The 57671-nt window shown below is 71.2% G+C and carries 48 protein-coding genes (1 of these 48 cut by a window edge); 14 read left to right on the top strand and 34 right to left on the bottom strand.

All coding sequences use genetic code 11. The annotated features are described in order from the left end of the window. Nucleotides 1–558: 558 nt before the first annotated feature. Complete coding sequence (locus ACFYWS_RS17345; protein ID WP_389276504.1) at nucleotides 559–1332, top strand: hypothetical protein; 774 nt, start codon at nucleotides 559–561, stop codon at nucleotides 1330–1332. A 138-nt stretch (nucleotides 1333–1470) separates the two neighbouring features. Next, nucleotides 1471–2382 carry an alpha/beta fold hydrolase gene (locus tag ACFYWS_RS17350; RefSeq protein WP_389276507.1) on the top strand — a complete coding sequence of 304 codons (912 nt, stop codon included), beginning with the start codon at nucleotides 1471–1473 and terminating at the stop codon, nucleotides 2380–2382. A 35-nt stretch (nucleotides 2383–2417) separates the two neighbouring features. On the opposite strand, the gene ACFYWS_RS17355 is transcribed toward ACFYWS_RS17350, so the two are convergent. Genes ACFYWS_RS17355 through ACFYWS_RS17370 form a run of 4 tightly spaced genes read right to left on the bottom strand, consistent with a single transcriptional unit; the run spans nucleotide 2418 to nucleotide 6007 of the window. Then, nucleotides 2418–3443, bottom strand: coding sequence for an NAD(P)-dependent alcohol dehydrogenase (locus ACFYWS_RS17355; protein WP_389276510.1), 1026 nt, complete (start codon nucleotides 3441–3443; stop codon nucleotides 2418–2420). Further along, on the bottom strand, nucleotides 3440–4159 hold the full coding sequence (locus ACFYWS_RS17360; RefSeq protein WP_389276513.1) for a metal-sulfur cluster assembly factor: 720 nt from the start codon (nucleotides 4157–4159) through the stop codon (nucleotides 3440–3442). The genes ACFYWS_RS17355 and ACFYWS_RS17360 overlap by 4 nt, the downstream gene beginning before the upstream one ends. A gap of 1 nt (nucleotide 4160) precedes the next feature. After that, nucleotides 4161–5162: an amidohydrolase family protein gene (locus ACFYWS_RS17365; RefSeq protein ID WP_389276516.1), complete on the bottom strand. Its 1002-nt coding sequence runs from the start codon at nucleotides 5160–5162 to the stop codon at nucleotides 4161–4163. Between the two features lie 50 nt (nucleotides 5163–5212). Next, nucleotides 5213–6007 (bottom strand): acetoin reductase, encoded by a 795-nt coding sequence (locus tag ACFYWS_RS17370; RefSeq protein WP_389276519.1) that lies wholly within the window; start codon nucleotides 6005–6007, stop codon nucleotides 5213–5215. Between the two features lie 219 nt (nucleotides 6008–6226). Between ACFYWS_RS17370 and ACFYWS_RS17375 the strand changes: the two genes are divergently transcribed. Next, entirely contained in the window at nucleotides 6227–8026 is a 1800-nt protein-coding gene (locus ACFYWS_RS17375) for a sigma-54-dependent Fis family transcriptional regulator (RefSeq protein ID WP_389276522.1), read from the top strand. A gap of 21 nt (nucleotides 8027–8047) precedes the next feature. Here ACFYWS_RS17375 and ACFYWS_RS17380 read toward each other — a convergent pair whose 3' ends face one another. Further along, nucleotides 8048–9490 carry a DEAD/DEAH box helicase gene (locus ACFYWS_RS17380; RefSeq protein ID WP_389276525.1) on the bottom strand — a complete coding sequence of 481 codons (1443 nt, stop codon included), beginning with the start codon at nucleotides 9488–9490 and terminating at the stop codon, nucleotides 8048–8050. Nucleotides 9491–9779: 289 nt separating this feature from the next. On the opposite strand from ACFYWS_RS17380, the gene ACFYWS_RS17385 reads away from it, so the two are divergent. Further along, on the top strand, nucleotides 9780–10418 hold the full coding sequence (locus tag ACFYWS_RS17385) for a phosphatase PAP2 family protein (RefSeq protein WP_389276528.1): 639 nt from the start codon (nucleotides 9780–9782) through the stop codon (nucleotides 10416–10418). A 15-nt stretch (nucleotides 10419–10433) separates the two neighbouring features. Here ACFYWS_RS17385 and ACFYWS_RS17390 read toward each other — a convergent pair whose 3' ends face one another. From ACFYWS_RS17390 to rpmB, 25 genes are all read right to left on the bottom strand, one after another. Continuing rightward, on the bottom strand, nucleotides 10434–11762 hold the full coding sequence (locus tag ACFYWS_RS17390; protein WP_389277366.1) for a glutamate-1-semialdehyde 2,1-aminomutase: 1329 nt from the start codon (nucleotides 11760–11762) through the stop codon (nucleotides 10434–10436). Between the two features lie 13 nt (nucleotides 11763–11775). Continuing rightward, a complete protein-coding gene (rfbC, locus tag ACFYWS_RS17395; RefSeq protein ID WP_389276531.1) occupies nucleotides 11776–12327 on the bottom strand; it encodes a dTDP-4-dehydrorhamnose 3,5-epimerase in 552 nt (183 codons plus the stop codon). Then, entirely contained in the window at nucleotides 12324–13535 is a 1212-nt protein-coding gene (locus tag ACFYWS_RS17400; RefSeq protein ID WP_389276534.1) for a polysaccharide pyruvyl transferase family protein, read from the bottom strand. Before ACFYWS_RS17400 ends, rfbC begins: the two co-directional genes overlap by 4 nt. After that, a complete protein-coding gene (locus ACFYWS_RS17405; protein WP_389276537.1) occupies nucleotides 13532–14479 on the bottom strand; it encodes a glycosyltransferase family 2 protein in 948 nt (315 codons plus the stop codon). Before ACFYWS_RS17405 ends, ACFYWS_RS17400 begins: the two co-directional genes overlap by 4 nt. Beyond that, a complete protein-coding gene (locus ACFYWS_RS17410) occupies nucleotides 14476–15774 on the bottom strand; it encodes a hypothetical protein (protein ID WP_389276540.1) in 1299 nt (432 codons plus the stop codon). The genes ACFYWS_RS17405 and ACFYWS_RS17410 overlap by 4 nt, the downstream gene beginning before the upstream one ends. Beyond that, on the bottom strand, nucleotides 15771–17054 hold the full coding sequence (locus ACFYWS_RS17415; RefSeq protein WP_389276543.1) for a DUF4910 domain-containing protein: 1284 nt from the start codon (nucleotides 17052–17054) through the stop codon (nucleotides 15771–15773). Before ACFYWS_RS17415 ends, ACFYWS_RS17410 begins: the two co-directional genes overlap by 4 nt. Next, a complete protein-coding gene (locus tag ACFYWS_RS17420; RefSeq protein ID WP_389276546.1) occupies nucleotides 17042–18067 on the bottom strand; it encodes an NAD-dependent epimerase/dehydratase family protein in 1026 nt (341 codons plus the stop codon). The genes ACFYWS_RS17415 and ACFYWS_RS17420 overlap by 13 nt, the downstream gene beginning before the upstream one ends. Nucleotides 18068–18070: 3 nt before the next feature. Then, complete coding sequence (locus ACFYWS_RS17425) at nucleotides 18071–18748, bottom strand: PIG-L deacetylase family protein (RefSeq protein WP_389276549.1); 678 nt, start codon at nucleotides 18746–18748, stop codon at nucleotides 18071–18073. Continuing rightward, nucleotides 18745–19539, bottom strand: a complete 795-nt coding sequence (locus ACFYWS_RS17430; RefSeq protein WP_389276552.1) for a glucose-1-phosphate cytidylyltransferase — start codon at nucleotides 19537–19539, stop codon at nucleotides 18745–18747. Before ACFYWS_RS17430 ends, ACFYWS_RS17425 begins: the two co-directional genes overlap by 4 nt. After that, nucleotides 19536–20786, bottom strand: coding sequence for a class I SAM-dependent methyltransferase (locus tag ACFYWS_RS17435; RefSeq protein WP_389276554.1), 1251 nt, complete (start codon nucleotides 20784–20786; stop codon nucleotides 19536–19538). The genes ACFYWS_RS17430 and ACFYWS_RS17435 overlap by 4 nt, the downstream gene beginning before the upstream one ends. After that, entirely contained in the window at nucleotides 20783–22048 is a 1266-nt protein-coding gene (locus ACFYWS_RS17440; protein ID WP_389276557.1) for a glycosyltransferase family 4 protein, read from the bottom strand. Before ACFYWS_RS17440 ends, ACFYWS_RS17435 begins: the two co-directional genes overlap by 4 nt. A 2-nt stretch (nucleotides 22049–22050) precedes the next feature. Continuing rightward, nucleotides 22051–23283: an O-antigen ligase domain-containing protein gene (locus tag ACFYWS_RS17445; RefSeq protein ID WP_389276560.1), complete on the bottom strand. Its 1233-nt coding sequence runs from the start codon at nucleotides 23281–23283 to the stop codon at nucleotides 22051–22053. Between the two features lies 1 nt (nucleotide 23284). Continuing rightward, nucleotides 23285–24823, bottom strand: a complete 1539-nt coding sequence (locus ACFYWS_RS17450) for a right-handed parallel beta-helix repeat-containing protein (protein WP_389276563.1) — start codon at nucleotides 24821–24823, stop codon at nucleotides 23285–23287. A gap of 15 nt (nucleotides 24824–24838) precedes the next feature. Next, the gene (locus tag ACFYWS_RS17455) at nucleotides 24839–26776 is read right to left on the bottom strand and encodes an alginate lyase family protein (protein WP_389276566.1); all 1938 of its coding nucleotides are present in this window, start codon (nucleotides 26774–26776) and stop codon (nucleotides 24839–24841) included. After that, entirely contained in the window at nucleotides 26773–28965 is a 2193-nt protein-coding gene (locus ACFYWS_RS17460; RefSeq protein ID WP_389276569.1) for a bi-domain-containing oxidoreductase, read from the bottom strand. Before ACFYWS_RS17460 ends, ACFYWS_RS17455 begins: the two co-directional genes overlap by 4 nt. A gap of 18 nt (nucleotides 28966–28983) precedes the next feature. Beyond that, the gene (gene asnB, locus ACFYWS_RS17465; RefSeq protein WP_389276572.1) at nucleotides 28984–30918 is read right to left on the bottom strand and encodes an asparagine synthase (glutamine-hydrolyzing); all 1935 of its coding nucleotides are present in this window, start codon (nucleotides 30916–30918) and stop codon (nucleotides 28984–28986) included. 3 nt (nucleotides 30919–30921) lie between these two features. After that, entirely contained in the window at nucleotides 30922–32442 is a 1521-nt protein-coding gene (locus tag ACFYWS_RS17470) for a Wzz/FepE/Etk N-terminal domain-containing protein (protein ID WP_389276575.1), read from the bottom strand. Then, entirely contained in the window at nucleotides 32439–33806 is a 1368-nt protein-coding gene (locus ACFYWS_RS17475) for a Wzz/FepE/Etk N-terminal domain-containing protein (RefSeq protein WP_389276578.1), read from the bottom strand. Before ACFYWS_RS17475 ends, ACFYWS_RS17470 begins: the two co-directional genes overlap by 4 nt. Continuing rightward, on the bottom strand, nucleotides 33803–35050 hold the full coding sequence (locus tag ACFYWS_RS17480; protein WP_389276581.1) for a glycosyltransferase family 4 protein: 1248 nt from the start codon (nucleotides 35048–35050) through the stop codon (nucleotides 33803–33805). The genes ACFYWS_RS17475 and ACFYWS_RS17480 overlap by 4 nt, the downstream gene beginning before the upstream one ends. A 4-nt stretch (nucleotides 35051–35054) precedes the next feature. Beyond that, nucleotides 35055–36380 carry a nucleotide sugar dehydrogenase gene (locus ACFYWS_RS17485; RefSeq protein ID WP_389276584.1) on the bottom strand — a complete coding sequence of 442 codons (1326 nt, stop codon included), beginning with the start codon at nucleotides 36378–36380 and terminating at the stop codon, nucleotides 35055–35057. 72 nt (nucleotides 36381–36452) lie between these two features. Beyond that, nucleotides 36453–37976, bottom strand: a complete 1524-nt coding sequence (locus ACFYWS_RS17490) for a sugar transferase (RefSeq protein WP_389276587.1) — start codon at nucleotides 37974–37976, stop codon at nucleotides 36453–36455. Between the two features lie 550 nt (nucleotides 37977–38526). Continuing rightward, a complete protein-coding gene (locus tag ACFYWS_RS17495) occupies nucleotides 38527–40488 on the bottom strand; it encodes a beta-N-acetylglucosaminidase domain-containing protein (RefSeq protein ID WP_389276590.1) in 1962 nt (653 codons plus the stop codon). Nucleotides 40489–40658: 170 nt separating this feature from the next. Next, nucleotides 40659–42512: a SpoIIE family protein phosphatase gene (locus ACFYWS_RS17500; RefSeq protein ID WP_389276593.1), complete on the bottom strand. Its 1854-nt coding sequence runs from the start codon at nucleotides 42510–42512 to the stop codon at nucleotides 40659–40661. A gap of 149 nt (nucleotides 42513–42661) precedes the next feature. After that, nucleotides 42662–42967, bottom strand: a complete 306-nt coding sequence (gene rpsN, locus ACFYWS_RS17505; protein ID WP_389276596.1) for a 30S ribosomal protein S14 — start codon at nucleotides 42965–42967, stop codon at nucleotides 42662–42664. After that, nucleotides 42967–43203, bottom strand: a complete 237-nt coding sequence (rpmB, locus tag ACFYWS_RS17510) for a 50S ribosomal protein L28 (protein WP_389276599.1) — start codon at nucleotides 43201–43203, stop codon at nucleotides 42967–42969. The genes rpsN and rpmB overlap by 1 nt, the downstream gene beginning before the upstream one ends. Before the next feature lie 83 nt (nucleotides 43204–43286). Here rpmB and rpmG point away from each other — a divergent pair, with 83 nt between their 5' ends. The 4 genes from rpmG (at nucleotide 43287) to rpsR (ending at nucleotide 45187) form a co-directional block, all read left to right on the top strand. Continuing rightward, nucleotides 43287–43451: a 50S ribosomal protein L33 gene (rpmG, locus tag ACFYWS_RS17515; RefSeq protein ID WP_389276602.1), complete on the top strand. Its 165-nt coding sequence runs from the start codon at nucleotides 43287–43289 to the stop codon at nucleotides 43449–43451. A gap of 70 nt (nucleotides 43452–43521) precedes the next feature. Beyond that, nucleotides 43522–43776 carry a type B 50S ribosomal protein L31 gene (locus ACFYWS_RS17520; protein ID WP_326016274.1) on the top strand — a complete coding sequence of 85 codons (255 nt, stop codon included), beginning with the start codon at nucleotides 43522–43524 and terminating at the stop codon, nucleotides 43774–43776. Next, complete coding sequence (locus ACFYWS_RS17525; RefSeq protein WP_389276605.1) at nucleotides 43776–44930, top strand: CobW family GTP-binding protein; 1155 nt, start codon at nucleotides 43776–43778, stop codon at nucleotides 44928–44930. The genes ACFYWS_RS17520 and ACFYWS_RS17525 overlap by 1 nt, the downstream gene beginning before the upstream one ends. Nucleotides 44931–44950: 20 nt before the next feature. Continuing rightward, a complete protein-coding gene (rpsR, locus tag ACFYWS_RS17530) occupies nucleotides 44951–45187 on the top strand; it encodes a 30S ribosomal protein S18 (protein WP_389276608.1) in 237 nt (78 codons plus the stop codon). A gap of 382 nt (nucleotides 45188–45569) precedes the next feature. On the opposite strand, the gene ACFYWS_RS17535 is transcribed toward rpsR, so the two are convergent. Next, nucleotides 45570–46358: a class II aldolase/adducin family protein gene (locus ACFYWS_RS17535; protein WP_389276611.1), complete on the bottom strand. Its 789-nt coding sequence runs from the start codon at nucleotides 46356–46358 to the stop codon at nucleotides 45570–45572. Continuing rightward, entirely contained in the window at nucleotides 46355–47350 is a 996-nt protein-coding gene (locus ACFYWS_RS17540) for a C-terminal binding protein (RefSeq protein WP_389276614.1), read from the bottom strand. Before ACFYWS_RS17540 ends, ACFYWS_RS17535 begins: the two co-directional genes overlap by 4 nt. A 179-nt stretch (nucleotides 47351–47529) precedes the next feature. Here ACFYWS_RS17540 and ACFYWS_RS17545 point away from each other — a divergent pair, with 179 nt between their 5' ends. The 3 genes from ACFYWS_RS17545 to ACFYWS_RS17555 all read left to right on the top strand — a co-directional run bounded on the left by ACFYWS_RS17545 (nucleotide 47530) and on the right by ACFYWS_RS17555 (nucleotide 51909). Next, the gene (locus ACFYWS_RS17545; RefSeq protein WP_389276617.1) at nucleotides 47530–48429 is read left to right on the top strand and encodes an Lrp/AsnC family transcriptional regulator; all 900 of its coding nucleotides are present in this window, start codon (nucleotides 47530–47532) and stop codon (nucleotides 48427–48429) included. 190 nt (nucleotides 48430–48619) lie between these two features. Next, nucleotides 48620–50263 (top strand): amidohydrolase, encoded by a 1644-nt coding sequence (locus ACFYWS_RS17550; protein WP_389276620.1) that lies wholly within the window; start codon nucleotides 48620–48622, stop codon nucleotides 50261–50263. 296 nt (nucleotides 50264–50559) lie between these two features. Beyond that, nucleotides 50560–51909, top strand: a complete 1350-nt coding sequence (locus ACFYWS_RS17555) for an MFS transporter (RefSeq protein ID WP_389276623.1) — start codon at nucleotides 50560–50562, stop codon at nucleotides 51907–51909. On the opposite strand, the gene ACFYWS_RS17560 is transcribed toward ACFYWS_RS17555, so the two are convergent. Continuing rightward, entirely contained in the window at nucleotides 51906–52496 is a 591-nt protein-coding gene (locus ACFYWS_RS17560) for an FxLYD domain-containing protein (RefSeq protein ID WP_389276626.1), read from the bottom strand. The two genes, ACFYWS_RS17555 and ACFYWS_RS17560, sit on opposite strands and share 4 nt — an antisense overlap. Then, nucleotides 52496–53590 carry a chemotaxis protein gene (locus ACFYWS_RS17565; protein WP_389276629.1) on the bottom strand — a complete coding sequence of 365 codons (1095 nt, stop codon included), beginning with the start codon at nucleotides 53588–53590 and terminating at the stop codon, nucleotides 52496–52498. Before ACFYWS_RS17565 ends, ACFYWS_RS17560 begins: the two co-directional genes overlap by 1 nt. A 178-nt stretch (nucleotides 53591–53768) precedes the next feature. Between ACFYWS_RS17565 and ACFYWS_RS17570 the strand changes: the two genes are divergently transcribed. The 3 genes in view from ACFYWS_RS17570 to ACFYWS_RS17580 are tightly spaced (at most 37 nt apart) and all read left to right on the top strand, a layout consistent with a single transcriptional unit that may run on beyond the window. Beyond that, nucleotides 53769–55220 (top strand): basic amino acid/polyamine antiporter, encoded by a 1452-nt coding sequence (locus ACFYWS_RS17570; protein WP_389276632.1) that lies wholly within the window; start codon nucleotides 53769–53771, stop codon nucleotides 55218–55220. Between the two features lie 37 nt (nucleotides 55221–55257). Then, on the top strand, nucleotides 55258–56520 hold the full coding sequence (locus tag ACFYWS_RS17575; protein ID WP_389276635.1) for an arginine deiminase: 1263 nt from the start codon (nucleotides 55258–55260) through the stop codon (nucleotides 56518–56520). Nucleotides 56521–56550: 30 nt separating this feature from the next. Next, nucleotides 56551–57671, top strand: the 5' portion of a protein-coding gene (locus ACFYWS_RS17580) for a hypothetical protein (RefSeq protein WP_389276638.1). 1066 nt of this gene lie beyond the right edge of the window; the window shows 1121 of its 2187 coding nt (coding positions 1–1121); the start codon lies at nucleotides 56551–56553; its stop codon lies off the right edge, out of view.

Consider the following 57671-nt stretch of genomic DNA (forward strand, 5'->3'; position numbering starts at 1 on the left):
GCAGGCTCGCCAACAACGTTACTTCCGTTTGATGTGCGTTTCCACTCTCTTGCCCGCAGCACCGACCTGCAGATGCCGACGGCGACCTCCTCGCAGTGAACACGCAGTAGCCGCCGGTCAGTTGCTCCTAGGAAAGGCGTCCATGAGCTACCAGTAGACGTCCAGGAATCGGAGGCTGATCGCCCTGTAGCTCGCCCCCACGAGCCCGGCGGCCTCGCCTCCCGCGAGCTGCTCATGAGCCCGGTCAAGCGCCCGACACCACACAAGGGGTCTGAACTCGGCGTTGAACATTGCCGGCCACTTGGCCCCCGCTGATCTGCGGTTCTTTCCGGGACAGCCGAGGCGGCCGTTCTCCACGCTTCGAGATGTCGAGTGACGAAGGGCGAGAGAACGGCCGCTGTGTATGAGTGTCTCTGTCTCCGGGACTGCCGGTGGCGGGTTGGAGGTCTTGTCCCGCTTTCGGGTCGAGTTTTCTACGATTCCCCTCTCCGCTCGTGCGGATGGGCGCGTGGCGGCGCGGTCCGCGCCGGTCCCCCGCGGCGGCCACACTCGCGCGGCATGTCAAGCGCGGGAGAAGACCTGACCCGCAGTGAGACTCTGGTGGACCGCGCCCTCGCCGACTTCACTACAGCGGGCGACCGTTGGGGCATCGCCGCGGCACAGAGCACCCGGGCCACCCAGGCCCTGCTGCGGGGCGACCTCGCCGCACTGCGTCGCAGCGCCGAGGACGGACACGCCCTCTTCACGGAACTCGGCGACCGCTGGGGGCAGTTGCAGACCACCTGCCCACTGGCGGCACTGGCCGCGATCACCGGCGACTACACGCGCGCCGCACAACCACACCAGGACGGCCTCCACCTCGCCGAGGAACTGGGCTTCTGGCCGGACGCCGCCGACCGGCTCAGCGGGCTCAGCAGGGTCGCTCTCCTGACGGGTGGCTTCCCTCGGGCCACCGAGCCCCACCGCAGGGCGATGGCCCTGGCCGCCGAACACGGCTACGCGGCGGGTGAGATCCACGCCGAGATCGGCCTCGCCCTCACAGCCCGGCGCGAAGGCGACTTCGACCGCGCCGAGAGGCACCTCCACCGAACCCTCGCATGGCATCGCGAAGTCGGCTTCGGCCCCGGCCCCGCACTCCTCCTCGCTGGACAGCGCGGTGACGCAGCCGCGCACTGTCCCTGCACCACCAGGGCCTCGCCGTCGCCCGTGACAGCGGCGGCCCCCAGGCCCGGGAATCCTCCGGCGCCGCGTTCCCGGAGGCCGAGCGTGGCGAGGTCGAACGCACACGGCCAAGGCCCTCGCGGCGCTGGGCACAGAGACGTTCGCGGCTGAGTTCTCGGTCGGCATCGATGACGATCCCGAGGCCGCAGCCCACTCCCGGCCTCGGTGTCTTGCGTCGATGCATTACCCCATCAGCTGATGTTCGTTGGTCTTGGTGACCGCTGCCCTGCTGCTAGGAGTCACCTGCTCATGCCTGAGGAATTCGTGCGTCGGATGCATTTCAAAGGGTTCGACTATGACTGCCGCGTCGTGGAGAACCCCGCTCCTCGGACAGAGCCCATTGTTCTGCTGGGTGGCTCCTTCCAGGACATGTACGCCTTCCGGCGCCTGGAGAAGCCCTGGACGGAGCTGGCGACGGTCATCACCGTCGACCTCCCCGGGTCGGGCAAGGCCGACGACCTCCCCGCGGAGTACGGCTTCGACTTCCTCGCCGAGGTGCTGGGAGATCTGCTGGAGCGGCTGAAGTTGGGCCGCGTGAACCTGTTCGCCGCTTCGTACGGCGTTCCCATCGCGTACCGGCTGGTCCAAAGGCGTCCCGAGCGGGTCGCGCGGCTGATGCTGGCCGGGGCCTCCATGGAGTATCCGGCGGAGTGCCGGACCGCGCTGCGGGCGATGGTCGACAGCCTCGCCTCCGGGGACATTTCGAGTGCCTACGGCCGCGTGACGGTCGAGGCACTCATGGCCCACCCGGACCGTCCCGTCCGCAAGCGCGCCGTGACGGCCCGGCTGCTGGCCTGCACGATGAGCGCCATCACCGAGGCCGACGTGCCCCGGCACGTCGCCATCCTGAAGCGTGTCCTGGCCACTCCCGGTCTGCCTCCGGGGGGAATTCCCGACGTGCCGACCCTGTGCTTCACGGGTGAGTTCGACGAGTTCTCCACCCCGGACCGGGTGCGCGAAGTCGCCGCAACGATTCAGCAGGGGCAGTTCTCCCTGATCCGCGAGGCCGACCATCTGCCCAACCTCGAACGAGGCAAGGAGTTCTCCCGGCTCATCGCGGACTACTTCACCGACCAGCCGATCGACACACTCGACTTCCTGACCGAGGTCGAACGCCCGGCTCTGGAAAGGGTGCCGGTCGAGGCGGCGCTTTCACGTTAGGCCTCGGCCGCCTCGGGCCGGCGATCGGTGAACCGTCAGGGTGTGAGGATCGCCCTCCCCCTGATGCGCCCGCTCTCCAGGTCGTCCAGCGCGTCCTGGAAGCGGTCGAGGGGGTACTGCGCGGTGTGCAGGCGGACGCGGTCCTGTGCGGCCAGGACCATCAGTTCGCACAGGTCGTTATAGGAGCCGACCAGGTTGCCGATGAAGTTGATCTCGGCGGAGATGATGTCGATGGTCGGGACGTCGAGGTTCTCGCCGTAGCCGACCACGTGGTAGTCGCCCGCAGGGCGCAGCATGCCGACGCCGTCCTTGGTGGAGCCGCCCTCGCCGACGAAGTCGATGACCGCCTCCGCCCCTTGCCCGCCGGTCAGTTCGCGCACCCGGTCGACGTGGCCGCCGTCGGCGACGACTCCGTGGTCGGCCCCGATGGACGTGGCCAGGGCCACCGCGTCGGGGTTGCGGTCGACGACGAGGAGCTCGGCGGCGGTGAGGGCCTTGAGGACCTGTACGCCGATGTGGCCGAGGCCGCCCGCGCCGATCACGACGCAGCGGTCCCCCGGCCGCAGCTTGCGGGCCGCCTTGGCCGCCGCGTGGTACGCGGTGAGCCCCGCGTCGGCGAGCGCCGCGACGTCGGCCGGTTCGAGGGAGTCGTCGAGCCGCACCACGCTGCGTGCGGAAGTCTTCAGGTACTCGGCGTAGCCCCCGGCCGTGTCGATGCCGGGGAACTGGTTGTTCTCACAGTGCACGTCGTCGCCCGCCCGGCAGGCGCGGCACAGCCCGCAGGTGATCAGCGGGTGGACGATGACTTTGTCGCCCTCGGCGACGTTGGTGACCGCGCTGCCGACGGCGTGGACCCAGCCGGCGTTCTCGTGACCGATCGTGTAGGGCAGTGTCACGCCGGACTTCTGCGCCCACTGCCCCTCCAGGATATGGATGTCGGTGCGGCACACGCCGGCGCCGCCGATCCTGACGATCACGTCGAACGGGCCGGTGATCCGGGGCTCCGGGACCTCGGCCATCTCAAGGTTCTTGCCGTAGCCCACGACCTGGACTGCCTTCACGAGACGCTCTCCTTCGATTGGTCGGCCGCGGAGTGCGGATAGCGGGTGCGCAGCAGCCCCCGGCAGAAGTGCGCGTTGCCGTCGATCGAGACCCGGACCGCGCGGGCGAAGCGCAGCCGGAGCGGGATCTCGCCCGGCGGGACGCGCCGCCCTTCCTCGTCCACCAGTACCGGGTCGGACGCTGCCACGCCGAGGCCGAGCGCTTCCCGTCGTCGTAGCAGCGCAGTGGAGGTCGCCGCGTCGGGGAGGTCTGCGAGGACCACGTCGTGGAGGCCCTCCTCGGTGAGGTCGGGGTTGTCGCGGAGCAGGAGTGTCAACGCCCGCTCCATCGCCGCGACATGGGCCTTGCGGCGGAACGTCAGCCGTAGCGCCTCAAGGTCCTTCTCGGCCTCGGGTCCGAACGTGCCGCGGTAGCCGGCGTCCGCGGCGAGACCCTGGTTGATCAGGTCCGAGTCGTGGTGGTCGTCGAGCAGCACCACGACGTCCCGCGTCCAGGGCAGTGCCGTCAGGGCGTCCTTGGAGTCCGAGGCCATGAGGTACGCGAAGTTGGGCGAGCAGAACGAGGTGGGGAGCCTGAGGCGGACGGTGAGCGCCCCGTCGGGGGTCACCGTCACGGACCGTACGAAGCCCAGGTCGGTGATCGGCTCGTCCAGTTCCGGGTCGAGGACGGTGTCAAGGGCGGCGCGGGCGGAGTGTTCCCGTGCGTCGGCGCGCATGTCAGGCCGCCGCCGGTGCGGTGACGCCGAGGCCGGCCGGGACCTCGATGTCGTACATGGCCGCCGCGTTGAGGCCGAGGATCTTCTTCTTCTGCGCCAGGGTGATCGGCGCGTACTCGGGCGTCATGTCCTCGGGGATCTGGAAGTCGACGAACCGCTCGATCAGCCAGCGGGGTGTCCAGAGCGCGTAGTCGCTGGAGAACTGGATGCGGTCCTCGTCCAGCCAGTAGAGCAGTTCGCCGATGATCTGCGCGAAGTACCGCGGCCTGCTGTGGATGAAGGGGATCGCGACGGCGAGGCCCGCGTGCACGTTGGGTTCCTGCGTGGCGATCCAGCAGAAGTCCTCCAGGCGGGGCAGTCCGCAGTGCTCGACGACGAAGTTCATCTCGGGGAACCGCGTGGCCACCTTGTCGACGTCCGCCACGTCGAAGGCGTCCCGGTCGAGCGGGCGGATCGTCGGGCCCTTGTGGACGTGGACGTTGTTGATGCCGAGTTCCTGACACACCTCGAGATAGCGGTACGTCCACGGGTCGTCGAGCTTGTAGCCGCGGCTGTCGCCCTTCCACTCGGCGGTGTACAGCTTCACGCCCTTGAGCCGGAACCGCTCGGCGTCGCGCCGCAGTTGGTCGAGGCCCTTCTGCTCGTACCGGGGGTCGAAGGAGTGGTTGTACGTGAGCTTGTCCGGGTGCTGCTGGGTGAGTGCGAAGGCTTCCTCCGTCTGCCCGAAGCCGCCCCGGTAGAACGCTCCCAGGCGTGCGGGCTGGAAGATGGCGTGGTCGACGTACCCGTCGACGAAGAGGTCCTTCATCAGGCGTTCGCCGCCGTAGTAGAGGTACTCGTCGTACGTCCAGAGTTCCGATTCCGGGCTCAGGTTGCGGTGGTAGTCGTAGAAGCAGTCGATGAACTGCTTGCCGTGGATGTTGAGTTGGTTCTCGGGGCGGGCGTCCCAGAGCGCGATGTGCGCGTCGACGATGAAGTAGTTCTCGCCGTCCTTGGAATACATCTGTCTCCTCCGCTTCTCGGTTCCTTGGTTTCTCGGTTCCTTGGTGGGCGTCAGGAGAACTGGATGCCGCCGTCGATCATGACGGACTGGCCCGTCATGTAATCCGAGTCGCGCGAGGCCAGGTAGGAGACGAAGGACGCGACGTCCGTGGGCTCCTCGACGCGGCCGAGCGCGATCGCCTCCGCGTACTTCTTGATGGCCCGGCCCTTCTCCAGGCCCTCCTCCTGCGCGAGACGCTCGTCGATCAGGTCCCACATGTCGGTGCCGACGATGCCGGGGCAGTACGCGTTGACGGTGATGCCGTGCCGCGCCCACTCCATGGCGGCGGCCTGGGTCAGTCCGCGTACACCCCACTTCGACGCCGAGTAGGTGCCGAGCAGCGCGAACGGGCGGTACGCGACGATCGAGGCCGCGCCGATGATCTTTCCGCCGCCGCCCTGGGCGATCATCTGCCGCGCGGCGGCCTGGTAGGAGAGGAAGACGCCGCGCAGGTTCACGGCCATGATCTGCTCGAACTCGTCGAGCCCGGTGTCGAGGAGCGGGGTGACCCTGGCGATACCGGCGTTGGCGACGTAGACGTCGACCCTGCCGAAGCGGCCGGCGACTTCCTCGACGAGCGCGTCGGTCTGTTCCTTGCTGGATACGTCGGCGTGCACGGCGAGGGAGCGGCGGCCGGTCTTCTCGATGCCGGCCGCCACTTCGCCGAGCTCCGCGCTCATGCCGGGGAGGTCGGCGACGGCGACGTCGAGTCCGTCCGCGGCGAGCCGCTCCGCGATGCTGCGGCCGATGCCGCGGGCGGCGCCGGTGACGATCGCGGTACGGGGTGCGTGGTCGGCGGAGGTCATAGGGGGCTCCTGTGCTCGACGGCTGGCGGCCGCACCCGTTGTGCGGCGCCGACCATCAGCGTGGGGGCCCCGGGCTCCGTCGAGTTTTTCAATGTGGAACACGGCGGGACCGAATCCGGTACCAGTGCGGGGAAAACCCACAAGGAGTCTTGGCGAACAGTCTGTTGTCGGGTACAAACACGTTCGTAATATGGCGGAAACACGCCCATCGGAGACGCCATGCTCAGTGACAGCACGGAGCGGGACCGGACCATCGCGCGAGCGCGCCTGCAGTTCCTCACCCACGCGGAACCGCCCGCGCAGATCGTGCCCGAGGGCATCCGCAATTCCTGGCAGCGTTCCAAGTACCTGGGGGTCGGCACGGACGAGGTGGTCGTCCCCTACCAGCCGGACTACGACCGGGAGAGCCGTCTGGTCCGCGCCGCCGCGCCCGTCCTCGACCGGCTGGAGCAGGCGCTGGCGGGTTCGGACGCCTCGGTGATCGTGACGGACCGCAAGGGCTGGGTGCGCGACCGCCGCGTCGGGGAGAAGCGGCTCTCGTCCCACCTGGACCGGGTCCACCTGGCACCCGGCTTCAACTACGCCGAGCAGTTCGTCGGCACGAACGGCATCGGCGTGGCCCTGGAGGAGCGCAGGCCCAATGTGGTCCTCGGCACCGAGCACTTCAACGAGCGTCTGCAGAACGTCTCCTGCGCCGCCGCCCCGATCCGCAACTCGGTCACCGGGCGGGTCGAAGGGGCCATGAACCTGACGTGCTGGAACGGCCCGGCGCGCACCCTGATGGCGGCCCTGGTGCAGGAGGCCGCCGGTGACATCGAGCGCGTCATGTACGAGTTCAGCAGCTCGCACCAGCGTGCTCTGCTTGAGGCGTTCCAGCAGGTGAGCCACTACGGTGACCGGCCCGTGCTCTGCCTCGGCCACGATCTCGTCCTCGCCAACTCGGCCGCCTCCGGGCGCCTCACGGGCGACGACCACCGGCTGCTGCACGAGGCCGCCGCCGAACTGGGACACGCGCCGCGCAGCCGCAAGGAGGTGCAACTGACCGGCGGGGAGACCGTGTTGATGCGCTGCCGCCAGGTCGACAGCTCGGCGGGCGCGGCCGGATACCTGTTGGAGCTGGCCTTCGCGGACCTCCCCTCCGGCGGGCGGCCCCGTTCCGGCTCCCGTACGCGGACGGAGCCGGACGCGGCCCGGCCGTGGCCGCTGCCGGGTCTGGCCGGGACGGACCCGGCGTGGAACACCGTCTCCCGTACGGCGTCCCGCTGCGCCCGCGAGCGGACACCGCTCCTGCTCCACGGGGAGGCAGGAACGGGCAAGTCGGCGCTGGTCGGTGCCGCGCACGCGTTGACAGGGGCGGCTTCGGCTCCGGTCATCGTGGACGCCGCGGCCGCGCTCTCCGGTGCCGGGAGCGATCTGCCGACCGCACTGCGCGAGGCACAGGCGGGGGCGGGCCGCGCCCTGGTCCTTCGCAACGTCGACGCCGTGGCCCCCGAGCAGGGAACCGCCGTCGCCCAGGCCCTGGAGGCCGCGGCGGCGCAGGGCACCTGGATCGTGGGCACGCTCCGCCAGGCACCAGGCGTGCCCGAGCCCCTGAGGCGGTGCTTCGTCGAAGCGGCGGCCGTGCCCGCCCTACGGCACCGCCTGGCGGACCTGCCCGCCCTGGTCGGCTGTCTGCTGCGCCGCGTCGGAGCGGACGTCGAGTGCGCACCGGAGGTGCTGCCGCTGCTGCGTCGGCACGACTGGGCCGGCAACATCCGCCAACTGGACGCCGCCCTGCGCGAGGCCGCCGCGGGCCGCCGCACCTACCGGGTCGAGCTCCGGGACCTGCCGCCGTCGCTGCACAGCGCGGGCGGCCGGTCGCTCAGCGCCTGGGAGACCTCCGAGCGCGACACGCTGGTCCAGGCCCTGCTGGCGGCGGACGGCAACAAGCTGCTGGCGGCGCAGCGGCTCGGCATCTCCCGTACGACCATCTACCGGAAGATGCGGGCGTACGGCATCACGCTTCCGGCACGCGGCTGAGTCGGGCGACCTGCTCGCGGGTCAGCCTCCGCGCCGGACCCGCGCCGCCTTCCGCGCCTCAGCGAGCTTGCGGGCCTCGTTGGTCTTGCGGGAGCCACGGGCGCCCGAGCCCGAGCCCGTGCCAGATCCGGAGCCGGCGCCGGTGGTGGAGCCGGCCTTCGGGTCCTTGGTGTTGCCCAGGCCGCGGAACGGGGTGTTCTGGTTCTTGGGGCGCTGGGCGGGGCCGCCATCGAGGGGCTTGCCGGAGGGGGCCTTCGCGCCGGTGATGCGGCTCAGTTCCGCCTCGCCGGAGCGCACCTTGGTGACCTTGGCGGTGACGTCGGCGTCCGCCATGACCTGGCTCGTCTCGCGGCGCTGGCTCGACAGGACGAGCGACACGACGGTGCCGGAGCGGCCGGCGCGGGCCGTGCGTCCCGCGCGGTGGAGGTAGTCCTTGGGTTCGGTCGCCGGGTCGACGTTGACGATGAGGTCGAGGTCGTCGATGTGCAGGCCACGCGCCGCGACGTTCGTCGCCACCAGCGCCGTGATCTCGCCGTTCTTGAACTGGGCGAGGGTCCGGGTGCGCTGCGGCTGTGCCTTCCCGCTGTGCAGGGCGGCCGCTGCCACGCCGCTGCCCCGCAGGTGCCGGGTGAGCTGGTCGACGCCGTGCTTGGTGTCCAGGAAGAGCAGGACGCGGCCGTCCCGTGCGGCGATCTCCGTGGCGACGGACCACCGGTCCGGGCCGTGCACGACGAGGACGTGGTGCTCGATCGTGGCGACCGCGCTGGAGGCGGGGTCCACGGAGTGCTCGGCCGGGTCGCGCAGGTAGCGCCGCACCAGCTGGTCGACGTCGCCGTCGAGGGTGGCGGAGAACAGCATGCGCTGCCCGTCGGGCCGCACCTGGTCCAGGATCTCGGTGACCTGCGGCAGGAATCCCATGTCGCACATCTGGTCGGCCTCGTCCAGGACCGTGATGCCCACGCGGCCGAGGCGGCAGCCCTTGCGCTCGATCAGGTCGTGCAGGCGGCCGGGCGTGGCGACGACGACCTCGGCGCCGTCCCGCAGCGTGGCGGACTGCCGGCCGATGGACACGCCTCCCACCACGGTCGCGAGCCGCAGCCGCAGCGCCTCGGCGTACGGGGTGAGCGCCTCGGTGACCTGCTGCGCCAGCTCCCGGGTGGGCACCAGCACGAGCGCGAGAGGCTCCTTGGGCTGCGCGCGCCGCCCAGCGATCCGGGTGAGCAGCCCCAGACCGAAGGCGAGGGTCTTGCCGGAGCCGGTGCGGCCCCGGCCGAGGACGTCCCGTCCCGCGAGCGCGTTCGGCAGCGCCGCCGCCTGGATGGGGAAGGGCTTCGTCACACCGTGCTCGTCGAGCGTGCGCAGCACCGCGGCCGGGAGACCGAGCTCCGAGAAGGACGTCACGGGGGCGGTGCCCGGCGCGTCGTCCTGCTGCCGGGCGTCGTCGGCACGTGCTGATTCGCTCACAGAGAGCCTTCCTCCGAGGGTGGGACCGTACCGAGGAAGGCGCGGCTGCAAACGCTCAACGCTAGCACGAGCCCGGGGCCGCCCTTCACCCGTCCCGCCGACACCCCTCCACTCCCCCGGCTCAACTCCGGTATCTACTTGGCGAGTTGAAGCGCCGCCATGTCCGCGGGGCGGATAGGGTCGCCGAAAGGTGGGTGGGACACACGACGGGGGGATCGCGTTGGATCACCTGACTGAAGCGGGGCCGGGCCGCGGCCACCGCGGGGAGATCGTTTCCGAGTCTTCCCCCGTGCTGCCCGGCGCGCTGCGCGCCTGGCTCGGGCTGATCGCGGCGCTCTCCGCGCTCGTGGTCGTCACGCTCGGGGTGATGTACGCCGGGCACAGTGAGTCCGCCCGAGTGGACCGGTGGTTCGTCCTGCCGACGGACGACAGTGTGCGGCCGCCGTGGCGGGGCGTGGCCCTGGCCGTCGATTTCCTGGGGGAACCCGTGGGCGCGATGGTGCTGGTCGCGGCCGCCGTGGCGTGGTGTCTGCTGCTGCGCCGTCCTCGCGCGGCGGTGCTGGTGGTGGCCGCGGTCGCCCTGACCGTGGGGACGGGGACGGTCCTCAAGTCGGTGGTGGGGCGCACCATCCACGGTCCGGGGAACCTGTCCTATCCGAGCGGGCACACCGCTTTCCTCACGGCGCTCGCCCTCGTGGTAGCGCTGGTCGCGGCAGGGCGGCTCGGGCTCGGCAGAGCGGCCGGTGTGTCGCTCGTGTTCGGCGCCGCGTTGGCCGCGGGCGCCGCGATGGGGTGGGCGGAGGTCGCCCTGAGCGCGCACTACCCGACGGACGCGGTCGGCGGCTGGTGCACCGCGCTCGCGGTGGTGCCCGCGACCGCGTGGCTGGTCGACCGGGTTGCGGACACCGGCCGACCAGCTCGACGCTGACATCACACGTGGACCTCACACCAAGCGGCGGAACACCGGCTTCACCGGCCGTCCGGCCATCCACGGCGTGGGGTCACCGGCGTCGACCGCCTTCCGGTACACCGCGCATGCCTCGGCCACCACGTCGACAGTGCGCTCGATGTCGCCGTCGCCGAGCGCGCTGCTCACCACGAACGACGGGGCGAGGACGCCGCCCAGGAGCAGCTGGCGCAGGAACAGGGTGCGGTACTCCTGCGACGGCTGCCCGTGCTCGTCGAGGGTGGCGAAGACCAGGTTGCTGGCCCGGCCCCGGACGACGACGTGTTCGCCGACGCCCATGCTCGACGCGGCCTCGCGGACCCCGGCGGCCAGGCGCTCGCCGAGGGTGTGCAGGCGTGCGCTGATGCCCTCCTCCACGTAGGTGCTCTGGACGGCCATCGCCGCCGCCAGGCAGTGTGTCTCCGCGCCGTGCGTCGTGGACAGCAGGAAGACCCGCTCACCGGCGTGCCGCAGCCCTCCATGCTCCATCAGCTCCCGGCGTCCGGCCAGCGCGGAGACGGCGAACCCGTTGCCCAGCGCCTTGCCGAACGTGGACAGGTCGGGCACGACGCCGTACAGGCCCTGGGCGCCCGCCTCCGACCAGCGCAGACCGGTGATCATCTCGTCGAAGATCAGAACGCAGCCGTGCCGGTCGGCCAGGTCGCGCAGGCCTTCGAGGTAGCCGGGCGGGGGTTCGCTGTGAGCGGCGGGTTCGAGGATCAGACAGGCGACGTCGTCCGCGTACCGGGTGAGGAGCGCCTCCGCGGCGGCCAGGTCCCCGTACGGGAAGGACACCGTGAGATCGGTCGTCGCCTTCGGGATGCCGGCCGGCATGGGTGTGGTGCCGATGAACCAGTCGTCGGTGGAGAAGAACGGGTGGTCGGCGCAGATGGCCACCCTCCGGCGCCCCGTGACGGCGCGCGCCAGGCGTACCGCGGCGGTGGTGACGTCGGAGCCGTTCTTCGCGAACTTCACCATGTCGGCGGTCGGCACGGTGGCCAGGAAGCGCTCCGCGGCCTGGACCTCCACGATGGACGGCCGGACGAAGTTGCTGCCGCGGTCGATCTCCCGGCGGACCGCTTCGTTCACGCGCGGGTGGGCGTGGCCGAGGCTGACCGAGCGCAGCCCGGAGCCGTATTCGATGTAGCGGTTGCCGTCGATGTCCCACACATGGGCGCCGCGTCCGTGGCTGATGACCGGGGCGAGGTGTTCGGGGTACTGGTCGTCGCCCTTGGCGTAGGTGTGCGCGCCGCCGGGGATCATGGCGTGCAGCCGCTCGTTCGCCGACCGCGACCTGGGCAGGTCCAACTCTTCGCTCTCTTCCATGGGCACGCCGGCCTCAACTCCCCTTCTGCTTCAGGACCTCGGCGAGGCTCGGTGCCTCGCGGTCCCGCTTGGACATCGAGGTGGCCGGCAGCGGCCACGGAATGGCGAGCTCCGGGTCGTCGTAGGCGATCGTCACGTCCTCGGACGGGTCGTGCGGGCGGTCGATCCGGTACGAGGTGTCGGCGGTCTCCGTGAGCGCCTGGAATCCGTGCGCGCACCCCGCCGGGATGTAGAGGGTCACCTGCGTCTCGCCGGACAGTTCGAAGGTGGCGCGGCCACGGTACGTCGCCGAGTCCGGCCGCAGGTCCACGACGACGTCGAAGATCTTCCCGTACGAGCAGCGCACCAGTTTGGCCTCGCCGTCGCCGGAGCGCAGGTGCATGCCGCGCAGCACGCCACGGACGGAGCGGGACATGCTGTCCTGGACGAAGGCGTGCGGGTCGAGGCCCACCGAGCGCAGTACGTCGGCGTCGAAGGTGCGGCAGAAGAAGCCGCGTTCGTCGGCGTGCGGCGTGGGTTCGAGCAGGAACGCCCCGGCGATCTCCGGGACTTCGGTCAGTTTCATCGTTTCCCCCGAGGTGCGTGGGCCTGGCCGGTGGCCCGGAACAGGGTGTCGGTCAACGCGTTGAACTGGTGGGCGAGTTGCTGTGCGGCGGCCTTGTTCCGCTCCACGAGGGTCCGGCGCAGTTCCTCCGAGCGTTTCTCCAGGTCCCGGAACTGTTCGATGAGCCGGTCGGCGTCGACCTCGCGCGCGGGGTGGTGGTAGGCGCCGAGGCCCATCCGTTCCATGAGCGCGTCGCTCTTGGCCGCGTAGGTGAGAGCAAGCGTGGGTGTGCCGGACTTCAGGGCGCAGATCAGGTTGTGGTAGCGGGTCGCGACCACGGTGTCGGCGGCCGCGGTCTCCTTCATCAGGTCGGCGAGGGAGGCCGTTTCGGCGGCGGTGACCAGCGGTGAGTCCACCGCGTCGAGGATCGCTTCGACCACCGACGCGTCGCAGTCGTCGCCGGTGAGCAGCCTGACCCGCCTGCCGTCCTCGACGAGCGTGCGAACGAACCGGGTCGTCCCTTCGAGGTAGCGCCGGTGGATCTCCTCGGCTCGCGCCCGGTCGTCGTTGCCGCCGTGGAAGTCCATGACGCCGACGCAGACCGTGCCCGGGTCCGGAGTGGCCGCGGGCACCGGCAGGGCGAACGCCAGGTCCGGGTAGACCGCGTCGCGCGCGGTGTTCACCCCCATCGCCCGCATCGCGTCGCGGGACTGGGCGTCGCGGTACGAGCGGTAGGCGGCGAGCCGCGCCGACCAGCGGACCAAGGCCCGCGTCGGCCGGACCCCGATCTCGGCGGCGCCGACGCTGACCAGCGCGACCTTCGTACGCAGCAGCCGGCCGCTCGCGCAGAGCAGGAACAGTGAGTACGGGAATCCCCATGGCCGCAGCGGCAGCGTGGCCTCCAGAACGCCCATGCCCGGCACGATCACCACGTCGTGCCTGCGCACCCAGGCGGCGGTGCGGACGACGTCGACGAGTTTGCCGAGGCCCTTCGTCGCCAGGGCGCCCGTGCGCGACGCGGTGCGGTACTCCCCGCGGTTCCAGTGCAGCCGCGTCGCGGGGATCCCGTACCGGGCGGTGACGACGTCAGGGCCGCCGCACAGCGCGTCCACGGGCGCGTCCGGGTGCTCGGCGCGGAGGTACGCGAGGACGGCTTCGAGCGAGCCGTCGTTGCCGAGGTTGCCGGAGCCGAGCAGGCCGAACACCCCGACGCGTGGAGCGGTCCTCATGGGCGCCGCTCCTTGCGGCCCGCGACGAGGTCGTCGATGGAGACGTTGAGCTGGGCCGGGTCGACCGGCGCCCGGTCCTCGACCCGCTCGCCCGCGCCGGGCCGGGTGCGGCTGGTCGCCCACGCCGCCAAGTGCCGGTAGCACGCGGCCCGTTCGGCCGAGGACAGCGGCGCCCGCCGGATCGCCGAGACGAAGCCCAGGACGTACTCGGCGAGCAGTCGGGGCGTGGGGTGCAGCGGCCCGGCCCTGCGCGGGTCCAGGTTGACGCAGCGTGAGCGCTTGGACGGGTTGGCCCGCTCGGCGCGGGTGGGGTGGTCGCGGCGGAAGTACAGCAGCTCCGGCACTTGGTAGAAGGGGCCGTGCAGGCCGATCTCGGCGACGAAGGTGCGGTCGGCGTGGTGGTAGCTGTCGTGCGGCTTCACCTTGCGCAGCACGTCGGCGCGGATCACGCCGTAGAAGTCGTCGCCGCCGGGCTCGAACAGCATGCTGCGGAAGCGTTCGGGCGCGCGCGGCGAGTCGGTGTCGAGCGTGTACGCGTAGGGGACCTTGACCTTGCCGTCCTCGTCGATGACGGCCTGGTCGGCGTGGGCGAGGATCACGTCGGGGTGCTCGTCGAGCGCGAGTACGCAGCGGCGCAGCAGGTCGCGGGCGTACAGGTCGTCGTGCGACGCCCACTTGAACAGTTCGCCGTGGCACTGGGTGAACACGTAGTTGTGGTTCGGGGCGGCGCCGATGTTGCGGGGCAGCCGGATGTAGCGGATGCGCGGGTCCCGGGCCGCGTACTCGCGGCAGATGCGTTCGGTGCCGTCGGTCGAGGCGTTGTCGGTGATGACCAGCTCGAAGTCCTCGTAGGTCTGGCCGAGCAGCGCGTCGAGGGACTCGGCCAGGTACTCCTCGCCGTTGTAGACGGGCAGGCCGATGCTCAGTCGGGGGTGAGCGGTCATGTGGTCCTCGCTTCGGGTGTGGGGTTGTGCTGGTGCTCGCGCAGGGCGTACCGCAGGTGCAGCCACCACACGGCGGAGCCGGTGACGGTCGCGGCGGCGACGCCCCAGGCGGAGCCGACCGTGCCGCCCGCGGCCGCGCCGCCGAGCCCGCCGCCGACGTAGCAGGCGGAGGCGAACAGTTGGGAGCGCAGGCTGAGCCGGGCCGCGCCGAGCGCGCGCAGTCCGGCGGCCGCGCCGGTGCCGAGGCCCGCGCCCGCGACGCCGAGGGTGACCGGCACGATGAGTTGCGCGGCGGAGCTCCAGACGTCGCCGAGCATCAACTCGCCGGCCCGGTCGGGCACCAGGAGCAGCGCCCCGCCCCACAGCAGCGCGGCGACGGCCTGCCCGCCGCCGAGCAGCAGACAGAACCTGCCGAGGCGGTGCGGGGCCCTGCGCAGCACCCGGGCGGCCTCGGCGACGGTGACCAGTGAGAGGCCCATCAGCACGGCCATGAACGGGCCGAGCAGCAGCTCGGCGCCGCGGACCACGCCGACCGCGCCGACTCCGACGATCACGCCGAGCCCGTAGGCCCGCAGTTGGCTGCCGCCGCTGTTGCTGACGTTCTCCAGGAGGTAGCGGGTGCCGAGGTCGCGGTGCTCGCGCAGCCATACGCGCGCTCCGGTGAGCCGGGGCCGGATGCCGGACTGGAAGCAGCCGTACGCGGCGGCGACCGCGGCGGATCCGCCCCAGGCGAGCACGAAGGCGGGCACGCCGCCCACGTGGGCCGCGACCACCAGGGCGGGGATCAGCGCGACGCACCACACGATGTCGTTGACGAACGCCTTGCGCCCGGCGCCCGCCGCGAAGAAGGCGAACCGCCAGGAGTCCTGGAGCAGCAGTCCGGGCAGGACGATGCCGAGGCACGCGAAGGCGGGCCCGATGCTGCCGCCGACCGCCAGTCCGAGCACCAGGGATGCCGCGCCGAGGGCGAGGCCGACGCCGAGAGCGGTGCCCGAGCAGCGGGCCACCGCCCGGCGCCAGGACGCCTCCGGCACTGCACTGAAGCGGACCATGAGCGGGTCGGTGGCGAGTCCTCGGGAGACGTTGAGCACGACGCCGTACGTCACCCAGGCCAGGCTGAACACGCCGAACGCGGTCACCCCCAGCGAGCGCGCCACGTAGATGCCCACCGCGAAGTTGGACACGCTGGAGGCCGCCTGGTCGGCGAGGCCCCAGGACAGCCGGCCCGCGAGGGCGCGCCTGGCGGATCCGGCGGATGCCTTCGTCTTCTCCTCCTCGGTGGTCGTCCGCGTCATGCCTTGACCAGCCCCGCGCCGTGCAGGGCGTCCGCCGCGTCGGCGACGGTGTCGAACGGCAGCCCGGACCGCTCGGCGACGTCGAGCAGGCTGTGCTCGCCGTCGGAGAGGTTGAGCACCCAGAGCATCGCCATCTGGGCCTGCTTGGTGTCACTGCGTCCGCCGAGCGCGTCGTACAGCCCGCGCCGCCCCAACTGCGGCTCCCCGTAAGGACTTTGGTTGAGATAGCGCCGGTTGCGGTCCAGGACGGTGAACGCCTCGCGGCAGACCGCGAGGGTGTCCGCCATCGCCTCCGGGGAGACGAAGTCCAGATTGTCCGCCGAGGTGTGGTACTCGGGGTAACCGGCGTACGGGGTGCGGGTCAGCGAGCCCACGCCGAGATCGAATCCGGGCGAGCAGTACTGCCGCTCGTCGTATCCGTACGGCGTGAACTCCTTTACCTGGTGCGGCCGTTCGGAGGTGCTCAGCACGTGCCGCAGCACGCGGTCGATCTCCGCGTCGCCGCGCCTGCTCCGCTTGTACGTGAGGTCTCCCCGGTCGCCCGCACAGGCCAGCACGAGGCCGTGCTTGATGTGCTCGATCCGTTCCTTGTTGCGGGCGAGCCAGGTGATCGCGCCGATGGTGCCGGGCGCGAAGATGAACCGGTAGGTGTAGTACGGCGTGTGCCGCGCCAGCTCGCGGGCGAGGTAGGTCGCCACCGCGATGCCCGCCAGGTTGTCGTTGGCGAGCGACGGGTGGCATGTGTGGCAGGAGACGATCACCTCGTCGGGTACCTGGCCGGGCACGAGGTGCTCGGCGTAGGTGAGGTGGCCGTCCTCCAGCGTGGAGTCGACGCACACCTGGTACTCGCCGTCGGGCAGCGCGTCCAGGGTCTCCTGGGCCAGGCAGAACCCCCAGTCCGGCTTGTAGTAACTGGTGCGGTACGGCACCCACTTCGGCTGGTCGGGCAGCGTGTGCAGATGCGCGCGCAGCTCGGACAGCGGCATCGTCGTCGACACCGGGACGCTGTAGCCGAGCACGTGCAGGCTGGATTCGGCGAAGTCGACGACCCGCTTCCCGGACGCGTCGGCGATGTACGCGTCGCGGATGTTCCACTCCTGCGGCACCGTCCAGTCGAGCACCTGGGTGCCGGTGGGTACCTCGTGCACGTCGAGCGGGATGTACTCCCCGATGATGGCCAGGGTGGCGCGCACACCATCGCCGGTGATGCTCCGGCAGAGCGGGTACATCCGCTCCACCAGTTCGTACATCTCCTCATCGATCGCGGTCACGGACGCCACCGCAGGGTGTCGTCGATGGAGCCGGCCTCGGACTCCGCGCGCAGCACGGCGAGGCGGGTGAAGCGGCTGTCGAAGTCGTCCTTGGTGAGGCCGAAGTTCCGGTAGGCGTCGCAGAGTTCGAGTGCGCCCTGCTTGACCGTCCACTCGCAGTCGAAGCCGGGTATCGCGGCGCGGAAGCGGGCGAAGTCGACCCGGTAGGAGCGCGGGTCGGCGCCGTTCTCCCCGGTGATGCGCACCTTCGCCCCGGACACCGCCTCGGCGACCTGCTCGGCGATCTCGGCGACCGTGACGTTGTTGGTCTCGCTGCCGATGTTGAACGCCCGGTCGTGCACCGCCTCGCGGGGCGCGGTCAGCGCGGCCGTGAAGGCGCGGGCGATGTCGGCGGCGTGCACCAGCGGGCGCCAGGGTGTGCCGTCGGAGAGCACCAGCACCTCGCCGGAGAGCAGCGCGTGGCCCACGAGGTTGTTCAGGACGATGTCGGCGCGCAGCCGGGGCGAGAAGCCGAAGGCGGTGGCGTTGCGCATGTACACCGGGGTGAAGTCGTCGTCGGCGAGCGCGTGCAGGTCGTCCTCGACGCGCACCTTGGACTCCGCGTACGGGGTGACGGGGCGCAACGGGGCGTCCTCGCCGACGAGTTCGTCGCCGCCGGCGGCTCCGTACACCGAGCACGTCGACGCGTAGAGGAAGCGCTTGGCCCCGGCCTCGCGTGCGAGGCGGGCCAGTTGGACGGAGGCGTGGTGGTTGATGTCGTAGGTGAGTTCCGGCGCGAGGGAGCCGAGCGGGTCGTTGGAGAGCGCGGCGAGGTGGATCACGGCGTCCACCCCTGCCACGTGCTCGGCGGTGACGTCGCGCAGGTCCACCCGGTGCCCCTGCGGGTCGTCGGGGGTCGGGCCGAGGACGCAGTCGGCGAACAGGCCGGAGTCGAGGCCGACGACGTCGTGTCCGGCGGCCTTGAGGACCGGGGCCATCACGGTGCCCAAGTAGCCCTGGTGTCCGGTCAGTAGTACGCGCAAGGTTCAGTCCCCCTGAGTGGGGGCGCCCGGTGTCGGGGCGCCCAGGTCGAGCGTGAGTTTGGTGACGGCGAACGCCTCTGCGTAGCGCTCGTGGCATTCGATGCCGCGGATCCGGGCGAGGCCGAGGAAGGCCTCGCGGTCGTACCAGGGACGGTGGCGCTGCGAGGCGTAGTGCTCCTGGAGCAGCCGCACCTTGTCCTCGGCGGTGTCCGGTGTCAGCGGCTGGTACGCGGACATCCGGCCGAGGTCGCCGTCCCACTTGACGATCTCGTAGCCGAGCACGAGGTGGTCGCGGAAGGCGGTGGGTATCAGCCGCGCGAGGCCGCGGTGGTCCTGGTGCGCGTCGTCGGCGCGCGGGGCGAGGACGAGGTCCGGGTCGGACTGCAGGCGCAGTTCCTCGACGGCGGACTTGGCCTCCTCCCAGTGCGCGGGCAGCCGGCCGTCGGGGAGCTTGTGCACGGTCAGGCGCAGGTCGGCGCCCGGGCAGAAGGCGGCGAGGGCGGCCCGCTCCTCCTGCTCGCGCCCGGTGCCGCCGCCGGTCAGCACCAGCGCGTCGACCCGCAGGCCAGGGCGTGCCCGGCACAGCGTGAGGAGGGTGCCGCCGGCGCCGATGGCGATGTCGTCGCAGTGCGCGCCCACCGCGACGATCCGGTCCGGGCGGCCGGCTCCGAGCCGGATCACGCGCTCACCCCGGCTTCGTCCCGCTCCCATACGGCCCACGGGCGGTCGCCGCGTGCGTAGCCAGCGTCGAGCGCGGCCCGCTCCTTGACGGTGTCGGTGGGCTTCCAGAAGCCGCGGTGCTGGTGCGCCACGAGGCGTCCCTGCTTGGCTAGTTGGGCGCAGCCGTCGGCGACCAGGTCGCCGTTCTCCGGTATGTGGTCGAAGACCTCCTGGCGGAGCACGAAGTAGCCGCCGTTCTCCCACAGCGGCATGTCGCTGACCGCGGTGATGCCGCCGACCAGGCCGTCCTCGCCGAGGTCCACGCAGTGGAACGAGGACTGCGGCGGGACCACCATCATCGATGCTCCGGCGTCGCGCACCGCGAACCGGTCGACCATCTCGTCCAGGGGGGCGTCGGTGAGCACGTCGGCGTAGTTGGCGAGGAACATCTCGTCGCCGTCCAGGTGGTGGCGCACCCGGCGCAGGCGTTCGCCGATCGGTGACTCGATTCCGGTCTGCGCGAACGTGATCGTCCAGTCGGCGATGTCGTTGGACAGCAGCTCGGTCTGGCCCTTGCGCAGCACGAAGTCGTTGGACGTCGTCTCTTCGTAGTTGAGGAAGAAGTTCTTGATGTGGTGCGCCCCGTAGCCGAGGCACAGGATGAACTCCTTGTGCCCGTAGTGCGCGTAGTAGCGCATGACGTGCCAGATCAGCGGCCTGGGGCCGACCATCGCCATCGGCTTGGGCACGTCGTCCGCGGCGCCGCTGCGCATCCGCATCCCGTAGCCGCCGCAGAACAGAACGACCTTCATGCCGACACCTCTTTCGCGGGCACCTCGACGATGCTCAGTTCCGGGACGGGGAAGACGAGGCGGCCGCCCCAGTCGCCCACGTAGGACAGCTGCTCGGTCAGCTCGGCCCGCAGGTTCCACGGGAGGACCAGGACGTAGTCCGGCTTGTCCTCGGCGATCCGCTCGGGCGGCAGGATCGGGATGCGGGTGCCCGGGGTGAACCGGCCGTGCTTGTAGGGGTTGCGGTCGACCGTGTACGCGAGCAGGTCCGGGCGGATGCCGCAGTGGTTGAGCAGTGTGTTGCCCTTGCCGGGGGCGCCGTAGCCGACGACCGTCTTCCCCTGCTCGGCCGCTGTGATGAGGAACTTCAGGAGGTCGCGGCGGACCTTGGCCACCCGGGCGGAGAACTCGGTGTATCCGGAGAGCTCCTGGAGTCCGGCCGCCTTCTCCTGGGCCAGCACGTCGGTCACCCGCTGGGAGGGCTCGCCGGCGACCTCGGTGGGCCGCGCCCACAGCCGGATGGAGCCGCCGTGGGTGGGCAGCAACTCGACGTCCACGAGGGCGAGTCCGCCGCTGGCGAGCGCGCGGATCGCGGAGGCGACCGTGTAGTACTGGAAGTGCTCGTGGTAGATCGTGTCGTACTGGTTCTCCTCGATCAGCGTCAGCAGGTGCTGCACTTCGATGGAGACCCAGCCGTCGTCCGCGACCAGGGCGCGCAGACCCTGTGTGAAGCCGACGACGTCGGGGATGTGCGCGTACACGTTGTTCGCCGCGACCAGGTTCGCCGGGCCGTGCTCGGCGCGGACGGCCGCGCCGGTCTGCGGCGACAGGAACTCGGTGAGCGTGGGCACGCCCGCCTCGCGCGCCGCGGCGCCGACGTTGACCGACGGCTCGATGCCCAGGCAGCGGATCCCCCGGTCCACCACGTGCTTGAGCAGATAGCCGTCGTTGCTCGCGACCTCGACCACGAAGGCGTCGGGGCCGAGGTCGGCGCGCTGGACGGCGTCGGCGACGAACGTGCGGGCGTGCTCCACCCAGGACGTCGAGAACGACGAGAAGTACGCGTACTCCTTGAACGTGTCCTCCGGCGTGATCAGCGGCGGGATCTGCGCCAGCCAGCAGTCGGTGCAGACCCGCAGGTGCAGCGGGAACGCGGGCTCCGGCGTGTCCAGTTGGTCCGCGGAGAGAAAGCTCTCGCACGGCGGTGTCGCCCCCAGATCGACGACGCTCGCCAGTGTCGCCGAGCCACAGAGTCGGCACTGTGTCATTTGCTGCCCCCCATTGATTCCGTCCCCCATGTGTTTCCTTGTGCTGTGTTTCCTTGTGCTGTGTTTCCTTGTTCCGACCGGCCCGCGATCGCGGAGCGGTACTCCTCTTCCAGGCGCGCGAGGCCTACGGCCGGGCTGAAGCCCTGCTCGTAGCGGCGCCGTGCCGCCCGGCCCATCTCCCGGTTGACGGCCGGTTCGGCCGTGATCCGGCGCAGACAGGACGCGAGCGAGGTGCGCTCGCCCGGCCGGTGCAGCAGCCCGGTCTCCCCGTCCTCGACGAGTTCGACGAAGGCGCCGTGACCGGAGGCGACGGCCGGGACCCCCGCCGCCATCGCCTCCGCGACCACCAGGCCGAACGTCTCCGGGGCCAGCGAGGGCGCCACCACGGCGACCGACCGGGCGACGGCCTTGCGGACCTCGTCCGGTTCGAGCAGGCCGACGTAGCGCACGTCGTCCCGGTCCGCGGCCCAGGCGGACACCTCGGCCTCCAGCGGTCCCGCACCCGCCAGCACGAGCGGCACACCGACCCCGCCCTGGGCGGCGATCATGTCCCAGGCGGCCATGAGCACCCGCACGCCCTTGGCCTCGGCGAGGCGCCCGAGATACAGCAGTTGCTCCCCGTCCCCGTCCCTGCCGGTGCCCGGGTCGGGTACGAAGTTGTGCTTCACGGTCAGCAGCTCGGGCGGCAGGCCGGAGCGCACCAGGACATCGCGCTGCGCCGCGGAGATGCAGAGGAACCGCTCGACGCCCGTCCACCACCGCTGCCGGTTGACGGACAGGTTGACCGCGAGCGGCAGCGTCGCGAGGCGGGAGCCCCGGTAGCAGCCGTGCCGGACGGCGGGCAGCGGCAACTTCGAGCCGACGCAGTCGGTGCACAGCCGGCCGTCCCGCTGCAGCGTGCCGGGCGGGCACACCTGGTAGTAGTTGTGCAGCGTGGCGATGGTGGGCACCCCGACGTCGGCGCAGGCGGCCAGCACCGCGGGCGACAGCAGCGGGAAGACGTTGTGGACGTGCACCACGTCGGGTCGGTCCGCACGGAGCCTTGCGGTCAGTTCCCTGCGGACCGCCGGGTTCCACGGCACGAGCAGCGGTACCGCGACCTTGCCGAGCAAGGAGCGGCCCGCGATGTCGTCGCTGCGCCGCTCGAACACCTCGACCCGGTGGCCCGCCGCGCGCAGCAGGGCGACCTCCTCGTCGACGACCCGGTTCTCCCCGCTCGGCTGTCCCGAGGAATAGCGGTTGTGCACCACGAGAACGTGCATGGTCAGCTCACCTCCCGTTCCCGGGCCCAGCGCGGGATACGTCGTCGGGGCACCGTGGGCGTCGGCAGCGGTGCGGTGTCGGCGGGGGCGGCCAACAGCGTGGCGGCCAGGGCCAGATGCAGCAGATACGGCGAGGCGTCGCCCAGGCCGGCCTCGGTGTACGAGGAGAGCACGACATAGCTGATCAGGAAGATCGCGCAGGCCCTCTCAAGGGACGGAGGCCGCAGCAGTGCGACGGCCCCGAGGACGAGGAGGGCGGCCGCGACGAGGGTGACACCGATCAGGCCCTGTTCGTTGTAGGCGGCCAGCCAGCTGTTGTCGATCGGCAGCCCCCCGAACGACTTGTCGCCCAGGCCCGAGCCGAAGAACTGCTCGGCGCTCGACCGGGGCGCCGCGAGGAGCGCGTCCCAGACCTTGGCCCGGCCGGTGAGGCTGGTGAAGTACTCCTTGTTCTGGCCGCGCAGGAACCACGCCTGGACCGCGGAGGCGAAGCCCACCGCGGCCACCGTCACCACCAGCACCGACCATCCGAAGAAGCGGCGGGCGGCGGCGCTGGTCAGCAGGAGCGAGCAGATCGCCAGCGCGAGCCCGGCGAGCAGACCGACGGTCGCCGTGCGGGTGTGGGTGAGGGCGAGCAGCACGAGGCACGGGACGATGACGACCGCCGCGCTCGTCCTGTCGATCCGGCGGCCGACGAGCAGCAGCACGGTGAGCCCGATGATCACGGCCGTGTACTGGCCGATCTGCGGCGGGGTGAGCGGCCACAGCGCTCCGACGAGCCGCCCGCCGTACAGCTCGGGCATGGCGGCGCCCGGGGAGATGGCCAGGCCCGCGACCACCGTCATCAGCACCCCGAAGTACATCCGGATGTGGTAGCGGACGAATCTCAGGCTGCCGTCCCACCAGCAGCTCAGCAGCCACAGGGTGCCGATGAAGAGCGCGAGCCGGGTGCAGCGGAACAGTCCGCCGGGACCGATCCCCAGGCTGGAGATCACGCTGGGCACGAGCAGCAGGGTCAGCAGGAACAGGAAGGCGCTGGGCCGGATCCGCAGCCGTGTGTTGAGCGCGAGCGCCAGCGCGAAGGCGACGACCAGCGAGCCCATGGTGACCAGCTGGATGATGGAGCGCGGCAGCGGGAAGATGGTCTTCGCTCCCGCGGAGCCCATCGTGTTGATGCCGAGCAGCAGCCAGACGATGCCGACGGCCTTCGGTGTGGCGACGATGTCCCGTCCCATCTCAACCACCGGCCTTCGGGCGGAAGGTGCTGCCCGCGTCCTGCTTGAACGGCGCGTCCTGCCAGTCCCCGCGGTCGACGACGCGGCTCATGTCCTCGACGACGAAGGTCCAGGGCCCGCGGTAGACGTTGTCGTGCCAGCGGTTGTCCTGCTTCTTGGTGATCGCCTCGGCGACCCGCTTGCCCTTGTAGGGCGACCAGTCCGGATAGCTGCCGTAGAGGGACAGGATTCCCATGCGGCCGCACTTGTCCGTGCACTTGACGACGGAGGTGTCGAGGATGAAGCGGTTGTCGTGGATGTCGACCCGCTGGGTCTTCCACCGGCAGTCGTCGTAGAGCGGTGCCTTCGCGATCGCGGGACGCGCGCAGCGCTTGACGTCCTTGACCAGCAGCGTGCATTCACCGGTCGAGGTGTTGGCCGGGCTGTTGCAGTACCGGTTGGAGTTCTCCCAGAGGGTGATGCCGTTCCAGTTGTTCTCCATCAGGTTCCGGTAGATCTCAAGCTTGTCGGTGCGGGCCTTGACCCGTGGTTCGCCGCCCGCCTCGGAGATGTAGACGGTCCCGTAGGGGAAGCTGTCGCCGCGCTCGGCCGGCTTGCCGCCGCTGATCCAGTTGTTGCGCCGCATCGTGTTGTCGCGGATGACCGCGTTGTAGCTGGTCTCGTACATGACCGCGGCGCCGTCGTTCTCCTCGATCAGGTTGTTCTCGATGAGGAAGTCGTTGTTGTTGTTGTCGGCCCACAGTCCGACGCCGCGGTTGTCGTGCACCCAGTTGCCGCGGATGTCGGCGCTCTTGACGGCCCAGAACTTCATGCCGGCGGTGCAGCCGCAGCCGGGCTGCTTCTTCTCCCAGTCGTCGGTGTTGTTGCCGACGACCTCGTTGTTCTCGATCACAAGGCCGCGGGCGGTGTCGCCTTCCTTGTAGCCGTTCACTCCGTACTGGCCGTTCTCGCGCAGGCAGTTGGCGCGGATCTTCTGGCGGGAGCCGGTCATCATCCCGGCGCCCGCGTTGCGCTGGATCGTCGAGCGCTCGATCACCCAGCCGTCGGCCGAGCCGGGGTTGACCACGCCCTCGTTCTGCTGCGGGACGAAGCGCTCCACCGTCAGAGAGCGGATGACGACGTCGGGGGCGTGGCCGCCGAACGCGTACTGGTTGACCTTCCGGCCGTCGAGCACCGCGCCGGGCGCGCCGATATAGCGGTTCCCCTTCTTGGGGATGACCTGGGCGTAGCGCGCCGACTCGAGCCGGTGCTTGCCCGGCTTCAGCCAGAACGTGGTGCCCGCCGGGTGGCTCTTGGTCTTCTCCGTCAGGTCGTTGACCTTCTTGGGGTCGACCGTGACCGCGCCCTTCGGTGCCTTCTCCGGTCCGCCCGACGGCTTGTCGCAGACGCGGGCCGCGGTCGCACGGGCAGCCCCCTGCCCGGACGGCGAAGCGGACGGCTCGGCTCCGTCGTCCGGCGTGCTCGTACAGCCCGTCGCCGCCAGCAGGACCAGCGTCAGCGGTGCCGCCGGCCACGCCCAGTGCCGCCACTTGATACCCACGTCTTCCCTCCCCTCCTAGCCCAGGAACCTGAGCACGGTGGTGAACTCCCCCGCGCCGTCGGCGGATCCGCCGCCGATCAGCGTGGTGGCGGGTTCCTTGCGCCCGAATCCGGCGGAGTACCAGCCCAGCGGCGGTTCGGTGGCGCCGCGGTGCGCCTGCCAGGTCAGCCGCTCGGGCAGGTCGAGCTCGGCGGAACGGTCCTCGCCGTCGCGCGTCCAGGTCAGCAGGGCCCGGTTGCCCGACAGCTCCGCGGTGATCTCGGGTCCGAGGTGGAACGCCAGGCGCAGGTCGCGGCGCGGCCCGTTCACCTCGTCGGTGATCGTCACCTCCTGGCGCTGTGTGTGCAGTTCGACCCGGCGGCGGTGCGCGGAGGGCTGGTAGCCGTCGTGTTCGGCGAGCCAGCGGTCCGCGCCTGCCTCCAGGACCTCGGTGCGCGCGTGCCGGGTCCACAGGAACGGGCCGCCGGATTCGGACTGGTCGGCGCCGTCGAGCTCCAGGGTGTTGTGGCCGACGGTGGACCGAAAGTAGCGCCGCCACTCGGGCTGCCCGTGGTAGCAGTACGTCCCCGGGTCGGCGAGCACGTCGACGCCGTCGTGGCGGACCTCCACGGACAGCGCGTCCGCGTGGGCGTGCGCGGCGATGGACAGGAAGCCGTGCGGTCCGCCGTCGCAGCGGCACCAGATCTCGCCCGAACTCCCCTGCCCGCGCAGGATGGTGAGGCCCGCGTCCGCGAAGTGTGCCGGACGGCCCGCCGGGCGCCGCACGGTGGGTGCGGCGGGCTTGATCAGTGCGGCGAGCAGCGGTGTCCGCACATCGGTGCCAGCCGCCTCCGGCCACCAGTCGAGCCGGCCGAACACGGCGTCCCCGGTGGCGAGGAGCGAGCCCCAGCGGTCACTGCCCGCGCCGTCGACGAGCAGGCCGTGGCCGTCGTCCGCGTCTCCCTGGCGCGGCGGACGCAGCCGGTTGTCGACGACAGCCGCGAGCGCGTCGGTCATCCGCAGCAGCACGATCCGTACGGTCGCGGGCAGCGGCACCCCGGCCGCGTCCGCCTCGGCGACGGCCGCGAGGCCCAACTCCAGTACAAGGCCGTGGTATTCGGTGGCCAGTTCACGGTTGAGACCGGAGTGGAAGGTGTTGCGACGCAGGTGCCGCTCCAGCGACGTGAGCGAAGCCTTGCGCCAACGCGGCGACGACGGGAACCAGTTGAACGCGCAGGACGCCGCGAACTGCCCGGCGGTCTCGGCGATGACGTGGTTGTTCGCCGAGGAGCCCCGGCTGGGGAAGGCGGCGAGCCAGCGTTGGTGGTGCCAGATCTGGTGCACCGCCACCGGGTTGTCCTCGAACAGGTCGAAGACGCCCGGCCAGCCGTCCAGCAGCCGGCGGATCCACACCCAGGAGAGCAGCCGGATGCCCAGCTCGATGCCGCTGAGCCAGTGCACGCCGCGCAGCGGCGGGTTGGCCGCCCACCACGAGCGCAGGTGCTCGGCCACACGCTCGGCGTACCGGTCGTCCCCGGTGAGCGCGTAGGCGGTGGCGAGTCGAGTGAGGTACTGGTGCCGGGAGGGCTCCCAGATCTGCTTGATGTCTCCGACGACGTCCTCGTCGCGGTACGGCACGCCGAAGGCGTAGCCGAAGGGGGCCCGGCGGCCGGTCTTCGGGTCGTGCCACCAGTCCGGGTCGACCATGTCGTCGCGGACCACGCCGAAGAACTCGGCGTGCCCGTACATCAGCCGGTCCGCCTCCGCGATCAGGCGCTTCGCGGCCTCCGGCGGCACCTCGGCGAGCGCCCCTTCGGGCAGGACCGAGGTGAACCGGGCGCCGGTGACGCTCGGGGAGGTGGGCCGCGAGGAGCGCCAGCGCCGCCTGCGCGCCGCGTCGCCCACCCGGCCCACGACCTCCTGCGGCCCCATCCGGGACAGGCGCCGCAGGTACCAGCCCGCGCTCATCGTCATCGCGGCCCCGCCAAGGTGACGGGCGCCCCGCCGGCCAGGCCTGCCTGCACGGCGAGGGTGGCCGCCGTGGTGGCGACGAGCGACTCCAGCGGTACGGGCATGGGGCCGCCGCTCCGAACGGCCTTGATGAACGAGGCCAGTTCGGCGTTCTGGCCCTTGTCCCGGGCCTTGGGAAGCCGCGAACTGACCCACCGCTTGGGGCCGGCCGTGACATTGAAGTACACCGAGGCGCGCACGAAGTCGTCGAGCCGCAGGGCGCGGCCGTCCGCGACCAGGTCGAGCGTCTCCTTGGGGAAGGCCGCCGGGCCGGTGGTGACGTAGCTGATGGTGGCGGTGGAGCCGTCCGGGTAGCGGAGCACGACCTGGAGGTCCTCGTTGCCGGACGTGGCGGTCGCGTACACCGAGACCGGGTCGGCGTCGAGCAGCCAGCTCGCCGTGTCGATGAAGTGGCCGCCCTCCCCTGCGAACCGGGAGCCCTCCGTGCCCTGTTGGAGGTACCAGCTGCCGTGGTCGAGCCGGCCCGCGTTGACCAGGTAGCGCAGGTGCGCCGGGCCCGTGCGGGCGCCGAAGCGCTGCTTGGCCTCGCGCAGCAGCGGGGAGAAGCGGCGGTTGAAGCCCACCTGGAGTCGGTCGTTGCCGGACTCCTCCACCGTCGCGAGGACGCCCGCCAGCTCGTCCTCGCTGAGCGCGAGCGGCTTCTCCACGAACACGGTCTTGCCCGCGAGTAGGGCCTGCCGGGTCAGGTCGGCGTGCGAGCTGTGCCGAGTGACCACGAAGACCGCGTCGATGGACGTGTCGCCGAGCACGGCGTCGAGGTCGGTGGTCGCCTGGGCGAAGCCGAACTTGCGCTGCGCGTTGGCGGCGGACAGGGCCGTCGTGGTGACGACGGTCGCCAGCTCGACGCCCTCGCGACCGGTGAGGTGCGGCAGCAGCATCGACGTGGCGTAGTTGCCCGCGCCGACGAACGCGAGGCGCACCGGGCGCGTTCCTGTGGCGCGCGCCCGACTCGCCTTGGCGGCGGTCACCGTGGGCACGGCCACCACCGGAGCCTCGGCCTCCACCGCCTGCTCGGGGTAGCGGAACAGCGCGGTCACCGCCTTGAGTTCGCCGTCCTTCAGGCGCTGGTACGTCTCGACGGCGTCGTCGAAGTCGGCGACATGGGTGATCAGCGGCTCCACGTCGACGCTGCCGCGCGCGAGGAGATCGAGGAAGCACGCCAGGTTGCGGCGCTCGGTCCAGCGCACGTAGCCGATCGGGTAGTCGCGCCCCTCCAGCTCGTACGACGGGTCGTAGCGGCCGGGCCCGTACGAGCGGGAGAAGCGGACGTCGAGTTCCTTCTCGTAGTACGCGTTCCAGGGCAGGTCGAGGCGGCACTTGCCGATGTCGACGACGCGGCCGCGGTCCCGGCACAGCTTGGCGGCCAGTTCGACGGGCTGATTGCTGGAGCCGCCGGCCGCCAGATACACCTGGTCGACGCCGTGTCCGTCGGTCAGTTCGGCGACCGCCGCCGCCACGGCGGCGGACTCGGGGTCGCCGCAGGCCGCGGCGCCCTGCCGTTCGGCGAGTTCACAGCGCGCCGGGTCGGGGTCGACGCCGACGACGCGGACGCCCGCGGCGTTGAGGAGCTGCACCACCAGCTGGCCGATCAGGCCGAGGCCGATGACGAGAGCCGACTCGCCGAGCTGCGGCTCGCCCTGGCGGACGCCCTGGAGGGCGATCGAACCGACGGTGCCGAAGGCGGCGTGCCGGGGCGCGAGGCCTTCCGGCACGCGCGCGTAGAGGTTCCTCGGCACCCAGTTGAGCTCGGCGTGCAGCGCGTGCTCGTTGCCGGCGCAGGCCACGAGATCGCCGACCTTCACGTCGTCGACACCGGCGCCGACCTGCTCGACGACCCCGCACAGCGAGTAGCCGAGCGGCGTGTAGGAGTCGAGCTTGCCCATCACCTTGCGGTAGGTCGCGGGCACCCCGTTGGTGGCCACGCTCTGCATGACCTTGGACACCTGGTCAGGGCGTGAGCGGGCCTTGCCCAGCATCGACATGCCGGCCTCGGACACCTTCATCAGCTCGGTCCCGGTGGAGATCAGCGAGTAGCCGGTCCGCACGAGCACGCCGCCGGGCTTGCACCCGGGCACCGGCACGTCGAGCACCGCCAACTCGCCGCTCTTGTAGTTCTGAACAACTTGCTTCACCCGAACTCCTCTGAATTCCTAAGCTGTTGACCGAGTGCATTTGTCGGACCCAGAGGTCGCGTCGCGATACCAGTACTCGAGGGTCAGTACGTGCCACAGATGCTTGGAGTAGTCGCTCTGTCCCGCGGCGTCCGCCGCTGCGAGCCGTTGCAGCGCGTCGCGGCGCAGGAACCCGGAGCGGACCAGCTCACCGTCGTTGATCACCTCGCGTACGAGCGGTGCCAGGTCCCGGCTCATCCAGGCCCGCAGCGGGGCGCTGAACAGGCCTTTGGGCCGGTGGACGATCTCGCGGGGCAGGATCGAGGTGGCCGCTTCCTTGAGCACGGCCTTGCCCTGCCGTCCGACGATCTTGCGGTCGCCGGGGAAGGCGAACGCCGCCTTGACCACCTCCACGTCGACGTACGGGACACGCACCTCGGTCGACGCGGCCATGCTGGAGCGGTCCGTGTACGCGAGGTTGAGGCCGGGCAGGAACATCCGGGCGTCGCCCAGGCACATGCGGTTCACGAAGTCGTCGAGCTCGTTGTCCTCGTAGATGTCCGCGTGCTCGGTCAGTACGTCGTCGACCGCCGGGGCCAGGTCCGGGTCGATCAGCGCGAGCAGCTCCTGCTGGTCGTACATGGTGTAGCTGCGCCGGAACGCGGTCTCCTCCGGCAGATCGGCGAAGGAGAGGAACCGCTTGGCGAAGCGCACCGAACGCAGGCCGCGCCGGGACGTGGCCACGGGCAGCCGGTCGACGGCCGCGGACACGCCGCGCCGCAGTGGCCGGGGCACGCGCTGGTAGCGCAGCGCGATCAGGTTGGCCAGGTGCTTGCGGTATCCGGCGAACAGTTCGTCGGCGCCCATCCCCGAGAGCATCACCTTGACGCCGGCCTCGCGGGCGGCCTGGCAGATCAGATACGTGTTGATCGCTGCGGGGTCGCCGATCGGCTCGTCCAGGGAGTACGTCATCTGCGGCAGCAGGTCGAGGACGTTCGGCGCGATCTCGATCTCGTGCAGGTCGACGCCGAACCGCTGGGCGACCTGCCGGGCATAGCGCAGATCGTCCGGCATCGCCTCGAACTTGGCGTCCTCGGCCCGGAAGCCGATCGTGTAGGCGGAGATCCCCGGCTGTCGCCGGGCCGCGATGGCGGTCAGATAGCTGGAGTCGAGGCCGCCCGAGAGGAAGGTCGCCACGGGCACGTCGGACATCAGGTGTCGCTCGGTGGACTCCTCGATGATGGCGGCCAGGTCGGGCTGTTCACCGCTGCGGGCCCGCTCGCGGCCCTCGGTGGCGACGTCCTTCAGGTTCCAGTACCGGCCGCGCTCCACCGCTCCGTCGGGCCGGAACCTCATCCAGCTGCCCGGCGGCAGCTTCTCCGCCTCGCGGAACGCGCAGCGCGAGTCCGGCACCCAGTAGTACAGCAGCGAGGCGACCAGGGCCGCGTGGTCCACCTCCAGCTTCCCGCCGGTGCCCGCGGCGAGCGCCTTCAGCTCGGACGCGAACACCAGGCCGCCGCCGCGCCGCAGCAGGAACAGCGGCTTGATGCCCAACTGGTCGCGTGCGAGGACCAGTTCACCGGTGCGCTCGTCGAAGATCCCGAACGCGAACATGCCGCGCAGCCGGGGCAGGCAGTCCGTGCCCCAGCGCCGCCACGCCTCCAGGAGCACCTCGGTGTCGGAGGTTCCGCGGAAGCGCACCCCGGCGGACTCCAGTTCGGCGCGCAGTTCGGGTGCGTTGTACAGCTCGCCGTTGTACGTCAGGGCGAGTCCGTCGGAGACCATCGGCTGGGCGCCGGTCTCGGACAGGTCGATGATGGAGAGCCGGCGGTGCCCGAGCTGCACTTCGCCGTCGCCGACGGGGTGGCCGTAGCGGCCTGCCCCGTCGGGACCGCGGTGGGCCAGGGTGTCGGTGAGCCGGTCGGTCACGACCTTCCCGTCCGGCCACCGGTAGGTGCCTGCGATGCCACACATGTGCTACCGAGCCTCCTGGTCGTTGTCCGCGCCCCGTGCGGCCCACGCGGGCTTGCGCTCCGTGCGCCGCGGGCCCGACCCGTTGTGCCGGGCCGTCTTCTCGCCCCGGCCGCGCAGCGCGGTGTGCAGGCCGTCCCAGAGGGTGCCGTCGGTGCGGTCCCGCGGATCGGGGTCGATGAGCACCACACCGATCACCGGGATGCGCTGCTCGGCGAGTTGGCGTGCCACGGTGTGCAGCCATGCGGCGCTGCCGTATCCGGCCCGCACGACGAGCACGGTCTGGGCGCCGAGGTACTGGAGGTCGGTCCACGCCGTACCGGGCGCCACGGAGCCGACTCCGATCCTGCGGTCCTGGGGCGGGACGGCCGCGGCGTGCTCACCGCTGACGATCCTGGGGCCGCCCGGCTGCGGGCGGTGGTCGGCGAGCTGCGGCCCTGGCAGTCCGTCGATGACGACCACCGGGCCCTCCGCCGCCAGGGCCCCCGCGAGGTCCAGGGCGATCGTGCTCGTGCCGCGCGCGCAGCCCAGTTCGAGCAGCGACAGCGGTTCCGCGGAGCCGTGCACCGTGCGGGCCAGGGTCGCCGTGAGGCGTTCGCGGGTGGCCCGCGTGCCCCTGCGCCGCCAGGGACCGCCGGATCGCCGGGGCAGCTCCGCGATGACGGAGGCGCCCAGGTTCGCCGAGATGTCCCGGCGCAGTACGGGGCGGTCGGCCACCACCGCGCCGACCGCGGCCAGGGCGAGCCCCAGGACGAGGCCGAGGACGAGGCCGATCGCGGCGTTCGTGGCGGCCGCCTTGGGCAGCGAGTGCTTCACCGCGCGCGGCGCGTCCACGATCTGCGTACCGGCGACGACCTTGGGTGTGCCGGTGCGCGCCTCCGCGGCCCGCTGGTCGAAGTCGGCGATCCGCGAGTTGAGTTCGGCCCGGCGGGAGAAGAGCGATTCGGTGCCGGCGGAGTCCTGCGGCTCGGTTTCCGGCGACCGGTCGCCGATCTCCTTGTTGACCCGGGCGAGCTCCGCACGCATCCGGTCGCGCTGGTCGAGCAGGGCCTGGGACTCGGCCTTGGCCGCCGCCCGCATCCGGCGCACATGGTCGGCGACGAACGCGTCGGCGAGCGCCTTGGCCCGGTCCACCGCCAGCGCGTCGCTGTCGGCCGTCACATCGATCTGGAGCACGTTGTTGGTCAGTCCGGTGCCCCGGTAGTCCTTCATGAAGTCCTCGGGACTCTCCGGGGACTTGAGGGTCTCAAGGGCGTCCTTGGCGATGCGTGTGGTCCCCAGCACCTCGATGTCGGTGCGGATCAGTGTCCCGGTGTCGTTCGGCTGGTCCTCCTGGTGTGCGACCAGCACCTTGGTCACCGCGCTGGGCGGCGGCGGCAGCAGGACCGCCACCGCCGCGCCGACGATGAGCCCGAGCAGCGCCAGGGCGCCCCACAGGCGGCGGCGCCTGCGCACCGCGACCACCAGCGCGTGCAGGTCGAGCAGCGGGGTGCCCGCCGCCGACTCCGAATTCCTGTTCGTCGTCACGCCGAGCCTCCCGTCGCGTGGCCGCGCACCGCGAGCGCGGGAGTGGCATGGTCCGGCGGCTGCTCGGTTGGTCCCGCGGGGCGGGCCCTGACCGGTCCCGCCACGACGATGCCGACGATCTCCTGCCGTGCGTCGGCGCACGCCTCGGCGATGCCGGTGAGCTCTTCGGAGGTCCAGCTGCCGGCGCTGAGGACGACCACGGCGCCCGACTCGGTGCCGCGGTCCGGCACGATCGGCCGGTCCACGGGAACCACGACCACGCGCAGCGCCGGGTCGCCCTTGGCCTCGGCGACGAGCTGCCCCGCGGCCCGCAGGGCAAGCTCGTCGCCGTCCGGGACGACGGCCAACAGACGTCGGGGGGCGGGCAGTTCGGCGCGGATGCGGGCGCAGACCCGCCGGTAGCGGGTGCGTCGCGCGGCCTCGTCGCCGGACCGCTGCGGGGCCGGCACGTCCCATCGGATGTCGGTGCCGAGCAGGCGGCGCAGTCCGGCCCGCGGGCCGCCTCCTTGGTCCCGCTGCGCCCGCTGTTCCCCGGGCACGTCGACGGCCCCGAGGAGCGTCGAGCCGAGCGCGGAGGCGATCTCCTGCTCGGTCCGCAGCCTGCGGTTCATCCGGGCGGAGGTGAGATGGCCGATGACGGCGATCAGGAAGAACAGCAGCGCTCCGGCGACGATGAGTTGCGTCCTCGTCGGCGGCGCCTGACCGGTCGGCTTCGTGGCCGGGCCCATGACGACCATGCTCGCTTTGTCCGTCGCCGGGTCGGCCTCCTCCAGCTTCTTCATGGCCGCCTCCAGCGAGTTGCGCAGGTTCTCCAGCGCGGTGCGGGCCTGTACACCCTCGACGGTGCGGCCCGGGTCGGCGCCCTCGGCCAGGTCGGTGATCCGGCGGTTGGTCTCCTGCACCTTCTTGCGCAGGGCCTCGGGTCCCGCGGCCGCGTCGGCGTCGGTCGCGCCACCCGCGATCCGCGCGGAGAACGCGACGAACTGCTGGGCCACCCGGTCACTGAGCTGCTGCGCGCGCTTCGGGTCCTCGGCCGTGCCCGAGACGGTGATGATGTTGCCGTCGGCGGCCTTGGCGGCCACGCGGTCGCGCAGGTCGGTGCCGTTGACGCCCGCCCAGTCGAGCTTGGCGGCCGCACGGTCGACGACCGACGAACTCGTCGCGATGTCCACCTGTGTGAGCAGCTCGCGCTCCTCCCACTGGCCCGGCAGCAGCACGGATGCCGACGCCGTGTACCGCGGTGGGAACACCACGGAGACGCCGTAGCCGACGAGCGCGCCGACCACGGTGAGGACGGCGAGAAGCCGCCACCTTCTACGGAGTATCCGGCCGATCGTGACCAGGCGGATCGTGTCGTCGATCACCGACGCCGCCTCCTCCTTGCCTGGGAGGGTCCGCGCCCCGCCACCGCGGCGGCGTAGGCGGCCAGCAGTGACTCCTGCGAGTTCCGCCAGGACAGCGGCCCGCCGATGCGCTCCTGGCCGATCTTGCCCATCCGGGCGCGCTGCTCGGGGTCGTCAAGGAGTCGCGCGACGAGACCGGCGAATTCGGCCTCGTCGTCGGCACGCGCGTAGAGCGCCGCTTCACCTGCGGAGACGCGCGCCTCTCTGAGGTCGAACGAGACGATGGGCCGGCCCATCGCCATGTACTCCAGGACCTTGTTCATGGTCGATACGTCGTTGAGCGGGTTGCGCGGGTCGGGCGAGAGGCAGACGTCCGCGGTGGACAGGTAGCGCACCAGGTCGGCGTCAGGGACGCGACCGGTGAATTCCACCTGGTCCGTAAGCCCGAGCTCCCGGGAGAGCTCCACCATCGCGTCGAAGGCGTCGCCGGAGCCGACGAACACGGCGTGCCAGTCGGTCCGTCCGAGCTCGTCGCGCAGCTTGGCGAGGGACCGCAGGGCGTAGTCGACGCCGTCCTGGGGGCCCATCACGCCGAGGTAGCACAGCAGGTGCGGCTTGCCGCGCTTCAACTCCGGTTCGGGCGGCACGGGTTGGAAGCGGTCAACCTGGGGCGCGCTGCGCACCACGAAGACATCCTCCGGCCGCTTGCCGCCGCGCCCGAGCGCGACGTCGCGGTAGCTCTCGTTCGTGGCGAGCACGACGTCCGCGGCCCGGTAGGTCCGCCGTTCGAGGGCGCACACGCCGCGGTAGAGCAGGTCCTCGCCGCGGTCGAACCGCGAGAGGTACAGCTCGGGCACGAGGTCGTGCTGGTCGAAGACGAACCGCGCGCCGCGCCTTCTCAGCCAACCGGCCGCCAGGAACAGCAGGTCCGGTGGGTTGCAGGCGTGGACGACGTGGACCGGTCCCACCTTGCGGACGAGGCGGGCGGTGTGCCACAGCGCGGAGCCGTACTCCCGCAGATAGCCGGCCGGTCCGCCGGTGGCGGCGCGCAGCGGGTAGCGGTGGATCCGCACCCCGTCGATCACCGTCTCGGCTTCCGTGTCCCGCTTCGTCCCCTGTGGGCAGATGACGTGCACGGTCCAGCCCGCGTCGCGCAGCGTCGTGCACTCCTGCCACACCCTTCGGTCGAAGGGGACCGACAGGTTCTCCACCAGGATCAGCGCGCGCCGGTTCGGCCCGCCGCCGTGGGTTGTTTCTTCGTTCATCGCGTTACCAAGCAAGGCCCATGTACCCCGGTTCGGCCCGGCGCGCTTCGGCGTCGGGAAGGCGGACGAGATCGACGATCGCCGGGCCGCCGCTGAGCGGCAGCGCCGACAGGACGGCCTGATCTCTGGTGCCGACGAGGCACACCTCTGCGTGGTCCAACACGTCGTCGACGGAGTCCGCGAGCAGCTGTGCGAGGTGCGGGAGCCGGCCCTCGATGTACTCGCGGTTCGCGCCCATCAGCCGGGAGAGGCTCACGTTGGCGTCGTAGATCTTGAGGTCGTACCCCTTGCCGTAGAGCCGCTCCGCCAGCTCCACGAGCGGGCTCTCGCGCAGATCGTCGGTGCCGGGCTTGAAGGACAGGCCGAACAGGCCCACCTTGCGCTTTCCGGTGCGCTCGACGAGCTCCACCGCCCGTTGCAGGTGGTCGGCGTTGGACGCGAGGACGTGGGAGAGGATAGGCACGGAGACGTCGGCCCGCCGCGCCGCGTGCACGAGGCTGCGCAGGTCCTTGGGCAGGCAGGAGCCGCCGAAGGCGAAGCCGGGCCGCAGATAGGCGGGGCTGATGTTGAGCTTGCGGTCGGCGAGGAACACGTCCATCACCTGGTGCGAGTCCACGCCCAACGCCTGGCACACGGCGCCCAGTTCGTTCGCGAAGCCGATCTTGAGTCCGTGGAACGAGTTGTCCGCGTACTTGATCGCCTCTGCGACCGGGACCGGCACCCGGAACACCTCGCCGGGCAGCCCTTCGTACAGCTGGGCCACGACGTCGCCGCTGGCCTGGTCGAGCTGCCCGATCACGGTCTTGGGCGGGTCGAAGAAGTCCCGCACACTCGTGCCCTCGCGCAGGAACTCCGGGTTGACCGCGACGCCGAAGTCGACGCCCGCCGTGCCGCCGAGGCTCTTCTCCAGGATGGGCACCAGCAGGTTCAGGCAGGTGCCCGGGAGCATGGTGCTGCGGAACACGACCGTGTGCCGGCCGCCCTCCCCCTTGCGCTCGGCCAGCGCGGCGCCGATCTGCTCGGTGACCCGCTCCAAGTACGTGGTGCACAGGCTGCCGTTGGGCTCCGACGGCGTGCCGACGCAGATCAGCGACACCTCGCTGTCCATGATCGCCGCACGGACGTCGCGGGTGGCGCGCAGGGCACCGGTCCGCACGACCTCGGCGGTGAGCTCGCCGATCCGCTCCTCGACCACGGGGGCTCTGCCGTTGTTGACCAGGTCGACCTTCGCCTGGTTCACGTCCACGCCGATGACCTCGTGGCCCTGGCCCGCCAGGCATGCCGCCGAGACGCAGCCGACGTAGCCGAGTCCTAGGACGCTGATCCTCATGACCGTTCCTCCCCCCAGAGCAGGCCCTTGTGACCTGCCGTTCATACGCCGACGAATCGGCGCCCCCCTGCTTCAGTAAGCCCCTTGTCCGTGGAGCACGGCCCGCAGCGTCTTCCACAAGATCACCGTGTCCAGGGCGAGCGACCAGTCCTCGACGTACCGCAGGTCGAGGCGGACCGCCTCCTCCCACGGCAGGTCGCTGCGCCCGCTGATCTGCCACAGGCCGGTGAGCCCGGGCTTGACCAGCAGCCGCCGCCTGATGTCCGGGCCGTACGCCGCGGACTCCTCCGGCAGCGGCGGCCGCGGACCGACGAGCGACATCGATCCGGTCAACACGTTGAACAGCTGCGGGAGTTCGTCGAGCGAGTAGCGGCGCAGTACGTGCCCCACCTTGGTCACCCGCGGATCCCGCCGGAGCTTGAACAGCAGCCCCGCCCCGTCGTTCCGGTCGGCGAGACCGGCCCGTTTCCCATGGGCCCCGTCTTCCATGGTGCGGAACTTGACGATGGTGAACTCACGGCCGTCCTTGCCCACCCTGCGCTGCCGGTAGAACACCCCGCCCCGGCTGTCCACCAGGACGGCCAGGCCGACGAGCACCATCAGCGGCGTGAACAGCAGGATCAGGAGCAGCGCGCCCAGCCGGTCGACGATCCCCTTGATCGCCCGTCGCCCCCCGGTGAACGTCGGCATGCTGACACGCAGCAGCGGTATTCCCAGTACCGCGTCGACGTGCAGCCGCGGTCCCGCCACTTCCATCAGCACGGGGGCCACGACCATTTCGGCGTCGCTGCCCTCCAGGTTCCAGGCCAGCCGCTGCAGCCGGTCCGGTGTCCAGTGCGGGTCCGGGGTGACCGCGACGACCCGGTAGCCGTCGCGCGAGACGTGGTTCGCGACATCGGTGAGGGGGCCGACGACCGGCACCCCGTCCAGTTGGTCACCGTCGAGCCCGTGGCCGTCCGCCGTGCAGACCGCCTCCACCTGCCAGCCGATGTGCGGGAACTTGCGGGTTCTGCTGATCAGGTCGCGCACGGTGGCCGTGCTCCCGGCGGCGAGCACCGGTCGTAGGCAGTGGCCCTCCTTGCGCTGTCTGTGCAGCCACAGGCGCAGCACATAGCGCGCGGTCATCGTCACGAGCGCGATCGCGGGGATCGCGACGAAGATCCATAGCTTGATGTTGCGCGAGGTGAGCGCGATGCCGCCGAGCGCGAGCACGACGGTCGCCGCGAACAGTGAACGTCCGAGCCGGCGGAATTCCTCGGCGCCCTGGCCGAGCACGGCCGGGGCCCACGAGCGGCTGACCGCCAGTGCCCCCAGCACCAGCAACTCGGTGCCGAACGCGAGGATCTTCCACTTCTCGTGCCAGTTGGCCGCGTCCCTGACGCCGAAGAAGCCGCCGAAGGCCGTCACGACGAGGGCGGTCGCCACCGTATCGCTGATGATCACGATGCGGCGGTAACGCTGTTCCCAGTCGCTCGCCGGTCGACGTAATGCCCCGTTCACCGGACGCCCGCGTGCAGGCGGGAACGGGCTGACCAATTCCCCCTGTTGTACGGCCCCGTCCGAGTCGCCAGCGGGTTCGACGTGCTCGCCCAACACGGTTACTCCCCCCTCGGGAGGCCGCCGCCCCCCGTGCTGTTTCCCCTCCTCGGGAGGCCCCCCGCCCCCCGCACCGCGCTGCTCCTCCCCCTCAAGAGGCCCCCGCCTCCCGTGCATGACGTACCTGTTGATTCAGCGCCGCATGAGCAATCCGCTCAGTCGGTAGCGGACTTGACGCGCTGTCCCGGATCGGAAGGTCGATGCGCTCCGGATTCCCTCGGGCACTCCCCGCGCCCCAGGCCCCCTGTCGGGCACGCGAAACGATCACCCCCCGTTCGATTTTGGTGCGGCCGCGGTCGGTCGCGTGCCACACCGGCCCCCATAGATCGCCATTTTTCGCCCAGTGTCCCGGCATGTGAAGCACGGTCAATCTAGACCATTGAGGCCGCCCATAGAGAGGGATGTGTGGAATTTGTGGTCAAGGTTTGAAGTTGCCTACACGATCAGCCATTCTCGGCGGGATTCCACCCCCCGCACACCGGGACGGACGGCCTCCGGAAACGACAACGCCCGCCCCGGTCGCGTACCGGGGCGGGCGTTCGCGGCGTCGTCACATCCGGGGTGCCTGCTCGATGAAGGTGTCCAGCACTCCGTCGGCCACCTTGATCGGACCCTGGGGCCGGGTGGTGCCGGGGATGGTGGTCACGGCGGATGCCTGCTTCGCCAGGTCGGCCGCCTTCGCGAAGTCCCCTTCCCCGCTACCGGAGTTGAGCTGGGCGCGCAGCCCGTCCAGGGTGGCGTTCAGGGAGCCGCCCCACAGCTCCAGGGCATCCAGCCACGGCTTCGTCTGCGCCAGGAATGCCTGGTCCTGCATTCCGGCGCGAATCTGCTCCGGAGCCCCGGCGAGCACGTCGGCGTAGGCCGAGAGCTTGCGCAGTGCGGCCCGCCGTTCGGCTCCGGACCCGCCGTCCCACGCCTCGCGGAACTCGGCGATGCGCGCGGCTAGTTGGGGCGCCTGCGGCTGCCAGTTGGTGTCGCCGAAGGTCGGCGCGAGATGCTGGGTGTCGAAGAAGGCGAGCAGGGCCCGCGCGGTGTCCCGGTCGCCGCCCGCCAGGTAGTCGGCGGACGCGCGCCAGGTGCGGTCGGCATCGTAGTCCTCGTCGTTCCAGGCGAACGACGCGCCGCCGAAGAGCGCGACCTTGCTCGGCGCCGCCTGGTTCATCGGGTTGAGCACGATGCCGCTCAACTCCTTGTGCAGACCGGCTTCCCGCTTGTCGTACGGGGCCATCAGGAGCCGCCCCGTGGTCTGCCCGTAGTCATTGACCGGATAGTTGTCCCAGAGGAACACCTTGCGTCCCCACACCGTGGACGCGGCCTTGGCGTCCGCGAGGCTGATGGCGGGCGGTACGACGTCGGTGCCGGTCCACTGCACGACGATCTTCGGGTCCAACTTCTCGCGCAGTACCGACTTGTACGCGGAGTCCGCCGTGTCGGAGTACTCGGTGGGCACGAACTGGAGCGGCTTGGCGCCCTCATGGGTGTCGATGAACTCCTGCTGCACCGCGTTCAGCAGATCGGCCTGCGCCTGCCCCGCCGCGGCCCGGCCCGGCGCCCCGTACTTCGCCTGGTCGGCGTCGCAGTTCCACTTGGTGTAGCTGATGTCATCGAGCGCCACATAGAAACTGCGGGCGCCCTGCTCGTACAGCGAGCCCAGCTTCTCCTTCAGAGCCTTCACGTCGTCGGGATCGCTGTAACAGACGGACAGGCCCGGGGAGACCGCGTACGTGAAGTCGACGTGGTGGACGGCGGCTTGCTCGATCAGCTCACGCAGGTCGGCGAGCTTGTCGGCGGGGTAGGGGGTGCGCCACTTCTCCCGCAGGTACGTGTCGTCCTTCGGCGTGTAGATGTACGTGTTCGCCTTGACGTCGCCGTAGAACGCGAGTTGGTCGACGCGGTCGCTGTGCGACCAGGGCGCACCGTAGAAGCCCTCGATGCTGCCGCGCAGCGGCATGCTCGGGTAGTCGGTGATCGACACGGCCGCGATCCGGTGCGCCCCGGTCACCAACTGACGCAGCGTCTGGGCGGCGTAGTAGACACCGTCACCGTCATTGCCCGCGAGGACAACGATGTCAGACCCGGACACGGTTCGCGACGCGAGGGAGTAGCCCTCCGGGTTCAGGGTGTCCGGCACGGTGCCGCCCGCGGCCTTGAGCGCCGCGGCCACGTCGGTGTCCTTGATGGAACCGGCCACAACGGTGAACACACCGGGCGCCGGTGCCTTCTTGGCGGCGTCACCGGCCTTGAGGGTGTCGACGGACCGGACCCCGGCGGCGGCCAGCGCCCGCTTGATCACATCGATGCTCGACGCGTCGACGCCGTCACCGAGGACGAGACGCACCCGGCTCGGCACCCGCAGATCGGCGCCCGCCGATCTCATGTCCTGCGGGGTGGGCGTGACGACGGGCGACTTCGCCGCCGATGCGGCACCGCCCGCGCCCTGCGCGCCATCGAACGCCTGGGCAGGCGCGGCGACCGTACCCAAGGTCAACAGGAGCGCGGCGCCGGCGAGCACCGGGCGGGAAACATGGGGAAGACAGGACGCATGACGTTCAGACAGACGGAACACTGCACCTCCACGGAAGCGGACCCTCGCCTTCGGGCGAGGGAGCGTGGTCTAAACCACCACCCATCCATGGCGGTGTCAAGATCCCGTGCCCGAGGAGGAGTTGCCGCCCGTCGCCGTCAGGGTTCCGCCGGACCGTCCTCGTCCACCTCGAACCACACCGTCTTCCCCTCCGGCTCCGGGCGGAGATTCCAGCGGTGGGCCAGGAGGTCGAGCAGGACGAGGCCGCGGCCCGAGGAGGAGAGTTCGCCGGGGGCGCGGCGTGCGGGCACCTCGTCGCTGCGGTCGGAGACCTCCACGCGCAGCCGGCGGCGGCCCTCGGCGCCGCTGATGTCGGCACGCAGGACGGCGGCCTGCTCGGTGTGGATGAGTACGTTGCCGAGGAGTTCGGAGACGAGCAGGAGGACGGTGTCGACCTGCTCGGGGCGGGCCCAGTCGTGGAGCAGGCCCTGGAATTCGATGCGGGCGTCGGCGATGCCCTGGGCCTGGTCCTGTTCGAGGGTGAACCGCAGGCTGCGCCCGGTCCTGTCCGCGTGGTCGTCGAGCGCGTCACGGCGCAGGAGCAGCAGCGCGATGTCGTCCTCGGTGAAGGAGGTGACGGGACGGTCATCCGGCTGCGTGGACTGCGGGGCCACCACCGCGTTCAGGAGCCGGTCGGCCATGCCGTCGATGTCGTCGGCGCCGCCCGGTGTCAGCGCGCTCCGGACCCGGAGCCAGCCGGAGTACATGTCGTGGCCGCCGGACTCGATCAGCCCGTCCGTGCACAGCATGAGAATCTCGTTCTCACGCAGCGTGACGACGCTGACCGGGTAGTCGTCCTCGCCGAGGTCGAGCCCCAGGGGCAGCCCGCCGCGCACGTGCTTGAGCAGACAGGTACCGTCCGGCAGCCGCAGGACCGGGTGCGGGTGCCCGGCGCGGGCGATGCGCAGCGTGCCCGTGCCGGGGTCCGCCTCCAGGTAGATGCAGGTGGCGAAGCGCCCCTCCCCGAGGGATGCCAGGAAGTGGGAGGCGCGGACGAGGACGGCGTCGGGGCCGTGGCCCTCGGCCGCGTAGGCGTGGATGGCGGTGCGCAGTTGTGACATCAGCCCGGCTGCGTGCACGTCGTGCCCCTGGACGTCGCCGATCACCAGGCCGAGGCGCCCGTTGGGCAGGGTGATGCTGTCGAACCAGTCGCCGCCGACCATGAGCCCGCCGCCGGTGGGTACGTAACGGGCGGTGACGGTGAGCCCTTCGGGACTCGGGCCGACGCGCCCCATGCTGCTGCGCAGGCTCTGGGACAGGGTGCGGTCCGCCTGGCCGTCGTAGGTCTGCTCGATGCACCGCCCCAGCAGCCGGGCGAGGGTCATCAGGAAGGTGCCGATGCCGCCGGTCACCTCCACCGGGGCGTCGAAGGCGGCCATCCACACGCCGGTGAGCTGGCCGTACGTGGTGAGCGGCAGGAACGCCCACGCCTGGTACCGGGCCGGCTCCGCGTACCCACTGGCGGAGGGGAACCGGTCCCGGTACTCCTGCGGCGAGGCCAGCACCACCGGCCGCCCGGTTCTCGCCACCTGCGCGGCGGGATGGGCCGTGCGCAGCGGCAGCCGGAACGCGTCGGCCTCGCCGTCGCTCAGGCCGAACCGGCCGACGCAATGCAGCACTTCACGGTCCGCCCGGAAGACCGCCTGCCCGCGCAGCGGGAACGTGGGGTCGGCCAGCCGGGAGATCAGAGTGAGGGCCTCCCCCAGGGACGCGACGCGAGCCAGTGCGTGGCCGGTGATAAGCAGATCGGTGTCGCGGCGGCTCGCGCTCGTCCGCCGCGCGGGCCGGTCCGAGCCCGCGCCCGGCCCTCCGGATGCCGGGCCCGCCAGCCGGTTGAGCACGTCGACCTGGCGAACCTCGGCGTCGTACGCCTCGGGTTCCGCGTGCTCCCCTGGCTCCTCCGGCTCCTCTGGCTCCTCTTGGGGGATTCCGTGCTCGCGCCCGCCACCCACCTGCGGCACTCCCCTCGGCTCGACGCACTCCGGTTCCCCCCATCGTCCGACGATCGGCCGCGTCGCGCCCGCTCTCGCACGCCATGCGGGCGACCACGCCGGGCGCCCGGCCAGGGCGGTGTCTGGTCGGGCGCCCGGACGCGGGTGTGTCACCAGGAGGACTTGGTGACCCCCGGAAGGTGTCCCGCGTGTGCCTCCTCTCGCAGCCGCACGCGGGACAGGCCGAACTTGCGCAGATGCCCGCGCGGCCTGCCGTCCACGCTGTCGCGGTTGCGGACCCGCGTCGCACTGGCGTCGCGCGGCTGCCTGCGCAGCTCGGCCAGGGCCGCGGCGCGCTCGGCCTCCGGGGTGCCGGGGCGCCGGAGGATCTCCTTCAGCGCCGCACGCCGCACGGCGTACCGCTCGACGACCGTCTTCCGCTTCTCGTTCTTCGCGATCTTGCTCTTCTTCGCCATCAGACCTTCCCCCCTCGGGCACGGATCCGCGCCACCGCGGCCTCGACGCCGATGACGTCGACCGTCTTGACCCCCCTGGCGCTCAGGGTCAGCCGCACGCTGCGGCCCTCACTGGCCAGCCAGTAGCGCTTGCGCTGGATGTTCGGGTCGAAGCGGCGCGAGGTGCGCCGGTGCGAGTGGGAGATGCGGTTGCCGAAGCGCGGTGCGGCTCCGGTCAGTTGGCAGTGGGCGGACATGCGGTCCCTCTCCGTCGTGCTGTGTCGTTGCGTGACCATGGCCCCGTTATTGAACATGGAAACCATTGCCATATAGTAGCGGCATGGCACGCAACGAACTGCGCCCGATCGTCAAACTCCGCTCCACGGCGGGCACCGGCTACACCTACGTCACCCGCAAGAACCGCAGGAACAACCCGGACCGACTGGTCCTGCGCAAGTACGACCCCGTGGCCGGCCGGCACGTCGACTTCCGCGAAGAACGCTGAGCGCGACGCCCCGCACGACCACCCGAACCACCCGAACCACCCGAACCGCATGAATCACCTGGAGTCCGCCATGAAGCCCGGCATCCACCCGGCCTACCGGCCCGTTGTCTTCCGCGACAAGGCCGCCGGATTCGCCTTCCTGACCCGTTCCACCCTCACCACCGACCGCACCGTCGAGTGGGAGGACGGGCACACCTACCCCGTGTACGACGTCGAGGTGTCCTCGGCGAGCCACCCCTTCTACACCGGCACCGCCCGCGTCATGGACACCGCGGGACGGGTCGAGCGCTTCGAGCGTCGCTTCGGCCGTCGAGGGGCCCGGTGATGGGGGACCACGACCGGCTGCCCGTCGTGATCGTCGGCGGCCTGCACAGCGAAGCGCGCCGGGAGGTGGTGCGGGGCCTGCTCGACGCGGTGCCGTCCAGCGTGGCCCTGCACCACGACCTCGGCACCGCCCCGTCGGGGACCGTGACCCGCACCATCCGGGATGCCTCCGGTGAACTCGGCCGCGGCGAGGCGCCGTTGGTCAACGACTGTGCCTGCTGCGCCCTGCGCGAGGACCTCGTGCCGGAGCTCGAACGCCTCGCGGGCGACGGACTGACCCGCCTTGCCGTCGTCGAGCTGTGGGACTCCGTCGAGCCGCAGGCCATGGCGGACGTCGTCGCCGCGCACGGTGCGCCGGCGCTGCAACTGACCGGTGTCGTCACGGCCGTCGACCCCGCGCTCGTGCTCCCCTATCTGGGCAACGGGGACGACCTCGCCGAGGCCGGGCTCGCGGCGGCCGCGAGCGATCAGCGTACGGTCGCCGACACCTGGGCCCGGCAGCTGGAGTACGCCTCCGTCGTCGCCGTCACCGAGAGCCCGGAGGCGGACGAGGAGGACCGGGCCCTGCTCGCCCAGCTGCACCCGACGGCGCGGCAGGTGCCCGCCCGCTCCACCGAACTGGCCCGGCTCGTCCTGGCCGGATTCGACGTCGAGGCGGCCCGCAGCGCCCAGCACCCGGCCAGCGCCCGGCTGCCGCAAGAGGCGGAGGAGGCCGGGGTCGGCACCCTCGTATGGCATCGGCACCGGCCGTTCCATCCGCAGCGGCTGTTCGACGCGCTGGAGGATCTGTGCTGCGCGGCGGCCCGCAGCCGGGGGCGCTTCTGGCTCGCCGACCGGCCCGACACCCTGCTGTCCTGGGACGCGGCGGGCGGCGCTCTGGGCGTCGACGACTGCGGGCCCTGGCTGCACTCACTGCCCGACGCCGCCTGGGAGTTGGTGCCGCCCGAGCGGCGCGCGGCGGTGGCCATGGACTGGCACCCGGAGCACGGCGACCGCTGCCAGCACCTCGTGTTCACCTCCCCCGCCCTCGACCGCGAGGGCCTGACCACGCTCCTCGACTCCTGCCTGCTCACCGACGACGAGTACAGCGCGGGCCCGGCCGGCTGGAGCCGGCTTCCCGCCGCCTTCGACCCGCTGCTCGACCCCGCGCGCTGACCCACCGAAAGGAACCCGACATGCCCCGTGCACGTATCCCGCGCAAGCCCGCCAAGCCGCGTCCCAACCCGCTCGACGCGGCGGGCATCACCTACGTCGACTACAAGGACACCGACCTGCTGCGCCAGTTCGTCTCCGACCGCGGCAAGATCCGCAGCCGCCGCGTCACCCGCCTCAGCGTGCGCCAGCAGCGCCAGGTGACGTCCGCCGTCAAGAACGCCCGGGAGATGGCGCTGCTGCCGTACGCGAGCAGGTGACCGCCGGCCGCCGCCGCCTTCTCGTAGGCGGCGGGGTCCGTGCCGCCGGTCCCCCAGTACGTAAAGGGGGACCCGAAGGCACGGGGATCCGGCTCATGTCCTCGCCGGCCGACTGGCGTTCGATGGTGTGGGTGTGGGCCCTGTGCGCCGAAGTGCTCGGTGAAAGCGGCGGCGACGGTGCGCGTCGGGGTCTCGTCGTCGACGGTGGGCGGGAAGGCTGCGAGCGGCTCGAACTCCGCTGCGCAGCACGCCGATCAGACCGGTGCCGCCGATGCCCTCTCCTCACGTCCCTTGCGGACGTTGTCGGTTGCGCGGCTCACGAAGGAGTCCCGTCGACGGGGGCGTCCCCTCAGTACAACCCGCCCCCGGCACCCCCGCACGCTCAGTCCTTGTAGTCGGGCGCGATCCGCTCCACGAGCCGCAGCAGGGCGCCCCAGGCCAGGTCGTACGCGATGTCGTCCTCGACGTCCGAGGACGCCTCGCCCTCGCCGGTGAGCTGCTGGGCGGTGTACTCGCAGACCTGCTCGGAGGGGATGATCAGCTGTCCACCCGCCTGGGCGGTGACCTGGATCTCGCAGGCCTTCTCCAGGTAGTACATGCGCAGGAACGCCTGCTTGGCGCTGTCGCCGACGGTCAGCAGGCCGTGGTTGCGCAGGATCAGCGCGGGCTGTGTGCCGAGGTCCTCGACGAGGCGCTTCTGCTCGTCGAAGTTGAGGGCGACGCCTTCGTAGTCGTGGTAGCCGACGCGGTTGTGGAACTCCATCGACATCTGGTTGACCGGGAGCAGCCCGCCCTGCTGCGCGGCGACGGCGCAGCCGGCCTTGGTGTGGGTGTGCAGCACGCAGTGGGCGTCGGGGCGGGCCTTGTGGATCGCGCTGTGGATCATGAAGCCGGCCGGGTTGACGGGGTGCGGGCTCGGCTCCACCGCGTTGCCGTCGAGGTCGATCTTGACGAGGTTCGAGGCGGTGATCTCCTCGAAGAGCAGGCCGTAGGGGTTGATCAGGAAGTGGTTGTCAGGACCCGGGAGGCGCTGCGAGATGTGCGTGAAGATCAGGTCGGTCATGCGGAAGTGCGCGACCAGGCGGTAGACGGCGGCCAGTTCGCGGCGCAGGCGCAGCTCTTCCTGGGCGGCGTCGTCGGCCGTGACAGGGGCGGTGAGGGTGTCGGTCACGCGAGTGCTCCTTGCGTACGAGAGGCGTTACGGGCGGTGGTGGGGTCGACGACGGGGGTGTGCGGGCGTCCGGTGGCCCACCAGGCGATGACGTTACGCGCGGGCTCGGTGACGTAGGCGCGCAGGGAGGCGTCGGAGAGGAAGGCGCTGTGCGGGGAGAGCAGCAGGCGCGGGTGGCTGCGCAACCGGTCGTCCGCGGCGGGCGGTTCGACGGGGAAGACGTCGAGGGCGGCGCCCGCGAGGTGGCCGCTGTCGAGGGCGGCGAGCAGGGCGTCCGGGTCGACGAGGTCGCCTCGGGAGACGTTGACGAGAAGGCCGCCGGGGCGCATGCGGGACAGCAGGCCGGTGTCGACCATGCCCCTGGTCTGCGGGGTGGAGGGGGTGTGCAGCGACAGGACGTCGGCGCGTTCCACGAGCGTGTCCAGGTCGAGGCGTTCGACGCCTTCGGGCCAGTCCGTGGCGCGCGGGTCGTGCGCGGCGATCCGGCCGAAGAGGGGTGCGGCGAGGCGGGCGAGGGTGCGGGCGATGCGTCCCATGCCGACCAGGCCGAGCGTCAACTCGCTTGTGCGGCGCGGCACTTCGCCCAGTTCGGTGTTCCAGCCGCCGGAGCGGACCACGGCGTCGGCCTGCGGCAGGCGGCGCGTGAGGCTCAGCGCCTGCGCGAGGGCGTGCACGGCGACGTCCTCGGTCGCCGAGTGCGGCAGGTTCGCCACCCACAGGCCGCGCCGCTCCGCCTCCGCGGTGTCGATCATGTCGTGGCCCGCGGACATGGTGGCGATCATCCGCACCTTGGGCAGGCGGTCGAGCAGGGCTGCGTCCACGCGCGCGTACCCGACGATCAGCGCGTCGGCGTCGTGCGCGGCGGCGACGATCGCCTCCGGGTCCCGGCTGCCGACGACCCGCACCTCCCAGCCGGCGTCGGCGAGGAGACGGACGCCCGGCGCGGGGTCCAGTTCCTCGGTGTCGGTGATCACGACGATGGGTCGCGGCACACCATCCTCCAGGACTTCTCAGAAATGATTCGATCGACTTACGGGAACGAAACCTACGTTTCGACTGCCACACTTGTCCAGACCGAACGAGACGGTCGCCCACCCGGTGACCGACAATGAGCGGGCGTCCGGCCGGTCCACGGCCGGCGCCGAAACCGAACCGCTGAGGGGAACAGCACGTGGATCTCGACGAGACCGACCTGGGCATCGTGCGCGAGCTGCAGAGCGACGGCCGCCTCACGTACGAGACGCTGGCGCAGCGCGTGGGCCTGTCCCGGCCCGCGGCGCGGATGCGCGTGCAGCGGCTCCAGGAGTCGGGCGCCGTACGGGTCGTGGCGATCGTGCACCCCGCCGTGCGCGACCTGACGGCCTCCGCACATCTGGCGATCGACACCGAAGGGCCCGCGGGCCCGGCGGCCCGCGCGATCGCCGCGCTGCCCGAGGCGCCGTTCGTGACGCTGACCAGCGGGCGGCGCGCCATCATGACGGAGCTGCGCACGGCGGGCTTCGGCGCGCTCGACCGGACCATCGAGCAGATCCGGGCACTGCCGGGGGTACGCGCGGTGGACGCGCTCGTCGCGACCCGTCATGTGAAGGACCCCTACCTCCTCACCGAGGAGCCGACCGTGAGCGCGCTCGACGCGGTGGACGAGCGGATCCTCGCCGAACTGGAGGACGACGGCCGCCTCGCCTTCGCGGAACTCGCCGCGCGCGTCGGCCTGTCGGCGGGCGCGACCCGCGCGCGCACCCTGCGCCTCCTGGACGGCGGGGTCGCCAAGGTGGTGGCCCTGGTCCGGCCCGACGTGCTCGGCATGGGGTACCTGTGCGGGTTCAGCCTGCGGGTCGACGGCGCGGCGGCGGACGTCGCCGAACGGATCGCCGCCTTCGGGCGCGTGACGTTCCTGTCGACGTGCCTGGGCGGCGCCGAACTGGTCGGCACGATCACAGCGGAGTCGTTCGCGGCGGTGCGCACCACGCTGGAGGACATGCGCGAGCTGCCCGCCGTGCGGGAGGTGGAGAGCTGGCTCCACCTCGAACTGATCAAGGAGCGCTACGACCTGGGGCCGCGCACGGACTGACCCGGCGGACCGATCACCCGCCCGCCCGGGCAGGGGCGCACAGTCGATACGTAACCCAACCGGCGATTCGACCTTACAAACATTCTTTGCTCGACCCTCTGGTCAATCAGTCGTTCGTTACCTATGGTTCTGCAAGCCGAATCGTCTGTCGGCGCACCCCCGTACGTTCCCGGTCGAAAGCAGGCCTGCCATGCCCCGCTCCCCCGAGCACACCCTCCTCGTCACCGGCGCCGCCGTAGCCGCCGCGGGCACCACCGTCCGGGCCGAGGCCCTCGCCGTGCGCGGTGAGCGCGTCGTGCACGTCGGCACCGAAGAGGAGGCCCGCGCCGCACTCGGCGGCCGGGTCGACGAGGAGCTGCGCCTCGACGGCGGCCTCGTGCACCCCGGCTTCGTCGACGCCCACTGCCACCCGGTGATGTACGGGCAGGCGCTCGCCTGGGTCGACCTGCGCCCCGAGCGCGTGCCGGACATCGACACGCTCGTCGAGGTGCTGCGCGAGGCGGCCCGCGACTTGCCGGGCGGTGTCCCGGTGCGCGGCTTCGGCTACGAGCACCGGCGGCTCGCCGAGGGCCGCCACCCCAGCTGCCACGACCTGGACCGCGTCGCCGATGACCGTGAGGTCTACGTCATGAACGCCTCCGGGCACGGCGGCGTCGTCAACTCCCACACCCTGCGCACCTGCGGCATCGACGCCACCACCCCCTCGCCCGAGGGCGGGACCATCGGCCACTTCGCCGACGGTGAGCCCGACGGGCAGCTGTGGGACGGCGCCTGCGACCTGCTGACCGGTCCGGCAGGCGTGAAGATCGGCAACCACGGGCCGAACTTCCACCTCTCCGAGCCCGACGACATCATGGCCGACCATCTGCTGCGCGCCCAGGAGGTGTTCCTCGCCGCGGGTGTCACCACGATCGGCGACGCGCAGGTGTCGCGCCGCGAGATGGAGACGTACCTGCGGGCGCGGTCGGACGGTTCGCTGCGGATGCGCGTGTCCGCCTATCTGACCTCGGCGCTCCTCGACACCGCCCTCGAACTCGGCGCGGTGCGCGGCTTCGGCGACGACCTGTTCCGCGTCCAGGGCGTGAAGTTCTACGCCGACGGCACGCTCGGCGGCTGGACCGCGTACTTCCCCGAGGGGTACGCCGCCGACTGCTGCCACCACGGGCAGCTGTACCACTCGGTCGAGGAGTACGCGGAGATCGTCCGCCGCGCCCACGCCGCCGGCCTTCAGACCGCCACGCACGCCCAGTCCCCGTACGCCATCGGCATGGTGCTCGACGCGATCGAGAAGGCGCAGGCCGACCGGGAGCGCCCCGACATGCGCCACCGCGTCGAGCACTCGGGTCTTCCGACGGACGAGCAGATCGAGCGGATGGGCGCGCTCGGCGTCGTCCCCGTCATGCAGCCGCAGCACCATCTGCGCACCGGTGACGGCACGTTGACCGCGATCGGTGACATGGGGCACCGCTACAACCCGGCGGGTCGCTGCCCCGACGCCGGTGTGCCGGTCGTCTTCTCCTCGGACGCGCCGGTGGCTCCGCCGGCGCCGTTGGAGGCGGTGTCCGCGGCGGCGACGCGGCGGACCGTGCTCGGCACGGTTCTCGGGGACGAGTCGCTGCGGCTGCCGGTCGAGGCGGGGTTGCATGCGCACACCGCGGCCGCGGCGAGTGCGCTGCACCGTGAGGGTGCCGTCGGTGTGCTCGCGCCCGGCATGCTCGCCGACTTCTGTGTCCTCGATGCCGATCCGTTGACCGTGCCCGCCGAGGAGTTGGCCGGGATTCGCGTGCGTGAGACGTGGATCGGTGGCGCCCGAGCGTGGGCGCGCGGCGCGTAGCGGGTGTCGTTATGGCCGTGCCATGGTGTGGCCGAGCCGAATGGCGCGCCACGCCGTGGCTGGGCTTGCGCAGTTCCCCGCGCCCCTGAAAGCCGCGCCGCCGCCCGGCTCGTCCCCATGACGCGCCGCACCGTGGTTGCGCTCGCGCAGTTCCCCGCACCCCTGAGAACCGCGCCGCCGCCCCGCCCGTCCCAATGACGCGCCGCACCGTAGTTGCGCTCGCGCAGTTCCCCGCGCCCCTGAAAGCAGCCCCCCACCTACCGTCCCCGACCGCACTCATCCCGCCGGAGGTCCCCTTGTCGGACCGCACCACGTCATCCCGTCCCCCGCAGAGTCCGTTCAGGACCGCGTTCGCCGCGCTGTCCGGGACATCCATCGAGTGGTACGACTTCTACGCCTTCGCCACCGCCGCGGCGATCGTTTTCAACGACGTCTTCTTCCCCGCCGACATGCCGACGGCCCTGAAGACGATCTCGTCCTTCGCCACCTTCGCCGTGGGCTTTCTGCTGCGCCCGCTCGGCGGCATCGTCTTCGGGCACATCGGCGACCGCGTCGGCCGCAAGAAGACGCTCGTCATCACGCTCCTGATGATGGGCATCGCCTCGTTCGCGATCGGCCTGCTGCCGACGTACGACCAGGTCGGCGTCCTCTCCCCGATCCTGCTGATCACGCTGCGCCTGATCCAGGGCATCGCGATCGGCGGCGAGTGGGGCGGCGCCGTGCTCATCGCCGTCGAGAACGCACCCAAGGGCAAGGCCACGTTCTTCGGCTCGTTCGCCCAACTCGGCTCGTCCGTCGGCGCGTTGCTGTCGACCGGCATGTTCAGCCTCATGAACCTCTTCGGCGACTCCGCGTTCAACAGCTGGGGCTGGCGCGTGCCGTTCCTCGCCTCCGCGGTCCTCGTCGTCATCGGCCTGGTGGTGCGCGCCAAGCTGGAGGACTCCCCGGTGATGGACGACATCCACGCCGCCGAGGCCGAGAAGGGAAAGCCGAGCCGGCTGCCCGTCGCCGAGGTGCTGACCAAGGACTGGAGGACGGTCCTGACCGGGGTCTTCGCGCTCGCCACCGCGACCGGCGGCTACTACGTGGTGACCAGCTATCTGCTCTCGTACGGCACCGAATCGCTGCACCTGTCGGAGTCGATGCTGCTCAACGGCCTCTCGCTGGCCGCGTTCCTGGAGCTCTTGGTCACTCCGCTGCTCGCGCTGCTCGGTGACAAGGTGGGCGCGCACAAGGTCGTCGTCGCGGGTCTCGCCGGTGTCGTACTGCTGTCGATCCCGCAGTTCATGGTGCTCGGCGGCGGCAGTGTCGTGCTGATCTATCTGATGATGCTGGCGATGCGTCTGGTGATGTCGGCGCTGTACGGGCCGATGGCCGCGATCCTGGCCGACGGCTTCGCCCCGCACGTCCGCTACACCGGCATCTCGCTCTCCTACCAGGTCTGCAACATGATCTTCGCGGGCTTCGCCCCGGTCACCGCGGTCTGGCTGTCGTCCCTGGCCGGCGGCGCGTACTGGCCTCCGGCCGCCGCGCTGATGGTGGTCTCCGTGATCGGCATCTGGTGCACGCTGCGGCTGCGGGTCCACTTCGAGCGCCGGATCGCGGCCGAGCCCACGGCCGCGAACCAGGAGACGGTGCCGGTCTAGTAACGCTGTGCCTTTGTCACGCTCGCCTTGAGGTGTGGCTCGGGGGGCTTGGTGCTGATCGCCAGTGGCTGCGCCCTGTCCCCCGCCTTCAGGTCCTCGACTCCGACGACCTTCGTCTCGACGACCTTGCCGTCGGAGTCGCTGAAGTCGACCTCCACCGCGTACGAGGCGGTCTTGTCGGTGGTGTTGGTGATGTGGACGACGACGGCGCGCACGCCCTTCGTGTCCGCGAGGCGCTTGCCGGTCAGTTCGACGTCGCGCACCGCGTTGCCCTGCCCGTCGACCTTGTCCAGCTGCTTGGTGAACTCCTGCCGCTTGCGCTCCACGTCGGCCGAGACGGACGCCTCGAACTCACTGGCCCGCGCCGAGGCCGACTTGGCGACCGCGGAGGTGGACGCCTTGATCGACGCCTTCTTCGACGCCAGCGCCGAGGGCGGCGTACCGGAGAACCTCGACGCGTCCGGTGAGCTGGCCGACGCGCTGGCACTCGCCCCCGCGTCCTTCTCGTCCCCTGAGCCGCATGCCGCGAGCGCCAGCACACCCGCCAGCGCGCAGGCGAGCGGCGCGGCCGTCCTCCGCCCGCGCATCAGAACCTCAACACCGCGGCGACGCGCCCGGCGTCCGCGAGGGTGTCGTCGGGGACGAACACCACCTCCGCGCCGGTCTCCAGGGCGGACTCGACGACCTCGTCGACGATGTCGTGCACGGCGTCGAGGTCGTCGTCGGCGGCCGGTTCCAGATGCCCTTCGCCGGCCCGCACGGTGATCCGGTAGTTCTCCTCGACGACGAGCCGGCGGATCCGCCCGTCCTGGGCCTCCTGCCACACCTCGTCCACGCCCGCCGCGTACTTCTTCTCGCCGCGCGCCTGCTCCAGCTGGTCCAGCGCCTCGGCGACGACCAGCCGCGCCGCTTCCTCCCGGGCCGGGGCCACCGCCTGGGCGACCTCCTCAGGGGTGCCCTGCGCCAGTCCGCCGACCGACACCTCGATGGCACCGTGCGCGGCGCCGCCGACCTCCGCCAGAAGGGTCAGCGCGGCCGACTCCCCCGTGACGTAGAGCGGCCTCGGCTCCTCGCCGAGCACATCGCTCAGCTCGGTGTCCGCGTCCCGGAAGAACTGGCGGGTCTGCTCGTCGCGGAACGTGCTGGGCACGTCGCCGACGCGCTCCTTGCGTTCGGCGTCCGGGTCCTCAAGGCTGCGGGTCAGGGGGAAGCCGTGCTCCGTGTTCTCGGTGACGCGGTCGCCGCGGCCGTCCCACAGCGTGATCCGGTCGGCGGCCAGGGCCAGCACCCAGTAGGCGCGCCGCGCGGCGTCGGCGGCGACGAGGTTCCGGGTCAGGAAGGTGTCGGCGACCACGACGCGCTCGGGGACACCGCGGTCGACGACCCAGGTCTCGTGCTCGCCCGGCGCCGCGAAGACGATGAGGCCGTCGCGCACCTGGGCGGGGTCGACCTCCTGGACCGCGGCCCGCAGCTGCGCGACGACGTCCTCCTGGCGTTCCTTCGTCACCGCGGGGTCCGCCGCCAGCTGGCGCTCCGCCTCGCTGACGAGGTTGCCGAGCCGGACCGGGTCCTGACTGTTCTCCGGTCGTCGCCGATGGGTGGGCATCGCCAGGGACACGGCTGGATAGGAGCGCGGCTCGCGCAATTCGCGAAGGATCACCCGGGTCAATGAGGAATGCATGGCTGCTTGTCCTTCTCCTGAGACGGCTCGCACCATGCTGCCCACAACTCGCACGATCGGCCATTCGGAATGAACATGCCCCAATGCCCCAACACCCTTAAAAGGTGCACTCCTCAACGTGTTGGTAGAAAACTGTTCCCCGAGCGCCCCAGCTCCCACCGCAACCGAAGGGGACGCAATGGAGCAGCAGGCCTCTACGGAGTCCCGGACCTCCGCTCCGCCCGCGAAACTGGCCCTGTTCACCCTCACCACCATGGTCATCGGCTCCATGGTCGGCGCAGGGGTGTTCTCTCTCCCCTCGCGTTTCGCCGAGCAGACGGGGGTCGCGGGAGCGCTCATCGCCTGGGCGATCGCCGGTACGGGCATGCTGATGCTCGCCTTGGTCTTCCAGTCCCTCGCCGTGCGCAGGCCGGACCTGGACGCGGGCGTCTACGCCTACGCCAAAGCGGGGTTCGGGGAGTACGTCGGCTTCTTCTCCGCCTTCGGTTACTGGGCCAGCTCGTGCGTCGGCAATGTGACGTACTGGGTGCTGATCATGTCGACGGTCGGCACGATCTGGTCGAGCCTCGGCGAGGGGGACACGGCGCTCGCGGTGATCCTGTCCTCCGTCGGTCTGTGGGCGTTCTTCCTGATGATCCGCCGGGGTGTGAAGGAGGCCGCGGCGATCAACCGGATCGTCACGGTGGCGAAGGTCGTGCCGATCATCATCTTCGTGATCCTGGCGCTCGTCTTCTTCGACCCGAGCGTGTTCGTCGAGAACTGGGGCGGCGCCGACTACGCCGGCTCCTTGTTCAGCCAGGTCAAGGGCACGATGCTGGCCACCGTCTTCGTCTTCCTGGGCGTGGAGGGCGCCAGCGTCTACTCGCGGCACGCCAAGCGCCGCGAGGACGTCGGCAGGGCCACGGTCCTCGGCTTCCTCAGCGTCTTCGCCATCTTCGCCTCCGTCGTGATCGTCAGCTACGGGATCATGCCGATGAGCGAGATCGCCGAGCTGCGCCAGCCGTCGATGGCGGGCGTCCTGGAGGACGCGGTCGGCACCTGGGGCAAGGTCTTCATCAGCGTCGGCCTCATCGTGTCCGTGCTCGGCGCCTATCTGGCGTGGACGTTGATGGCCGCCGAGGTGCTGTTCGTCGCCGCGAAGGACGACGACATGCCGCGCTTCCTGCGCCGCTCCAACCCCGCGGACGTGCCGGTGCCCGCCCTGCTGATGACCACGATCCTGACCCAGGTCGTGCTCGTGATCACCGCGTTCTCCGACGACGCCTTCAACTTCGCGCTCGACCTGACCAGCGCCCTGTCCCTGATCCCGTATCTGCTCGCGGCCGCGTTCGCCGCGAAGATCGGTCTGCGCCCCGATCCGCTCACCGCGGGCGGCCGCACCTCGAACCGTGAACTCACCATCGCCTGCGTGGCCGTGCTCTACACGGCGTTCCTGCTGTACGCGGCGGGGCTGAAGTTCGTCCTCGTTTCACTGATCTTCTACGCCCCGGCCACCATCCTCTTCGTGATGGCCCGCCGCGAGCAGGGCCGCCGCCTGTTCTCGCCGCGTGAACGCGTCATCCTCGCCGTCTCCGTCATCGGCGCCGTGCTCGGCATCGTCGCCCTGGCCACCGGCTGGATCAGCCTGTGACCGCCCCGTCCCACCCCTTGTTAATGGGAGGCATCCCGTGACCGACCCCGACAGCTCCGCTCCCGTCCCGTACGGCGTCCACTCCGAGGTGGGCCGGCTGCGCAAGGTCCTCGTCTGCGCGCCGGGGCTCGCGCACCGCAGGCTGACCCCGACCAACGCGGACGACCTGCTCTTCGACGACGTGATGTGGGTGGAGAACGCCCAGCGTGACCACGCCGACTTCGTCAACAAGCTGCGCGGGCGCGGCGTCGAGGTCGTCGAGCTGCACGAGCTGCTCGCGGAGACGATGGCCGTTCCCGGGGCCAAGTCCTGGCTCCTAGACCGGAAGATCGTCGCCAATCAGGTCGGGCTCGGCCTGATCGACGACACCCGCGCGTTCCTTGAGGGCCTCGACCACCGGCAGCTCGCCGAATACCTCATCGGCGGGCTCGCCACCACCGACCTGCCCGACGACTACCGCTCCCCGTACGTGTCCCTGGCCCGCGAATCCACGGGCGTACGCGAGTACTTGATGCCGCCGCTGCCCAACACCCTCTACACCCGCGACACCACGTGCTGGCTCTACGGCGGCCTCACCCTCAACCCGCTGTACTGGCCCGCGCGGCACGACGAGACACTGCTGATGAAGGCGGTCTACACGTTCCACCCGGACTTCGCGGGCTCGACCGTCTGGTGGGGCGATCCCGAACGGGACTGGGGGCAGGCGAGCTTCGAGGGCGGCGACATCATGCCCGTCGGCAAGGGCGTCGTCCTGATGGGCATGAGCGAGCGCACCTCGCGGCAGGCCATCACCCAGGTCGCGGCCTCCCTCTTCGAGCGCGGCGCCGCCGAGCGCGTCATCGTCGCCGGGATGCCGAAGCTGCGCTCCGCGATGCACCTGGACACCGTCTTCACCTTCGCCGACCGCGACATCGTCACCCTCTACCCGAAGATCATGGACGCGGTGCACACGTTCTCGCTGCGCCCCAGCGACAAGCCGCCGGGCCTGGAGATCACCGACGAGGGCTCGGCCGCGTTCACCGACGTCGTCTCGAAGGCCCTCGGCCTCGGCGACCTCCAGGTCATCGAGACGGGCGGCGACGTGTACGCCTCCGAGCGCCAGCAGTGGGACAGCGGCAACAACGCAGTCGCCCTCGAACCGGGCGTGGTCTTCACCTACGACCGCAACACCCAGACGAACACGCTGCTGCGCAAGGCGGGTGTGGAGGTCATCACCATCGTCGGCGCCGAACTCGGGCGGGGGCGCGGCGGCGGCCACTGCATGACCTGCCCCATCAGCCGGGACCCGCTCGACTACTGACGCGGCCCCAGGACCGGTACCGTCAAGGGCATGGAGAAGGTCACGCTCCATACGCTGCTCCGCGCGGTGGCCCTCGTGGTGGCCGCCGTCGCCACGCTGACCGTGTGCGTCACGGCCACCGTCCGCGGCACGCTGCTCGACCCCGGCTTCCACGCCGCCGTCCTCGACGAACAGCGCGCCTACGACCGGCTCTACAACGAGGTCCTGGTGGATCCGGAGGCCTCCCCGGTCACCCGCGACCTGCTGGCCCGGCTCGCGGTGCCGGAGGCGCAGATCACCTCCAACCTCAAGCTGGTCCTGCCGCCCGACACGCTGCGCGACCTGACCCGGCAACAGGTCGACGCGCTGGTCGGCTATCTGAACGGTGACGTTGAGGACCTGCGCCTGGTCGTCGATCTGCGCCCGGTCCTCGCCAACCTCGGCGACCTGGCGCACACCTACTTCGGCGATCTCGTCGCGGGCGTCCAGAACCGCTCGGAGCCCGACTTCGACCGGTTCCGGGAGACGCTCGCCGACGAGGCGCGCGAACTGGCCGCGGGGCGTGCGCCCGAGGGCCTGCCGCAACTGCCGCTGACGGAGGACCAGGCGAGCCGCGTCGCCGACACGCTGCTCGCCCTCGTACCGGCCGGGGAGCGCGCGGGCCTGCGCCCGGAGGTCGAGACGGCGCTCGCGGACGGGGACGTCGGCACCGCGCTCGCCGCCGTCGCCCCGGTCACCGTCACGGACCGCGTCCAGGGCGCGGCGGCCCAGCTCCGCACGCTCGTCGACGGCGGACGCTGGGACCTGACCGACACCCTCAAGGCATCCGGCAACGACCTGTCGGGGCTGCGGGAGGTGCGCCCCTACACGGCGGTGGGGCTCGGGGTGCTCGAAGTCGTCGCGGCGGTGCTGCTGTTGCTGTCCCTCACGGCGCTGTGGCTGCTCGGTCCGCAGCAGACGGGGCGCCGGCTGGTCCTGCTCGGGATTCCGCTCGCTGCGGGCGGGGTGCTCACCGCGCTGGCCGCCTGGGTGACGCGTCTGGTCACCGACGGGCGGCTCGTCGCGCCTCCCGACTCGTGGCCGCCGAGCCTGACCCGCCTCGTCGACGACGTGCAGCGCGCCGCCGTCGGCCACTTCACCGTTACCGCGCTGTGGGCCGCGCTCGTCCCCGT

This window comes from Streptomyces sp. NPDC002795, from assembly GCF_042888725.1.
GTDB lineage: Bacteria > Actinomycetota > Actinomycetes > Streptomycetales > Streptomycetaceae > Streptomyces.

Coding starts and splice junctions, on each gene's coding strand:
- ACFYWS_RS17405 (WP_389276537.1), bottom strand. CDS start 14,479: ATGACCGCTCACCCCCGACTGAGCATCGGCCTGCCCGTCTACAACGGC.
- ACFYWS_RS17400 (WP_389276534.1), bottom strand. CDS start 13,535: ATGAGGACCGCTCCACGCGTCGGGGTGTTCGGCCTGCTCGGCTCCGGC.
- ACFYWS_RS17520 (WP_326016274.1), top strand. CDS start 43,522: ATGAAGCCCGGCATCCACCCGGCCTACCGGCCCGTTGTCTTCCGCGAC.
- rpmB (WP_389276599.1), bottom strand. CDS start 43,203: ATGTCCGCCCACTGCCAACTGACCGGAGCCGCACCGCGCTTCGGCAAC.
- ACFYWS_RS17410 (WP_389276540.1), bottom strand. CDS start 15,774: ATGACGCGGACGACCACCGAGGAGGAGAAGACGAAGGCATCCGCCGGA.
- ACFYWS_RS17350 (WP_389276507.1), top strand. CDS start 1,471: ATGCCTGAGGAATTCGTGCGTCGGATGCATTTCAAAGGGTTCGACTAT.
- ACFYWS_RS17445 (WP_389276560.1), bottom strand. CDS start 23,283: ATGGGACGGGACATCGTCGCCACACCGAAGGCCGTCGGCATCGTCTGG.
- ACFYWS_RS17375 (WP_389276522.1), top strand. CDS start 6,227: ATGCTCAGTGACAGCACGGAGCGGGACCGGACCATCGCGCGAGCGCGC.
- ACFYWS_RS17550 (WP_389276620.1), top strand. CDS start 48,620: ATGCCCCGCTCCCCCGAGCACACCCTCCTCGTCACCGGCGCCGCCGTA.
- ACFYWS_RS17430 (WP_389276552.1), bottom strand. CDS start 19,539: ATGAAGGTCGTTCTGTTCTGCGGCGGCTACGGGATGCGGATGCGCAGC.
- ACFYWS_RS17390 (WP_389277366.1), bottom strand. CDS start 11,762: ATGGAAGAGAGCGAAGAGTTGGACCTGCCCAGGTCGCGGTCGGCGAAC.
- rpsN (WP_389276596.1), bottom strand. CDS start 42,967: ATGGCGAAGAAGAGCAAGATCGCGAAGAACGAGAAGCGGAAGACGGTC.
- rpmG (WP_389276602.1), top strand. CDS start 43,287: ATGGCACGCAACGAACTGCGCCCGATCGTCAAACTCCGCTCCACGGCG.
- ACFYWS_RS17570 (WP_389276632.1), top strand. CDS start 53,769: ATGGAGCAGCAGGCCTCTACGGAGTCCCGGACCTCCGCTCCGCCCGCG.
- ACFYWS_RS17345 (WP_389276504.1), top strand. CDS start 559: ATGTCAAGCGCGGGAGAAGACCTGACCCGCAGTGAGACTCTGGTGGAC.
- ACFYWS_RS17560 (WP_389276626.1), bottom strand. CDS start 52,496: ATGCGCGGGCGGAGGACGGCCGCGCCGCTCGCCTGCGCGCTGGCGGGT.
- ACFYWS_RS17365 (WP_389276516.1), bottom strand. CDS start 5,162: ATGTATTCCAAGGACGGCGAGAACTACTTCATCGTCGACGCGCACATC.
- rfbC (WP_389276531.1), bottom strand. CDS start 12,327: ATGAAACTGACCGAAGTCCCGGAGATCGCCGGGGCGTTCCTGCTCGAA.
- asnB (WP_389276572.1), bottom strand. CDS start 30,918: ATGTGTGGCATCGCAGGCACCTACCGGTGGCCGGACGGGAAGGTCGTG.
- ACFYWS_RS17485 (WP_389276584.1), bottom strand. CDS start 36,380: ATGAGGATCAGCGTCCTAGGACTCGGCTACGTCGGCTGCGTCTCGGCG.
- ACFYWS_RS17565 (WP_389276629.1), bottom strand. CDS start 53,590: ATGCATTCCTCATTGACCCGGGTGATCCTTCGCGAATTGCGCGAGCCG.
- ACFYWS_RS17525 (WP_389276605.1), top strand. CDS start 43,776: ATGGGGGACCACGACCGGCTGCCCGTCGTGATCGTCGGCGGCCTGCAC.
- rpsR (WP_389276608.1), top strand. CDS start 44,951: ATGCCCCGTGCACGTATCCCGCGCAAGCCCGCCAAGCCGCGTCCCAAC.
- ACFYWS_RS17435 (WP_389276554.1), bottom strand. CDS start 20,786: ATGACACAGTGCCGACTCTGTGGCTCGGCGACACTGGCGAGCGTCGTC.
- ACFYWS_RS17440 (WP_389276557.1), bottom strand. CDS start 22,048: ATGCACGTTCTCGTGGTGCACAACCGCTATTCCTCGGGACAGCCGAGC.
- ACFYWS_RS17480 (WP_389276581.1), bottom strand. CDS start 35,050: ATGAACGAAGAAACAACCCACGGCGGCGGGCCGAACCGGCGCGCGCTG.
- ACFYWS_RS17360 (WP_389276513.1), bottom strand. CDS start 4,159: ATGCGCGCCGACGCACGGGAACACTCCGCCCGCGCCGCCCTTGACACC.
- ACFYWS_RS17370 (WP_389276519.1), bottom strand. CDS start 6,007: ATGACCTCCGCCGACCACGCACCCCGTACCGCGATCGTCACCGGCGCC.
- ACFYWS_RS17455 (WP_389276566.1), bottom strand. CDS start 26,776: ATGACGATGAGCGCGGGCTGGTACCTGCGGCGCCTGTCCCGGATGGGG.